General features: G+C 72.5%; 51 protein-coding genes and 2 pseudogenes (2 of these 53 only partly in view). 24 read left to right on the plus strand and 29 right to left on the minus strand.

Translation table 11 applies throughout. The features are described 5' to 3' along the window. The 3 genes from IE265_RS24610 to IE265_RS24620 all read left to right on the plus strand — a co-directional run. Nucleotides 1–1,133 carry the 3' portion of a hypothetical protein gene (locus IE265_RS24610; RefSeq protein ID WP_190037849.1) on the plus strand. The gene continues 49 nt to the left of window position 1, outside the view, so the window shows 1,133 of its 1,182 coding nt (coding positions 50–1,182); its start codon lies off the left edge, out of view; it ends in the stop codon at nucleotides 1,131–1,133. A 125-nt stretch (nucleotides 1,134–1,258) separates the two neighbouring features. After that, a complete protein-coding gene (locus tag IE265_RS24615) occupies nucleotides 1,259–1,717 on the plus strand; it encodes a hypothetical protein (RefSeq protein WP_190037850.1) in 459 nt (152 codons plus the stop codon). A 13-nt stretch (nucleotides 1,718–1,730) separates the two neighbouring features. Further along, nucleotides 1,731–2,795, plus strand: coding sequence for a hypothetical protein (locus IE265_RS24620; RefSeq protein ID WP_190037851.1), 1,065 nt, complete (start codon nucleotides 1,731–1,733; stop codon nucleotides 2,793–2,795). Here IE265_RS24620 and IE265_RS24625 read toward each other — a convergent pair. After that, a complete protein-coding gene (locus IE265_RS24625) occupies nucleotides 2,787–3,542 on the minus strand; it encodes a hypothetical protein (protein ID WP_190037852.1) in 756 nt (251 codons plus the stop codon). The two genes, IE265_RS24620 and IE265_RS24625, sit on opposite strands and share 9 nt — an antisense overlap. 314 nt (nucleotides 3,543–3,856) lie before the next feature. On the opposite strand from IE265_RS24625, the gene IE265_RS24630 reads away from it, so the two are divergent. Beyond that, nucleotides 3,857–4,480 (plus strand): maltokinase N-terminal cap-like domain-containing protein, encoded by a 624-nt coding sequence (locus IE265_RS24630; protein ID WP_190037853.1) that lies wholly within the window; start codon nucleotides 3,857–3,859, stop codon nucleotides 4,478–4,480. 81 nt (nucleotides 4,481–4,561) lie between these two features. Further along, nucleotides 4,562–5,071 carry a hypothetical protein gene (locus IE265_RS24635; RefSeq protein ID WP_190037854.1) on the plus strand — a complete coding sequence of 170 codons (510 nt, stop codon included), beginning with the start codon at nucleotides 4,562–4,564 and terminating at the stop codon, nucleotides 5,069–5,071. A gap of 83 nt (nucleotides 5,072–5,154) precedes the next feature. Here the strand turns inward: IE265_RS24635 and IE265_RS39130 are convergent, their stop codons facing one another. Then, nucleotides 5,155–5,295 carry a hypothetical protein gene (locus IE265_RS39130; RefSeq protein WP_308434810.1) on the minus strand — a complete coding sequence of 47 codons (141 nt, stop codon included), beginning with the start codon at nucleotides 5,293–5,295 and terminating at the stop codon, nucleotides 5,155–5,157. A gap of 581 nt (nucleotides 5,296–5,876) precedes the next feature. Then, nucleotides 5,877–6,194, minus strand: a pseudogene (locus IE265_RS39135) (NAD(P)H-binding protein); the annotation flags it as partial. Between the two features lie 70 nt (nucleotides 6,195–6,264). Between IE265_RS39135 and IE265_RS24645 the strand changes: the two are divergent. Then, on the plus strand, nucleotides 6,265–7,212 hold the full coding sequence (locus IE265_RS24645; RefSeq protein WP_229916465.1) for a helix-turn-helix domain-containing protein: 948 nt from the start codon (nucleotides 6,265–6,267) through the stop codon (nucleotides 7,210–7,212). Nucleotides 7,213–7,263: 51 nt separating this feature from the next. Here the strand turns inward: IE265_RS24645 and IE265_RS24650 are convergent, their stop codons facing one another. Further along, on the minus strand, nucleotides 7,264–7,821 hold the full coding sequence (locus IE265_RS24650; protein ID WP_190037856.1) for a septum formation initiator: 558 nt from the start codon (nucleotides 7,819–7,821) through the stop codon (nucleotides 7,264–7,266). 103 nt (nucleotides 7,822–7,924) lie between these two features. Between IE265_RS24650 and IE265_RS24655 the strand changes: the two genes are divergently transcribed. From IE265_RS24655 to IE265_RS24680, 6 genes are all read left to right on the plus strand, one after another. Then, complete coding sequence (locus IE265_RS24655) at nucleotides 7,925–8,617, plus strand: response regulator transcription factor (RefSeq protein WP_190037857.1); 693 nt, start codon at nucleotides 7,925–7,927, stop codon at nucleotides 8,615–8,617. Continuing rightward, on the plus strand, nucleotides 8,614–9,909 hold the full coding sequence (locus IE265_RS24660; RefSeq protein WP_190037858.1) for a sensor histidine kinase: 1,296 nt from the start codon (nucleotides 8,614–8,616) through the stop codon (nucleotides 9,907–9,909). The genes IE265_RS24655 and IE265_RS24660 overlap by 4 nt, the downstream gene beginning before the upstream one ends. A 119-nt stretch (nucleotides 9,910–10,028) precedes the next feature. Then, nucleotides 10,029–11,147, plus strand: coding sequence for an RNA polymerase subunit sigma-70 (locus IE265_RS24665; RefSeq protein WP_229916467.1), 1,119 nt, complete (start codon nucleotides 10,029–10,031; stop codon nucleotides 11,145–11,147). Nucleotides 11,148–11,152: 5 nt separating this feature from the next. Then, nucleotides 11,153–11,941, plus strand: coding sequence for a DUF6069 family protein (locus IE265_RS38540; protein WP_229916468.1), 789 nt, complete (start codon nucleotides 11,153–11,155; stop codon nucleotides 11,939–11,941). Between the two features lie 84 nt (nucleotides 11,942–12,025). After that, complete coding sequence (locus IE265_RS24675; RefSeq protein ID WP_190037859.1) at nucleotides 12,026–12,664, plus strand: PepSY domain-containing protein; 639 nt, start codon at nucleotides 12,026–12,028, stop codon at nucleotides 12,662–12,664. A gap of 405 nt (nucleotides 12,665–13,069) precedes the next feature. Then, the gene (locus tag IE265_RS24680; protein WP_190037860.1) at nucleotides 13,070–13,537 is read left to right on the plus strand and encodes a hypothetical protein; all 468 of its coding nucleotides are present in this window, start codon (nucleotides 13,070–13,072) and stop codon (nucleotides 13,535–13,537) included. Nucleotides 13,538–13,879: 342 nt separating this feature from the next. Here the strand turns inward: IE265_RS24680 and IE265_RS24685 are convergent, their stop codons facing one another. From IE265_RS24685 to IE265_RS24700, 4 genes are all read right to left on the minus strand, one after another. After that, nucleotides 13,880–14,293, minus strand: coding sequence for a hypothetical protein (locus IE265_RS24685; protein WP_190037861.1), 414 nt, complete (start codon nucleotides 14,291–14,293; stop codon nucleotides 13,880–13,882). 228 nt (nucleotides 14,294–14,521) lie between these two features. Next, on the minus strand, nucleotides 14,522–15,244 hold the full coding sequence (locus tag IE265_RS24690; protein ID WP_190037862.1) for a hypothetical protein: 723 nt from the start codon (nucleotides 15,242–15,244) through the stop codon (nucleotides 14,522–14,524). 329 nt (nucleotides 15,245–15,573) lie between these two features. Next, complete coding sequence (locus tag IE265_RS24695; RefSeq protein ID WP_190037863.1) at nucleotides 15,574–16,245, minus strand: hemerythrin domain-containing protein; 672 nt, start codon at nucleotides 16,243–16,245, stop codon at nucleotides 15,574–15,576. Nucleotides 16,246–16,400: 155 nt separating this feature from the next. Further along, nucleotides 16,401–17,123: a hypothetical protein gene (locus IE265_RS24700; RefSeq protein WP_190037864.1), complete on the minus strand. Its 723-nt coding sequence runs from the start codon at nucleotides 17,121–17,123 to the stop codon at nucleotides 16,401–16,403. A 69-nt stretch (nucleotides 17,124–17,192) separates the two neighbouring features. Here IE265_RS24700 and IE265_RS24705 point away from each other — a divergent pair, with 69 nt between their 5' ends. After that, on the plus strand, nucleotides 17,193–17,840 hold the full coding sequence (locus IE265_RS24705; protein WP_190037865.1) for a winged helix-turn-helix transcriptional regulator: 648 nt from the start codon (nucleotides 17,193–17,195) through the stop codon (nucleotides 17,838–17,840). A gap of 164 nt (nucleotides 17,841–18,004) precedes the next feature. Here IE265_RS24705 and IE265_RS24710 read toward each other — a convergent pair whose 3' ends face one another. Then, nucleotides 18,005–19,792 carry an FAD-binding dehydrogenase gene (locus tag IE265_RS24710; protein WP_190037866.1) on the minus strand — a complete coding sequence of 596 codons (1,788 nt, stop codon included), beginning with the start codon at nucleotides 19,790–19,792 and terminating at the stop codon, nucleotides 18,005–18,007. Nucleotides 19,793–20,215: 423 nt separating this feature from the next. Here IE265_RS24710 and IE265_RS24715 point away from each other — a divergent pair, with 423 nt between their 5' ends. Next, nucleotides 20,216–20,839, plus strand: coding sequence for a dihydrofolate reductase family protein (locus IE265_RS24715; RefSeq protein WP_190037867.1), 624 nt, complete (start codon nucleotides 20,216–20,218; stop codon nucleotides 20,837–20,839). A gap of 93 nt (nucleotides 20,840–20,932) precedes the next feature. Here IE265_RS24715 and IE265_RS24720 read toward each other — a convergent pair whose 3' ends face one another. Continuing rightward, nucleotides 20,933–21,571: a hypothetical protein gene (locus tag IE265_RS24720; RefSeq protein WP_229916470.1), complete on the minus strand. Its 639-nt coding sequence runs from the start codon at nucleotides 21,569–21,571 to the stop codon at nucleotides 20,933–20,935. Between the two features lie 371 nt (nucleotides 21,572–21,942). On the opposite strand from IE265_RS24720, the gene IE265_RS24725 reads away from it, so the two are divergent. Then, nucleotides 21,943–22,773 carry an aldo/keto reductase gene (locus tag IE265_RS24725; protein WP_190037868.1) on the plus strand — a complete coding sequence of 277 codons (831 nt, stop codon included), beginning with the start codon at nucleotides 21,943–21,945 and terminating at the stop codon, nucleotides 22,771–22,773. Nucleotides 22,774–22,805: 32 nt separating this feature from the next. Here the strand turns inward: IE265_RS24725 and IE265_RS24730 are convergent, their stop codons facing one another. Both IE265_RS24730 and IE265_RS24735 read right to left on the minus strand, forming a co-directional pair. Beyond that, a complete protein-coding gene (locus IE265_RS24730) occupies nucleotides 22,806–23,348 on the minus strand; it encodes a DoxX family membrane protein (RefSeq protein WP_229916472.1) in 543 nt (180 codons plus the stop codon). A gap of 20 nt (nucleotides 23,349–23,368) precedes the next feature. Next, a complete protein-coding gene (locus IE265_RS24735) occupies nucleotides 23,369–24,817 on the minus strand; it encodes an amidohydrolase family protein (protein ID WP_190037869.1) in 1,449 nt (482 codons plus the stop codon). Nucleotides 24,818–25,121: 304 nt separating this feature from the next. Between IE265_RS24735 and IE265_RS24740 the strand changes: the two genes are divergently transcribed. The 4 genes from IE265_RS24740 (at nucleotide 25,122) to IE265_RS24755 (ending at nucleotide 28,963) form a co-directional block, all read left to right on the plus strand. Continuing rightward, entirely contained in the window at nucleotides 25,122–25,943 is an 822-nt protein-coding gene (locus IE265_RS24740) for an IclR family transcriptional regulator domain-containing protein (RefSeq protein WP_190037870.1), read from the plus strand. A gap of 71 nt (nucleotides 25,944–26,014) precedes the next feature. Continuing rightward, entirely contained in the window at nucleotides 26,015–27,202 is a 1,188-nt protein-coding gene (locus IE265_RS24745) for a CaiB/BaiF CoA transferase family protein (protein ID WP_190037871.1), read from the plus strand. After that, nucleotides 27,195–28,031 (plus strand): citryl-CoA lyase, encoded by an 837-nt coding sequence (locus IE265_RS24750; RefSeq protein ID WP_190037872.1) that lies wholly within the window; start codon nucleotides 27,195–27,197, stop codon nucleotides 28,029–28,031. Before IE265_RS24745 ends, IE265_RS24750 begins: the two co-directional genes overlap by 8 nt. 74 nt (nucleotides 28,032–28,105) lie before the next feature. Continuing rightward, the gene (locus tag IE265_RS24755) at nucleotides 28,106–28,963 is read left to right on the plus strand and encodes a dioxygenase family protein (RefSeq protein ID WP_190037873.1); all 858 of its coding nucleotides are present in this window, start codon (nucleotides 28,106–28,108) and stop codon (nucleotides 28,961–28,963) included. A gap of 85 nt (nucleotides 28,964–29,048) precedes the next feature. Here the strand turns inward: IE265_RS24755 and IE265_RS24760 are convergent, their stop codons facing one another. From IE265_RS24760 to IE265_RS24820, 13 genes and pseudogenes are all read right to left on the minus strand, one after another. After that, nucleotides 29,049–29,492: a hypothetical protein gene (locus tag IE265_RS24760; RefSeq protein WP_190037920.1), complete on the minus strand. Its 444-nt coding sequence runs from the start codon at nucleotides 29,490–29,492 to the stop codon at nucleotides 29,049–29,051. Nucleotides 29,493–29,716: 224 nt separating this feature from the next. Next, nucleotides 29,717–30,715, minus strand: a complete 999-nt coding sequence (locus IE265_RS24765) for a sugar kinase (protein WP_190037874.1) — start codon at nucleotides 30,713–30,715, stop codon at nucleotides 29,717–29,719. Next, nucleotides 30,712–31,650 (minus strand): SMP-30/gluconolactonase/LRE family protein, encoded by a 939-nt coding sequence (locus IE265_RS24770; RefSeq protein WP_373303005.1) that lies wholly within the window; start codon nucleotides 31,648–31,650, stop codon nucleotides 30,712–30,714. The genes IE265_RS24765 and IE265_RS24770 overlap by 4 nt, the downstream gene beginning before the upstream one ends. Further along, the gene (locus IE265_RS24775; protein WP_190037875.1) at nucleotides 31,647–32,279 is read right to left on the minus strand and encodes a bifunctional 4-hydroxy-2-oxoglutarate aldolase/2-dehydro-3-deoxy-phosphogluconate aldolase; all 633 of its coding nucleotides are present in this window, start codon (nucleotides 32,277–32,279) and stop codon (nucleotides 31,647–31,649) included. The genes IE265_RS24770 and IE265_RS24775 overlap by 4 nt, the downstream gene beginning before the upstream one ends. A gap of 28 nt (nucleotides 32,280–32,307) precedes the next feature. Then, nucleotides 32,308–33,127, minus strand: a pseudogene (locus IE265_RS24780) (hypothetical protein). Beyond that, complete coding sequence (gene dgoD / locus IE265_RS24785; protein WP_190037876.1) at nucleotides 33,124–34,269, minus strand: galactonate dehydratase; 1,146 nt, start codon at nucleotides 34,267–34,269, stop codon at nucleotides 33,124–33,126. The pseudogene IE265_RS24780 and the gene dgoD overlap by 4 nt, the downstream one beginning before the upstream one ends. After that, on the minus strand, nucleotides 34,266–35,003 hold the full coding sequence (locus tag IE265_RS24790) for a FadR/GntR family transcriptional regulator (RefSeq protein WP_190037877.1): 738 nt from the start codon (nucleotides 35,001–35,003) through the stop codon (nucleotides 34,266–34,268). Before IE265_RS24790 ends, dgoD begins: the two co-directional genes overlap by 4 nt. A gap of 34 nt (nucleotides 35,004–35,037) precedes the next feature. Then, nucleotides 35,038–35,811, minus strand: coding sequence for an SDR family NAD(P)-dependent oxidoreductase (locus tag IE265_RS24795; protein ID WP_190037878.1), 774 nt, complete (start codon nucleotides 35,809–35,811; stop codon nucleotides 35,038–35,040). Nucleotides 35,812–35,882: 71 nt separating this feature from the next. After that, nucleotides 35,883–37,967 (minus strand): alpha-galactosidase, encoded by a 2,085-nt coding sequence (locus IE265_RS24800; RefSeq protein WP_190037879.1) that lies wholly within the window; start codon nucleotides 37,965–37,967, stop codon nucleotides 35,883–35,885. Further along, nucleotides 37,964–38,812: a carbohydrate ABC transporter permease gene (locus IE265_RS24805; RefSeq protein WP_190037880.1), complete on the minus strand. Its 849-nt coding sequence runs from the start codon at nucleotides 38,810–38,812 to the stop codon at nucleotides 37,964–37,966. The genes IE265_RS24800 and IE265_RS24805 overlap by 4 nt, the downstream gene beginning before the upstream one ends. Then, nucleotides 38,812–39,762 carry a carbohydrate ABC transporter permease gene (locus tag IE265_RS24810; protein ID WP_190037881.1) on the minus strand — a complete coding sequence of 317 codons (951 nt, stop codon included), beginning with the start codon at nucleotides 39,760–39,762 and terminating at the stop codon, nucleotides 38,812–38,814. The genes IE265_RS24805 and IE265_RS24810 overlap by 1 nt, the downstream gene beginning before the upstream one ends. 1 nt (nucleotide 39,763) lies before the next feature. Then, nucleotides 39,764–41,050 carry an ABC transporter substrate-binding protein gene (locus tag IE265_RS24815; protein ID WP_190037882.1) on the minus strand — a complete coding sequence of 429 codons (1,287 nt, stop codon included), beginning with the start codon at nucleotides 41,048–41,050 and terminating at the stop codon, nucleotides 39,764–39,766. Between the two features lie 113 nt (nucleotides 41,051–41,163). Continuing rightward, on the minus strand, nucleotides 41,164–43,194 hold the full coding sequence (locus IE265_RS24820; RefSeq protein WP_229916473.1) for a DUF8189 domain-containing protein: 2,031 nt from the start codon (nucleotides 43,192–43,194) through the stop codon (nucleotides 41,164–41,166). 897 nt (nucleotides 43,195–44,091) lie between these two features. Here IE265_RS24820 and IE265_RS24825 point away from each other — a divergent pair. Next, nucleotides 44,092–48,177, plus strand: coding sequence for a discoidin domain-containing protein (locus IE265_RS24825; RefSeq protein ID WP_190037884.1), 4,086 nt, complete (start codon nucleotides 44,092–44,094; stop codon nucleotides 48,175–48,177). Between the two features lie 58 nt (nucleotides 48,178–48,235). On the opposite strand, the gene IE265_RS24830 is transcribed toward IE265_RS24825, so the two are convergent. Next, entirely contained in the window at nucleotides 48,236–49,090 is an 855-nt protein-coding gene (locus IE265_RS24830; protein ID WP_190037885.1) for an oxygenase MpaB family protein, read from the minus strand. 1 nt (nucleotide 49,091) lies between these two features. Next, nucleotides 49,092–49,925, minus strand: coding sequence for an oxygenase MpaB family protein (locus tag IE265_RS24835; RefSeq protein ID WP_229916475.1), 834 nt, complete (start codon nucleotides 49,923–49,925; stop codon nucleotides 49,092–49,094). A 230-nt stretch (nucleotides 49,926–50,155) separates the two neighbouring features. Here IE265_RS24835 and IE265_RS24840 point away from each other — a divergent pair, with 230 nt between their 5' ends. The 4 genes from IE265_RS24840 to IE265_RS24855 are packed head-to-tail and all read left to right on the plus strand — an operon-like array spanning nucleotide 50,156 to nucleotide 55,091. After that, complete coding sequence (locus IE265_RS24840; protein ID WP_229916477.1) at nucleotides 50,156–50,788, plus strand: DUF6230 family protein; 633 nt, start codon at nucleotides 50,156–50,158, stop codon at nucleotides 50,786–50,788. A 24-nt stretch (nucleotides 50,789–50,812) separates the two neighbouring features. Continuing rightward, nucleotides 50,813–52,489, plus strand: coding sequence for a DUF6114 domain-containing protein (locus IE265_RS24845; protein ID WP_190037887.1), 1,677 nt, complete (start codon nucleotides 50,813–50,815; stop codon nucleotides 52,487–52,489). An 11-nt stretch (nucleotides 52,490–52,500) separates the two neighbouring features. Next, entirely contained in the window at nucleotides 52,501–53,535 is a 1,035-nt protein-coding gene (locus IE265_RS24850; RefSeq protein ID WP_229916479.1) for an oxygenase MpaB family protein, read from the plus strand. A gap of 50 nt (nucleotides 53,536–53,585) precedes the next feature. Then, nucleotides 53,586–55,091 carry an aldehyde dehydrogenase family protein gene (locus IE265_RS24855; protein ID WP_190037888.1) on the plus strand — a complete coding sequence of 502 codons (1,506 nt, stop codon included), beginning with the start codon at nucleotides 53,586–53,588 and terminating at the stop codon, nucleotides 55,089–55,091. 20 nt (nucleotides 55,092–55,111) lie between these two features. On the opposite strand, the gene IE265_RS24860 is transcribed toward IE265_RS24855, so the two are convergent. Together IE265_RS24860 and IE265_RS24865 are read right to left on the minus strand one after the other, a co-directional pair. Beyond that, complete coding sequence (locus IE265_RS24860) at nucleotides 55,112–55,738, minus strand: TetR/AcrR family transcriptional regulator (protein WP_190037889.1); 627 nt, start codon at nucleotides 55,736–55,738, stop codon at nucleotides 55,112–55,114. Nucleotides 55,739–55,916: 178 nt separating this feature from the next. After that, nucleotides 55,917–57,147 carry the 3' portion of an AMP-dependent synthetase/ligase gene (locus tag IE265_RS24865; protein WP_190037890.1) on the minus strand. 614 nt of this gene lie beyond the right edge of the window, so only the last 1,231 of its 1,845 coding nucleotides appear in the window; its start codon lies beyond the right edge, outside the window; its stop codon occupies nucleotides 55,917–55,919.

Raw genomic sequence — 57,147 nt, forward strand, 5'->3', positions numbered from 1 at the left:
GGGCACGGAAGTGGGTCACCAGGCAGCTGCCCTTCTACGCCGCGCGCGGCGAGGTGGGGCCGTGGGAGCAGAAGGAGGGGCTGCGCGCGCGGATCTCCGAGCTGGAGGCGATCCTGCAGGCCGCGACCGAACGCGCCCTGTCCGACGAGACGCGCCGCGACGTTGCGCGGAACTACTCGGACAAGGCTTCCGCGGAGCTCGACCGGGCCAAGGACGTGCTGGGGCACAATGACCATCCCCGTCGGCGGCGGGTCGCCCACCTGGGCGTGGCCCAGTCCCACGTCGACGCCGCGCTCAACCTCATGGTGTGGATGGCCTCGCGCGACGACGTCAAGGCGCTGCTCCCCCAGATGCTGGCACTCATCGAGGAGCACTTCGACCCGGGTGACCCCCGGCGCGTGCGGGCCACGGAGCTGGCTCGCAGACTCGAACACGACGAGGAGGTCGACCACGACGGGGCCGGGACCTCCGCGGCCGTACTGACCCTCAGCGAGCGCGTGTTCCTCGCAGAGACGGTCAGCCTGGCCAGGCGGCTCCTCCGCAAGGAGACCCTGCGGGTCCGCAGCTTCGTGTGGATCGTGGCCTCCGTGACGGTCGGTCTGACGGTCGCGGCCGTCGGAGTCGCGGTCATGTCCTGCATCTGGGAGACCGCGATCCCGCTGTGCTTCACCCCGGAGGCCAACGGGAAGTACAAGGTCGTGTGCCCGTCCTCGTTCAGCGTGGCCTACGACAGACCGCCCACGGCGAAGCAGATCGAAAGGACCACTCGGGCGCAGGACTACCTCATCGTCGAGATCGTCGGCCTGCTGTCCGCCTCCATCGCCGCGGCGGCGACCCTCAAGCGGATCAGGGGCACCGCGCTCCCGTACAACGTGCCGGTGGTCCTCACGCTCCTCAAGCTGCCCATGGGAGCACTGACCGCCGGACTCGGCCTGCTCCTGATGCGCGGCGGATTCGTCCCGGGCCTCAGCGCGCTCGACTCCACGGCCCAGATCATCGGCTGGGCCATCATCTTCGGGTACTCGCAACAGCTGTTCACCAAGTTCGTGGACAGCCAGGGGCAGGCGGTCCTGGACTCCGTGCACGGCCCGAACAACCTGCCCGCGCCGGCGGGCCCGGATGCCAGGCACTGACCCCGGGGCTCCCGCGTACGCGCCGTCCCGCAGGGGTCGTTCGTACCCGCCGCCTCGCGCGGTCCTCCGCGGTGGAGGCCGGGCGACCGACGGGGCATACTCGGATCCTCATCACGGGGGGCGCGATGCTGTGGAGGGGCAGGAGACGCAGACGGCCGCTGCTCGGTCTGCGACTGGTGGCGCTGACGCGGGTGCTCGTCACCGACCGGGGTCCGTATCGGGCGTCCTTGGGCGAAGTGGTGCCCGGAGACGGCCTGCCCGAGCAGTGGGTCTATGTGTGCCCCGTGCCGGACTGCCGCCTCGACGTCACCCGCACCGGGGAGAGGAAGTCCCCCGACCGGGCGGCCACACGGTGCGGGCATCCCCGGGAGGCCCGGGCGGTGTTCCTCTTCCGCAGCGGTTCCGTGGAGATCGCCGCCGAGTCCCGCGTCAGCGGCACGGGCCTGTACCTCTATGTCTGTCCCGGCAGGACCTGCGGAGGTCCGGCCCTCAAGTCCCCCACGGCCGAGAGCCGTCCACGGTGCGCGAGCCGCGAGCACGGCAGAAGCACACACCGGACCATGGCCCTCGCGTTGTCGGCTTAGGAGGTGAGCCCTGATGCTGGGTGACCTGGTCAAGGCAGGCACGAAGACGTTCGGTGGCAGTTTCGGCCTGCTGAACGTTCTGCCGGGGGTCGTGGTCGTCACGGTGATCACAGTCATGGTCCGCGCCGGCCTGTACGACCCGCAGGCACCCGCCGACTTCCGGGCGGTCGCCCCCGGCGGGGACGACGCGTCGACGGCCGTCCTGCTGGCCTTCGGCGCCCTGCTCGGAGGGGTGCTGCTGCGCCCGTTCGAGGTCCGTCTCGTACAGCTCCTGGAGGGCTACTGGACGGCCGCGGCACCCGTGGGAGGCGTCCGCGCGCTCTCGGCGGAACGCCACCGCCGTCGCCGGAACAACGCCTGGCTGGAGCGCTCTTCCGTCGAGCGTCGCCCCACGCCGCCCGACGCGGGCCCGCTGAGTCTGCGCGAGGAGGCGGACAGGCAGCGGGCCCAGGCGCGCGTCGAACGGATCAGGGAGCAGGCGGGGTTCAGGGTCCGGGACTATCCCGAACGCGACGTCGACATCATGCCGACCCTGCTCGGCAACATCCTGCGCAACGCGGAGTACCTCGCCGGGCACCGGTACGGGCTGGACGTACGGGTCGCCTATCCTCGCATGTTCCCCACGGTCTCGGCGCCGATGCAGCTCGCGGTCAGACGCCAGCTCGACCTCATCACCGCGAGCGCCTCGCTGACCGTGTGCTTCGGCCTCATCACGCTGGCCTCGCTCCCGCTGGTCCTGCGCCTGGACGTGTGGTCGCTGACCGCACCGGCGGCCGCGCTCATGGCGGCCGTCGCCCACCGCGGCGCCGCAGCTGCCTCGCGGGAGCACAAGCACCTCCTCATGGCCGTGTTCGACGTGCACCGCTTCGATCTCGCGGCGGCGTTCCGCTACAAGCCTCCGCTCACGGCCGCCGACGAGTTGGCGCTGCACCGGCAGCTCAACAGCTTCATGCTCGACTCCGAGCCGGAGTCCGCGCCACGCCCCACGCGGGCGCTCGGGAGCCCGGGCGGTGACCTGGCGGACCAGGAGTTCGAGCATCCCCAGGAGTGCCGCTGCTGCTCACCCCGCTTACAGTGAGACGGCGGGGCGCACGGAGACCGCGCCGCCCACCCCCAGGATGTTGAGGCGCACGTCGCGTGCGGTGCCGTCCTTCTTGTCCTCGCCGATGCGTTCGTCGGACTCCAGCACCCTCACGCCCTCGTCCTCCAGGGCGACCCCGTACGCCTGGCCCAGCTCACCGGGCAGCACCACGCAGTCCTCGCCGACGAGCAGCTCGATCCTGCCGAACAGTACGGACACGTCGATGTCGACCTGCCAGTTCGCGGGCACGTCCCGGTCGCCCAGGTGATTCACCAGGACGCGGGACATGTCGATCCTCGCGTAGCCGAAGACGGACCGGACCACGACCTTCTGCAGGGTCGTCGACTCCGGCACGCGCTCGCGGATCGGTACGAGGAGGCTCTGGTAACGCCGAATAGGCATCATGACGAGCCCCGGCGCGCGAGGGGGCCGGCTCAGCGCGAATCCCGTACCCGCGAGGACGACCAGCAGTGGGACGACGTGGCCGCCGATCCGGCCCGGCAGGTAACCCGTGGCGGCGGCGAGCCAGGCGACACCGCCCAGGATGAACAGGAACGGACCTGCCAGGTAGCCCGGGGGGACCACGGCCCGCAGCAGGGCGAAGCAGCCGAGTGCGATGGCCGCGTAGGGCACGGTGCCCGCCAGCGCGCGGAAGCCCGACTCCAGTGCGGAGGCCCCGCCGAACATCCACGCGGTGCCCACGGCCACCGCGACCAGCCCGACGGCAACGCGCGCACGGCTCACCCGGACTCCCATCCCACGACGGACAACCGCCGGGCCACAGTAGCCCCGCCTCCGGCGACGGCCGTGTGGGGGGCGGTCGTGGGACCCTGGGCCGGCTGTCCGGGCACGGGCCCGAGGCCTTCGTCGGGCAACCGCTGTCGTCCGCCCGGGGGTTGGGGTCCGATGCCTCGGCCCTCTCCTCCGGGTCGAGGGCGACGCGAAGGGCGGCGCGGCGGGTTCACCGGGTTGTGGCCCGGGAGGGACGGCGGGGCTCCGATAGGTTCGATCACATCCCGTCGGAGAACGGGCCCGGACCCACGTGTGAGGAAGCTCGGATGGCCTCTGTCCACCGCACCACCATGACTCCCACCAAGCTGGAGCTCCTGTCCGACTGGCTGCCGAAGCGGAGTTGGTACGCGGGCGACACGTACGCCTCGGACCTGGTCGTGGCCGGCGGGTTCCGCCTGGACGATCCCGAGGGCCAGGTCGGGATCGAGTTCATGGTCGTCGTGGACGCCGGCCCGCGCGAGCCGGTGGCCCATCTGGTGCCGATGAGCTACCGGGGCGCGGAGTTGGAGGGCGTTCCGGGCGTGGCGCTGATCGGTACCTCGCAGCACGGCGTGCTGGGCACCCGGTGGATCTACGACGGCATGTACGACCCGGTGGTGACAGCCCAGTTGGGCGCCCTCATGCGTGGCGGCGCGACGCCGCAGCACCGGAGCGTCAGTGACACGACCGATCCGACCGTGGTCGTGCACGGAGGCGTTCCCGGTGGCGGGTTCGACGTCCGCGTCAACCGTGTCCTGCGGCCGGCGGACAGCACCCGGACACCGTCGGGAAGCCTTGTCGCCGGCTGGACCTGGCCGGACGGTACGGCCGCACGGGGAGTGTTCGCGACCGTCGCGCCGCGGGAGGAAGCCGTGGGGAATCCCTCGTACGGCAGCGGCCCGCATGCGTGAGCGTCCCGGTGCCCGGTCGTCGACGGGTCGTCGAAGAGTGCCAGTCGCCCGGCCGCGGGACCGCGAGAGTCGAGGCACCGTGTGGACGCGGTAGCAGCCGTCGGACTGATCCGTATCGCCGCAGCGGAAGTGGTCCTGGAGCCGTGGCAGCGGCCCTCGGACGCGTGGCTGGTCGAGTTGGGGCTGGACGCCCTCATGGCCGATGTCGAGGCTCCCTCGCTTCCCCTGCTGGCCGGGCTCGCGCGGGGTGAGTACACCCGGGCCCGTGAGCTGTTCGGCCACGTGGTGGACGAGTTGGGTCTGCTGCCGCAGGGGCCGGAGGAGCTCGCCGAGGCACGGTGGACGGCGGCCCGCTGGTGGGCCGCCGAGATCGTGGCGCACCAAATCGATCCCGTACGCGGAGCGGTGCTCATCCGTGATCAGGCGGCCGAACTCGGGTATCCCGACGTGCTGCGGGCCCTGGTGGACCTGGCGTGGGCGGTGGACCCGGCGGACGATCGGCGCTCGGTCCGGGAGGGCGTCCCAGAAGGAGTCCTCGCGGCGGCACGGGAGTTCCTGGCCGCGGAGGAGCGCCGGAACCACAGGCCCTGAGCCACCCCGGCCGCCCACCGTTGCGTGGGAGCGGGCGGGCCCGGGCCTCACCGGCGTTCGACCGGGTCGCCCGTCGCCGGACGTCACGAGGGGACGCGCGGCACTCCCGTCCCGAAGGACAGATGCCCCGGGTCGAGTGCCCGCAGGAAGTCGGTGGCGTCGAAGAGTTCGGCGGCGGCCGATACGCCTCCCCCGCGCCGCACGCGGCCGTCGAGGATCCGCACGGCCGCCTCGACGACGAGGGGCGCGGTGATCGCGTAGATGTCGCGCCCCGACGCGCTCGCCCGGCGGCGCGCGCCTCCGCGTCGGGCGACCGCCTCGACGTGGAACGTCTGCGCGGAGCGGCCGTCGGCGTCGACCGGCGCCGGCGGCGGTGTCGTGGGGTCCCCGAGCTCGTCCAGGGGCGTCCGGTTGATGAGGACGCGGATCTCCGGTACCCGCAGGTGGCGGGAGATGGTGACCTGGTCGGCCGTGCAGAGTTCGATGACGTCCTGGGTTCCGAGTGGGCCGGGAAGGTCCAGGTGCGCGTCCGGGGCGGGCCCGTGGGTGCCGTGAGGCGGTTCCCGGTGAAGGCCAGGTGGCGGCCGGCGTTGCGGGTGACGGTCCTGCGGGTTCCGTGCGTGGGGTGCCAGCTGTCCAGGTGTATCGCGACGGTGATGTCGTCCGCGTCCGGCCAGTCGGCCATGGCGGCGTCGGCCAGCAGGTCGCCGAGTCCTCCGTAGAAGGCCATGGAAGGGACGACGGGCACACCCGCGTCGCGTGCCGGGCCGGCGTACCGCTGGAACGTTTCGAGGGTGACGGCCTGTTCGGCGGCCACGTCCAGGTAGGGGATGCGGGCACGCAGGGCCGCCTCGACGACGCCGGGCACGGTGTCGGCGAAGGGTCCGGCGCAGTTGACGACCGCTGCCGCCCCGGTGAACGCGCGGTCCAGGGAGGGTCCGTCGTCCACGGAGGCGACGGCGGTCCGCGCCGCGGGGTGGTCCCGGGCGGCGGCGCGCAGCTTGGCCGGGTCACGTCCGACGAGTACGGGTGTCAGGCCGCGTGCGCGCAGTTCGCGGAGGACGAAGGCGGCGGTGTGTCCGTGGGCGCCGTAGACGGCGACGGGCCGCCGGTGCGTGTTCATGCGCTCATGGTCGCGGCCGTCGGTGGCTGCCACGAGTGGCTGGAACGACGGGATGCGTACACTTTCGGACGTGACGGTGGTGGTGCTCGCGCTCTACGACGGGGCCATGTTGTTCGAGGCCGCGGCTGCCTGTGAGGTCTTCGGCGTGGATCGCCGACTGACCGACTCCTGGTACGACTTCCGGGTGTGCGGACCGTCCGGCGCCCGGCTCGGCGACTGGCTCAGGCTCGACGTCCCGTACGGCCTCGACGTCCTCGCGGAGGCCGACACCGTCGTCGTGCCCGCCTGCGCCGACGTGACGGTCGATCCCCCGGCGGACCTGGTCGACGCCGTGCGCGCGGCCCACGAGCGCGGGGCCAGGCTGGTGTCGCTGTGCACCGGCGCGTTCGTTCTGGCCGCCGCCGGTGTGCTGGACGGCCGCCGGGCCACCACGCACTGGGAGCACACCGCGGCGCTGGCGGCCCGGTATCCCCGGGTGGAGGTGGACCCGGACGTGCTGTACATCGACGGGACGGATGTGCTGACGTCGGCGGGCAAGGCCGCGGGCATGGACCTGTGCCTGCACATCGTGTCGGCGGACCACGGCGCGGCCGTCGCCAACGCGCTGGCCCGCCGCCTGGTGGTCCCGGCCCAACGTGCGGGCGGGCAGGCGCAGTTCGTCGTTCTTCCGGCGGCGGCCGAGACCGGTCACGCGCTGGCGGGCCTGCTGCACTGGGCGGGTGAGCGGCTGCACGAGCCGCTGACGGTGGCCGACTTGGCGGACCGGGCGAACATGAGCACCCGCAATCTGACCCGGCGCTTCCGGTCCACGACGGGTGTCACGCCGCTGCGCTGGCTGCACACCCAGCGCGTCCACCGTGCCCGGGAGTTGCTGGAGACCACCGACGAGAGTGTCGAGCGCATCGCGGCCCGCACCGGCATGGGTACGGCGGCCACGCTGCGCCGGCACTTCCACCGGGCATTGGGCGTGCCTCCGGACACCTACCGGCGTACCTTCCGCACGCCGCCCCGGACTTGACGGGACTGGGTGTCGTCCAGGTGCGGGGGGCCACTCGCCCCGCGTCCGGGATCAGTCGTCCTGCTTCCACGTCCCGACGGGGGTGCCGTTCACGCAGCGTACGCGGAGTTCGACTTTGCCCGCGGAGCCCTCGAACTTCACGTCGACGTGCTCGTCGTCGGGTCCCGGGTCGGCGCTGTCGACTCCGTAGCCCTGGGCGGGCGTCCACAGCAGGAGCCGTACGGCGGTGCCGTCGCACTGGGCGCCGGCGGTGCCGCCCGGGGTGGAGAACGTCTTCCTGGCCGCCGCGGCGGGCGTGGAGGTGGGGGCGGGGCTGGGGGTGGACGAGGGTGTCCGCGTGGCCTGTGCGCTGCCCGAACCCGTGCCCGGTGTCGGGCTCGCGCTGCCCTCGGGTGCCGTGCTGCCGGTTCCGCCCCGGCCCGGGTCGGGCGAGGGCGAGGCGTTCGCCTCGTCGAGTTGCTGCCGGACCTGCTCGGGGGTGAGTGCCCGTCCGCCGGTGGAGCTGGTGATGCCGTCGCCGATGACCTCGACGGCGGCCAGGCCGGTGAGTGTGGCGGCCACGGCGGCGGCGGTCCAGCCGGCCAGGGCGAGGAGTGTGCGGGAGGGCATGCGTAGGACTATGCACGAGCCGTCGTTAAGGAGGGCACCGGGGAAGCCTAAGGGACGGTTAACGGGGGCGGACCTGGCGTGCGGCTCGGATAGCGTGCCTGCTGTGGTGCATCTGCTGATCGTCGAGGACGACCCAACGATACGTACGCCGCTGATCCGTGCCCTGCGCGAGCGCGGGCACGCGGTCGCGGCGGCGCACACCGCCATGGCGGGTCTGCAGACCGCGCTGGACGAGCGTCCGGACCTGGTGGTCCTCGACCTCGGCCTGCCGGACCTGGACGGCATCGAACTGCTGCGCATGCTGCGGGCGGTCAGTCCGGTGCCGGTGATCATCGCGACGGCGAGGGACGACGAGAGGGAGATCGTACGGGGGCTGGACGCGGGCGCCGACGACTATGTCGTGAAGCCGTTCACCGCCGCGCAGTTGGAGGCGCGCGTCCGGGCCGTGCTGCGGCGCGGCACGGGCGCCCGGGAGGCGGCGGCCGCCACCGTCGTCGGTGACCTGCGGATCGACCCCGGTTCGCGCGAGGCGACCCTCGCCGGAGTCGCCCTCGACCTCACCCCGCGCGAGTTCGACCTGCTCCACCATCTCGCGGGAAGGGCCGGGCAGGTCGTCACCAAGCGCGAACTGCTCACCGAGGTGTGGCGGGTGCCGTACGGAAGCGCCGACAAGACCGTGGACGTGCATCTGTCCTGGCTGCGACGCAAGCTCGGCGAGAGCGCGCAGGAACCCCGATACCTGCATACCGTCCGGGGGGTCGGGGTCCGGCTGAGCGCGCCCGTGGACCGTCCGTGAGACGCCGTCTGACCCTGCTGGTCGCGGCCACCATGTGCCTGGCGCTCCTCGCCTTCGTGGTGCCGCTCGCCCTGTTGCTGCGTACGGTCGCCCAGGACCGTGCCGTCGCCACGGCGGGCGCCGACGCGCAGAGCCTCGTCCCGCTGGTGGGGACCGCCGATCCCGACACGCTGCGGACCAGTGTCGAGCACGTGGCCGCCGGCGCCCGGGCCCCGCTCACCGTCTTCCTGCCCGACGGGACCGTCCTCGGCACACCCGCGCCGCGCACCGACGCCGTGCGGCTCGCGGCGCGGGCGGGGGTGAGCCGGACCGTCGAGCGGTCCGACGGGCGCGAGATCGTGGTGGCCGTACTGGGCCGCCCGGACGGCACAGCCGTCGTCCGGGCGTTCGTGCCGGCCACCGAGCTGACCCACGGGGTCACGCGGTCCTGGCTGGTGCTCGCCGGCCTGGGGATCGCGCTCCTGCTGCTCGGGCTGCTCGTCGCCGACCGGCTCAGCCGGGCCCTGGTGGTGCCGATCTCGGAGCTGTCCGCCGTCTCGCACCGGCTCGCCCGGGCCGATCTGACGGCCCGGGCCCGTCCGGACGGGCCGCCGGAACTGCGTGAGGTCGCCGGGGCGCTCAACCACCTCGCCGGGCGTATCCAGGAGCTGCTGCGCGAGGAGCGCGAACAGGTGGCGGACCTGTCCCACCGGCTCCGGGCGCCGCTGACCTCGCTGCGGTTGGAGACCGAGTCCCTGCCCGCGGGCGACGCGGCCCGGATCGCCGCCCGGGTGGACGCCATGGAGCGGGCGGTCACGGGCCTCATCAGCGAGGCCCGCCACCGGCGGGAGACGGACGTGTACGTGTCCTGCGAGGCGACCTCGGCGGTGCGCGAGCGGGTGGCCTTCTGGACCGTTCTGGCCGAGGACACCGGCCGGGCCGTCACCCTGGACGTGACGGCGGACGGCCCTCTGCCCGTCGGTGTCGCCGCCGACGAGCTGGCGGCCGCGGTGGACGCGCTGCTGGGCAATGTGTTCGCGCACACCCCCGACGGCACCGCGTTCTCCGTCGGCCTGGCCCCGGCGGCCGGCGGCGGAGCCGTGCTCACGGTGGCGGACGAGGGGCCCGGTCTCTCGTCCGACCTGGTCGGTCGCGGGGCCAGCCTCGGCGGCTCCACGGGCCTCGGGCTCGACATCGCCCGCCGGGCCGCCCAGTCGAGCGGCGGTCGCCTGGCTCTGGGAACCGGGCCTTCCGGCGGCGCGCGGGTGACGCTGGAACTGGGACCGCCCCAGGCCCCGCCGGTCCCGGACTGACCTGCCTGCACCCACCGGTCTGACCCCTGCCCGCCTTCCCGGCCCACCCCGGTGATGAGTTTCCGCGCCCGCACGCGTCACACATACGACGGGGACACGACGAGGCGGAGGATGGCGTGATGAGTGCGGACACGCGGCTGGAGGAGCTGGGCGTGAGCGGTCTTGGCGCGAGCGGTGCGGGCATGGACGGCGCGGGCACGAGCGGTCCGGACGAGGACGGCCCGGGCGAGAACGGTCCGGGCGAGAACGGTCCGGGAACCAGTGGTCCGGGCGGGAACGCGCTGGGCGAGGTCGACCAGCAGGCCTTCTCCGGGCTGGCGGAACGGCACCGGCGGGAGCTGCACGTCCACTGCTACCGGATGCTCGGATCGTTCGAGGACGCCGAGGACGCCGTGCAGGAGACGTTCCTCCGTGCCTGGCGGCGGCGGGAGACCTTCGAGGGGCGGTCGACGTTCCGGGCGTGGCTGTACCGGATCGCCACCAACGCCTGTCTGGACCTGCTCGCCAAGGCCCGCCCGGAGCCCGCGACCGGCGGCGAGGTGCTGTGGTTGCAGCCCTACCCGGACCGGCTGCTCGACGAGCTGCCGGCGGGCGACGCGGACGAGCCGGCGGCCGTCGCCGTCGCCCGGGAGACGATCGAGCTGGCGTACCTGGTCGCGGTCCAGCACCTCGCGCCGCGTCCACGGGCCGTGCTGATCCTGCGGGACGTGCTCGGCCGGTCGGCGAAGGACGTCGCGGAGATCCTCGGGGACTCCGTCAACTCCGTGAACAGCGCGCTGCAGCGGGCCCGCGCCGGCATGCGGGAGCACCTGCCCGCCGAACGCCAGGACTGGACGGGCGGCGAGCAGGACGCAGGGACGCGCGAGCTGGTGCGCCGCTACACCGACGCCAGCGTGGCCACGGACATCGACCGGCTCGCCGCGCTGCTGCGGGACGACGTCCGCTGCTCGATGCCGCCCACGCCGGGTCTGTACGTCGGCCGCGACGCGGTGGTCAAGGACTGGGTCGAGAGCGGCTTCGAGGGCATGAAGGGCCTGCGCACCGTCCTCACCTCCGTGAACCGGCAGCCCGCCGTCGCCTTCTACCTCTGGCAGCAGCGGGAGGGCGCGTACCTGCCGCTGACGATCGACGTACTGCGCGTCAGCGGCGGGGCGATCAGCGAGATCACCACCTTCCACGACGACCGGTTCCCGGGTCTCGGGCTGCCGGAGCGCCTGCCGGCCGTCGGCACGGAGTAGTCCCGGTGCGGACGCTCACGCTGCGCGGCGGGGCACGTGTCGCGGTGGTCGCGGCGGAATGGCACGACGCGTTCGGCGTCGTGGTCCGCGGGCGGGTGCAGTTGGAACTGCGCGACGGCGCGCCCGGGCCGGTCCTCGGGCGCGACGCCGGGTTCTGGCTGCGCGGCACCGGCGTACGCGCCCTGCGCAACCCGGGCCTTCGCACGGCGAAGGTACGCGTCGTCGCCGCGGGGTCAGGACCGTCGCACGGCGGCCGGAGCCCGGTACACCTGTTCCGAAGGATGGAGGAAGTCATGGACAGCAGCGATGACGGCGGGATCGTGGCCGGCGCGGCATCGGGACGGACCGTCCGGTCCCAGCGGCTCCGCGGGCTCGTCGCCACCGGCTCCGTCGCCGCGCTCGCGGCGACGGTGGCCACCACCCTCGGCGCGGCGCTCGCCCGGGCCGCCGGCGTCGACTTCGAGGTCCCCGACGGCGGTGAGGCGATCCCGTTGCCGGGGTTCGCGGTCGTGACCTGCTTCTTCTCGTTCGTGGGCATCGCCATCGCCGCCGCTCTCCTGCGCTGGAGCGCCCGCCCCGCCGAGCGGTTCGTGCGGGTGGCGGCTTCCCTGACGGCGGTCTCGATGGTCCCGCCCCTCCTCGCCGGGGCGAACACCGCGACCACCGTCGCCCTCCTCGCGCTGCATGTCGTCCCCGCGACGGTCATGGTCCCCTCGCTGGCGCGGAGCCTCCGCACCCGGGCCGGGCGGCCCCGTCGCCTGCCCGGCGGTTCGCGCTTCGCCGGGACCTCTTAGCCGGCTCTTAGCAATGCCGCAGCGCGGCCCTATCCCGGGGCGCGGGAGCCTCCTTCCACACAAGGCATCCACAGGAGGTTCGCCATGAAGCGCACATCCGTCGTCCTGCTCGCCTCGGGAGCACTGGTCGCCGCGATCACCGGTACGGCCCTCGCGGGCGGCATCGACGACGCGTCGCCCGCCCGGACCACGTCCTCGGCCACGTCCTCGGCCACGGCCTCGTCCGCGCCGACGCCCGGCGCGGCGACCGCGTCCCCGGAGGACTCACCGTCCGAGGACCGGTCGGGCACCCCGACGCACGATCCGAGCGGTGACGACACGGCCGGTCCGGCCACGACCGCACCGGTGGGCGCGTCGGTGAGCAGCCGACGCGCGGGCGGGATCGCGCTCGCCCACGTCGGCGGCGGGACGATCAGCAGGATCGAGGCCGAAGTCGAGCACGGGCGCACGGCGTGGAGCGTGAGGATCCGCAAGAACGGCGTCCGGTACGACGTGTACGTGGACCGCGGCACGGGCGAGGTCGTACGGTCGCGTGCCAAGTCGGACGACGGCGGCCGCGGTGACGACGGGGGCAGCGGTCGTGACGACCGCTCCGACGACTCCGGCCACTCCGGCTCCTCCGGGAGGGACGACCGCGGCGGGCATGACGACGGCTCGGACGACGGCGGCCGCCACGGCGGTGACGACGGCGAGGACGGCCGCCATGGCGGGCACCACGGCTGAGGCCGGCTGCTCCCGGTCGGGACCGCCCGAGCGGCGGGGGCCACCACGGCATGCGTGGTGGCCCCCGCCGCTCGGCGTCGCGTGCTCCGAGGCGACGGACCCGACCCGCGGTTCGTGACGGTCCTGGTGCCCTGTCGGGGCAATGCTCGCCCCGTTCGGCCGTGAAGCGGTGACGCCTGGTAACGTCGCGCTCTTCGGTTGGGGTGACCCGCTGGAGTTCTGACGGGGTGCCACATGACTTCTCCGGATGCCGATGTCCTCGCCGCGGTGGCCAGGGTCGCGAAAGTCTTCGGCGGGATGACGGCCCGAGTGGACGATTCCGGCTGCGGCCGGTGCTTCGATGCGGGCGAGCTCGGGCTACTGCGGACTCCCGATGCACCAGTCCCGGCGGATCTTGCCCGCCGCGTGGCTCAGAAGCACCCTTCGCACTGGGACGACCAGCCTGCAATCATCAGACGGGTTCTGCCGGAGCTCGTCGTGATCCTGGCCGAGGGGGAGCGCGAGTCCGACCTCACGGCTCGGGGACTGGCTGCGGCAGGCTGGCCGCAGTGGCCCCGCCGGCAGGCCCAGGCCGTCGCCGGCTTTCTGGACGCGTGGTGGACCAGGACTCTGCGGACGAAAGCTCCGCCGCCTTCGGCACCTCAAATATTCGAGAGCTGCGTGACTGCGGCGTCCTCGGTCACGCCATGGCTGGCCCGCTGGGAGACGGAGAAGGGCCCCATCGCCCGTCAGCACCTGGACGAGAGCGTCCATCGGTGGCGGGAGGAGCTGGATTCGGGCGACTCGCCCTTCTCCTGGTGGTGGGGCGAGGAGGCAGAGGGGCGGGCCGCCTGGCTTGAGGTGAGGCTCTGGCTGGCTGGTCAGGGCCGATAGCCGAGTCGGGCAGGAGTTGCGGCCCGGCACGCGGACATGACCACCCGATCCCGCACCGGGCAACATCGCCCGGTCATTGTGTGGCGCGCCCCTCGGGCCCGGTTCCGGGCGGCGCGTGGCCGTCAGGCTGTGCGGGTGGCGGAACGCGTACCTGTCCGTGAGTTCGACGGCGACGAATGCGGACGACTTCCGCGGACCAGGCGGAGGGGAACCCGGTGACCCGACCACGTCGCCCACATGGGGCAGGGCAGCATGATCCGCAGCTGCGTCATCCGGCGAAGCCACGCGTACGACCAGCACCCCCGCGCCGTCGTCGGCGGGCGAACGCTGCCTGATGCGGCGCTAGAAGGGCGGCCAGTGCGAACCGGGCGGAGGCGGGGCCCACTCACGGTTCCCGTCCCGCATCTCCACCGGCCACCTCCCGTCGATCTCGGCCGCGGCCGACCTGCAGCCGGGGCAGGCGCTGTCCCATTCCGGCACCCAGGGGTACGGGGACGCGGACAGGCCCTCGTCCCGCAGGCCGCACAACGTCGTGCCGAAGTGCCCGTAGGCGTGGAGGACACCGGTGGGCAGGCCCGTCGAGTCCGCGCGTTCCCAGCGCAGGTTCACCGGGGCGTACTGCGGCCGTGAGACCTCGTGCGGGAGGTGGCCCAGCACGGTCCACGCGTGGCACCAGGCGCAGATCCAGAGCGTCTTCACGTCCGGCTCGGCCGTCGGCACCAGCCGCATCCCATGTCCGCACACGTCACAGATCACCGCGCGATCCTGTCATGCGACTCCGCCGGATCCCCTGGGGCCCTGGGGCCCGGTCCAGCGCCCGGGGCCTCCCCGGGCCGGCTCACCGGTCCATGACCTTGGCCAGGCGAAGGCACACGGCGACTGCGACGGTCCGGCGCTCAGCTTCGACGTCGAGTCGGATCGCGTGGTTCTCCTCGCTAACCAGCAGGAAGAGCAAGCGGGCCGGCCCCGCGTCAGGTCTCAGGGTCAGTGGAACTCGACCCCGCCGACGTCCACCGTGATGGGGATGGCCGACAGATCGGGGGTGCCGTCCTCGTTGCGACCGTGGACGTGCCTCTCGGTGGGCACCACGATCCCGTGGAAGGAGTCCTGCTGACGAACGTAATGGGCCACCGGGGGCCGGCCGTTGACCTCAGGGGCGTAGTCCATCCTTCGCAGCAGGCCGGCGTCGTCGAAGTAGTACGACTCGGTCGTGTTGTGCGTGTCGACGGACTCGGGAAACGTGACGCTCAGACCGCGCCACACCGTGTCGCCCTCCGTCCACGGTTCGACTTCGTGCGCCTCGACGCCCGGCCAGGCGAAGAGGTACGGCTCAAGGAGGTAGTGCCACACGGCATAGCTGCTGAAGTACGCCTCCTGTGCCAAGCTCCATTGCGTGTCGGGCGCGTACCCGTCGAAGGTCGCCCGGGGACCATCCAGCTCGTCCACGACCGTACCGTCCGCCTCGGAGACACTGACTCGGTCGTCGAGCTTGCTGAAGACGACGGTGCGGCCTGTTGCCTCCTGCACCTGGCGGAAGTGCTGCTTCTGGAGATCCGCCTCCACCGCGTACGAGCCGGCGAAGTCCGGGTTCCCCTTGAACTCCCAGAACGGGCCGCCGTAGGTGACCCTCGCCGTGAGTGTCGAATGGTTCTTCCACTGGTCGAGCCCTCCGTGGGCCGCGATCACGTGATCGAGCAACGCATCCATCGTTTTCACCTGGCTCAAGCTTCGGCCTCGGAAATCGCGGACGGTTACGGCCCGCCACGTACCCACGTCCGACAAGCCTACGTACGCCAAGCATCAAAATGCAGTGCACTTCGCCCATTTCGCCGACCGAACAGTCGGAATTCTGGAGCAGCGCTCCCCAACTCCACTTCCACGGACGCGATCCGAACGAGGAGAAACCATGTGAAGAATCTCCGGAACATTGTCCCGCCACCCGAGACCGGGACGCTCCGGCCGAGAAAGCAACGCTTCGCGGCGACAGATATGCTGTGTCGGCCGACTCGAGGAACCAATCGGCAGCTACTGCGGATTCAGGCCCGGCGACTTCCGTACACCCGTCGCGCATGCCTGGCATACGCACGCGGCCCGAGCATGGGCATGATGACGCGTGGTACGACGGGCGCACTTTCGAGCATCAGCTTGACCACGGAAGGATCCGCGATTTCCGCCAGCATCCCGAAGATGATCGGCAGTTTCGCCCTGGGGAGACCGTTGATCGCATGGTCTCCGAGCTGGTGCCATTCCTTGGCGCTGACGTACAGATGCACGGAGGAGAGAACTTCCTTCTCCTCCAGCTCCAGATGCCGGGCCAGCTCCCGGCCGAGCCGGGTCAGCGCCTCGGCCAGCTTCTCCCCCGTCGAGGCCCTCGCGGTGGTTCGCCAGCGGTCGGCGAGCTCGGAGGCGCGGGCCGTCAGCGAATCGATCTCCACATGCTGGGCTTCCAGGATTCGCAGAACCGGATCCAGCGATGCCGGGGCACGCATCTCGATCTTCGGCCAGAGGAGATCGTCCTCACCCTTGTGGTGGAGGTGCAGGAAATCACCGACCAGACGCAGGTGGTCAGCCACGACCTCCGCCCTGTCGGAATCTCCGTCGCGCACCCCGAGAACCAGACCCGGGGCCTTTTCGTACGCTGCGAGGAATGCTTGGTGGACAACCAACATGTCACGGATGTCGGCACATCCGCCGGTCTTCCTGCTCACTACGACTCCAGTATTCGCTTGGTGCTCGACTCACGGGATGCACCGGAGTCACGGCTCCGATTCCCGACCTCCGGCAGGCCGCCCCGACCGCATGAAACCGTGCCGAGGGGGCGCGCCCCGGCACTGCAGGGCCGCGGGGTCACGGAAAGGGACGGTCAGCGGAAGCTGACGTCGCCGACTTCGAGCGTGATCGGGATCCAGGACAGGTCAGGGGTCATGTCCTCGTTCCGGCTGAGGACGTGCCGGACGGTGGGGACGACGATCCCGTCGAACGTCTCGTACTTCCGGATGTAGTGAGCGACCGGGGGACGGCCGTTGACCTCGGGCTGGTAGTCCATGCGGCGCAGGAGAAGAGCGCTGTCGTAGTAGTAGCGCTGCGTCGCGTTGTGGGCGTCCACGGAGTCGGGGAAGGTCACGCTGAGCACCCGCCACGTCTCACCGTTCTCGATCCGCGGTTCGACCTCCTCCACTTCGGCGCCCGCCCACGTGAACAGGTAGGGCTCCAGCAGGTAGTGCCAGGTGGCATAGCTGCGGAAGTAGGCGATCTGAGCGAGGTCCCACGGCGTCTCCGGGGTGAATCCGTCGAAGGTGCTCCGCGGGTTGTCCAGCTCGGCGACCGTCCCGCCGTCGGCCGCGGCAACGGTGACCCGCTCCGCCTTCTTGTCGTACACGACGGTCCGGCCGGTCACCTCGTCGACCTGACGGACGTACTCCTCTTGGACACTCGCCTCCACGGTCACGGTGTTGGCGAAGTCCGCGTGGCCCTTGAACTCCCAGAACGGGCCTCCGAAGGTGACCCGCGCACTCACGCTCGAAAGGCCCTTCCAGCGCTCGAGCCCGCCGTGCTTCTCGACGACCAGGTCCAGCAGTGCGTTCATTTTTACTCCTATTTTGAGACTGTGTACTCCTAAAGTAGCACCACATGGTCCTGCGCGTACTATTGCGCCATGTCGCAGAGAAGTTACGAGGACTCCTGCGGGGCAGCCCGGGCCATGGACGTCGTCGGCGAGCGCTGGGCCCTGCTGATCGTTCGCGAGTTGCTGTTCGGCCCCAAACGGTTCCGGGATCTGCGCGACGGACTGCCCAGAGCGAGCCAGAACGTGCTGAGTCAGCGCCTCAAGGAACTGGAGGCGGACGGCATCGTCCGGCGGGTTCAACTCGGGCCGCCCGTCAGCGCCCAGGCCTACGAACTCATGGAACGGGGCCGGGAACTCGAGCCCGTACTGATGGAGTTGGCCCGGTGGGGTGCGCGCGCACCCGCGAAGTCGGACGCCCACCTGAGCACCGACGCGTTCATGCTCCTGCTGAAGGCGAGCCACCGCCGCCCGGGAACCAACACACCGGCCACCGCCGTCCGCGTTCTGGTCGGCACCGACGCCTTCGACGTGGAGGCGGAGGGGTCGTCGATCAGGGTCGGCCGCGCGACGGCGTCGAAGGTGGACGCCACGGTGCGCTCCGACGTCGTCACCATGCGAGACCTGATGTTCACCGGGAGAACGGTCTCCTCGGCCATCGCGGATGGGACCTTGGAGGTGGGCGGCGACCGGTCGGCAGCCGAGCGGTTCTTCACTCTCTTCGCGACGCCTCAGGCTTGAGGCCTCGGCTCTTCCGCCGGACCCCCGACCACCGGCATCCGCGTTCCCCGGTGCCGGCCCTCCGGTTCGGCGGGAACACACCTCGGGCCGGTCCCGGGCCGATCGTCGGGCCCCTGCCCGGACACGTCAGGGGGCGGCCCCGGCCCGGGGCCGCCCCCGTCGCTTCAGGTGGCGGTCGCCGCCGCGGCGGCGCGGCCCGCCTGCCGGCCGGAGAAGAGGCAGCCGCCGAGGAACGTGCCTTCCAGCGAGCGGTAGCCGTGCACTCCTCCGCCGCCGAAGCCCGCGACCTCCCCGGCCGCGTACAGGCCGGGCACCGGATCGCCGGAGGCGCCCAGAACGCGGCCGGAGAGGTCCGTCTGGAGGCCGCCGAGGGTCTTGCGGGTGAGGACGTTGAGGCGCACGGCGATCAGGGGTCCGGCGGAGGAGTCCAATATCTTGTGCGCGGAGGCGGTCCGACTGAGGGAGTCGCCGACGTAGGCGAGCGCGTTGCGGATGCCCATGACCTGTACGTCCTTGGTGTACGGGTTGTCGATCTCACGGTCGCGGGCCTCGATCTGCCGCTTGAGGTCGTTCAGTTCGATCAGGTTGTCGCCGGTGAGCTTGTTCATGCCCCTGACGAGTTCGGACAGGGTGGTCGCGACGACGAAGTCCGCCCCGTTCTTCTTGAACTTCTCGATCGGCTCCGGGGTCTGCCAGATGCGCGACAGCAGCATCCAGACGTTCTTCTCGGTGAGGTCGGGGTTCTGTTCCGAGCCGGAGAGCGCGAACTCCTTCGCGATGATCTTCTGCGTGGTCACGAACCAGGAGTAGTCGTGGCCGGACCCGGTGATCGACTTGAGGGTGTGCAGGGTGTCGTAGCCGGGGAGGTCGGGGGTGCCGAAGCGCTTCCCGGTGGCGTCGAACCACATGGAGGACGGGCCCGGGAGGATGCGGATGCCGTGGCCGGGCCAGATGGGGTCGTAGTTCCGGAGGCCCTCGGTGTAGTGCCACATGCGGTCGGGATTGACGATGCGTCCGCCGGCCCTCTCGGTGATGGCCAGCATGCGGCCGTCGACGTGGGCCGGCACTCCGGTGATCATCGACTTCGGCGGAGTGCCCATGCGGGCCGGCCAGTTCTGCCGTACGAGGTCGTGGTTCGCTCCGATGCCGCCCGAGGTGACGACGACGACAGGGGCCCGGAGTTCGAACGCCCCGACCTCGGTACGCGAACTGGGCTTGCCCCGGCTCGCGTTGCTCGGCTCCAGGATCGCGCCGCGTACACCGGTCACGGCGCCGCCCGTCGTCACGAGGCCGTCGACGCGGTGCCGGAACTTGAAGACGACCTTGCCGTCCGCCTTCGCGGCCCGCACCTTCTTCTCGAAGGGCTCGACGACGGCCGGGCCCGTCCCCCAGGTGACATGGAAGCGGGGTACCGAGTTGCCGTGCCCGTCCGCCAGACCGCCCCCGCGCTCGGCCCAGCCGACGACCGGGAACCACTGGACGCCGAGCCCGGCGAGCCAGGAGCGCTTCTCGCCGGACGCGAAGTCGACGTAGGACTCTGCCCACTTGTAGGCCCAGTGGTCCTGTCCGGAGGGGTCGCCGACGCCCCGGTCGAAGCCGGCCGTGCCGAGCCAGTCCTGCCAGGCGAGGTCGCGGGAGTCCTTGATGCCCATGAGTCGCTGTTCGGCGGAGTCGACGAGGAACAGGCCTCCGAAGGACCAGAAGGCCTGACCGCCGAGACTCGCCTCCGGTTCCTGGTCCAGGAGGAGCACCTTGCGTCCTGCCGCGGCGAGTTCGGCCGTGGCCACCAGCCCGGCGAGCCCGTGGCCGACGACGATCGCGTCCGCGTCCTGCGACTCCGCCGCGAAGGCGGGGAACGCGGTCTGGGCGAGGGCGGCACCGGCCAGCACTCCGCCGGTCACGGTCAGGGCGTGCCGGCGGGTGACCGCCGCGGGTACTGACGACTTCTCCATGGGCTGCCTTCCGGAGAGATGCGCGGGAGGAGAGGGCGAGAGCATGCGCGAGTGGCAGACGAGATGTGGGGGGCTGCTGCGACAGCGCAGGTGTTACCGACGGTAGCCCAGGAGATCTCACGGCCGCCAGAGTGCTGCACCATGAACATGACACCCTCGTGCACGCACGGGTCCCGACAGCACCGAGCCGACATGGGCCGAGCCCTCAATACGGGGCGAGAGAGGGCGCCGGGGATAGCGTGTGCCGCGGCGGACGGGGGCGCGGACCGGGACCGGGCACCGGCGCGGGCCGCTCCCGAAGCCGGGCCCCGGCCGATCCGGTCGCGAGGAGACCCGGCCCCGCCCGACGGGCCCCGGCGCGTCGGGCGGTCTCCACCTGGCCGGGACGGCGGGCGCCCCGGGAACGAGGAAGGACGGTGTGCTGTGAAGTTGGTACTGCAGGAGTTCCTGTCCCTGGACGGCGTGGCGCAGGGGCCCGGGTCCCCCGAGGAGGACACCAGCGACGGGTTCACGCGCGGAGGTTGGCTCGTGCCCCATCTGGACGACGCGTTCCTGCGGATCGCCACGGGCTGGCTCGGCGAGGTGGACGCGTTCCTGTTCGGGCGGCGCACCTACGACAACTTCGCGCGCGACTGGCCCGCGATGGACGATCCGGACGACCCCGTCGCCACCAAGCTCAACGGCCTGCCCAAGTACGTGGCCTCCCACAGCCTGACCGAGGCCGGCTGGGCTCCGACCACGATCCTCGCCGGTGATGTACCGGCCCAGGTGGCCGAGTTGAAGCGGCGGCCCGGCCGGGAGGTCCAGATCCACGGCAGCGCCCGCCTCGGCGCGTCACTGCTGGCCGCCGGGCTGGTGGACGAGGTACGGCTGATGATCGCGCCCGTGGTCGTGGGCAGCGGACGCCGGCTGTTCCCGCACGACGGCCCTCCGACCGGACTCCGCCTGCTGAGCAGCGAGACGACGCCGAACGGGGTCACTGCCCAGGTGTACGAGACGACGGGACAGCCGCTTTACGGGACCTACGAGGGCGGCGCGCGCTCCTGAAGCGGTGGGCCCCGCGCGGATTTTCGCCACCCGGGGCCGGAGGGTGACGGGGGCCGCCGGTCCTGGTCGCGGCGGCTCCCGTCGGGCGTGCGCTCAGGGCAGGTGGCTCCGCGCCTCCGACCAGGCCGCGAGGCGGTCGCGGGCCGGACCCGGGCGCAGATGTGCGACGAGCGCGGCCGTATGGGCCGTCAGGTTCTTGTGCCGGCGCAGCTCTCCGATCCGTTCCACCGGCAGCTCGCGCCATCGGGCTGCCAGGGTGCGGGCCTCCTCGGGGTCGAGCGTGAGCGCGGCGAGCGTGTCCTCCGCGAGGAGTTCGGGGTTCCACAACTCGTGGGCGCCTTCGGTGCCGTCCGTGCCTTCGGTGCCGTCCGTGCCGGGGCCGACGCCCTCTGCAGTGGTGGCCGCCGTGGCGGTGGCACCGGGATCGTCGATGATCCACGTCCTGAGCGTGAGGTCGTGGTGGGCCTTCCGCGCCCTGTCCCACACGGTGTCACCGGGGAGCCGGTCGTTGGCGCGCAGGGCCAGCGCCGCCCAGCGCAGGCGGTCGCGGCGGGGCTGGTCCCGGCGTCGGGCACGGGCCTGCGCGACGAGGCGGACGCCTTCCAGTTCCCGGCCGTGCCGCGCCTCGGTGAAGGCCCGCAGGCGCTCGAAGTCCCAGGTGCTGAGATCGGTCGGTGCTCCGTCGGGCTCTGCTGCGCCGTTCAACTCTTCCGCCTCGGGGTCGATGGACATCAGACGTCCGACGGCGGCCGGAGTGGCCGTCGCGGGACGACAGCTATGGGAGCACACCGGATCGGGCACCCCGGCAGCGGTGGGCGCCTCCTCGACACCACCGACTCCGGCATCCCGGGCGCCTGACCGTCCGACTCCCCCGGACTCCCCGGCTCCCGGCGGCCCGACATCCCCGCCTCCCGGCGGTCCCGGACTCCGGGTGGTCCGACATCCCGCGCCGCGACCACCCGGTCCGACGCCCCGCGGCCGACGGAGCCCAGGAACCCGCGACGATCCGGCGCGGGCACGGAGTCCGCGTGGCCCGGGCGGACGCCGCGCGGGGCCGGCTCGCATACTGGCTGTACGGCACAGTCACATGGGAAGGCGCGACCTTGACCAGCATTCCGGCATACACGGTCAACAGCGGCACGAAGATCCCCGCCATCGGCCTGGGCACCTGGCCGATGGACGACACGCAGGCGGAGCAGGGGGTCCGTTCCGCGCTGGAGCTCGGATACCGGCTCATCGACACGGCGACGAACTACCGCAACGAGGCCGGTGTCGGCCTCGGGGTGGCCCGCAGCGACGTCCCGCGCGAGGAGATCGTGGTGACGACGAAGCTCCCCGGCAGGCACCACGGCTACGCCGAGACCCTCGCCTCGTTCGAGGAGTCGCGCGGCCGTCTCGGCCTGGAGTACGTCGACCTGTACCTCATCCACTGGCCGCTCCCCCGCGTCGACAAGTACGTCGACTCCTGGAAGGCCATGATCAAGCTGCGCGAGGACGGCCTCGTACGGGCGATCGGGGTCTCCAACTTCACGGCCGGGCACATCGAGCGCCTGGAGAAGGAGACCGGCGTCCTGCCCGACGTCAACCAGATCGAGCTGCACCCCCTCCTCCCGCAGGAGGAACTGCGTGCCTTCCACGCGGACAAGGGCATCGTCACGGAGAGCTGGAGCCCGCTGGGAAGGGGAAGCCGGCTGCTGGACGACCCCGCGATCGCCGCCGTCGCCGCGGCCCACGGGGTGACGCCCGGTCAGGTCGTGCTGCGCTGGCACTCCCAGCTCGGCGCGGTCCCGATCCCGAAGTCGGCGGACCCCGGTCGGCAGCGCGAGAACCTGGACATCTTCGGATTCGAGCTGGACCCGGACCAGTTGCGGGCCATCGCGGACCGGGCGCCCCGGCGCCTGGGCGGGGACCCCGAGGTGCACGAGGAGTTCTGACGCCGGGGCCGAGGACTCCGGCGGCGCGGTGGTCAGACCTCCGTGCCGCCGTCCTCGACGAGGGTGAGCGTCCGCCGCCCGCGCAGCACACGTGCGCGGGCGGCGAGCGGGACGGCCGCCGCCAGGAGGCCGACCACCAGCGCGGCCGGACCCCACGCGGCGCCGGACGCCCACGGGAGGTCGAGGGCGGTGTCCAGCGACCAGCTGCCGGGACCGGTGAACGCGAGCACCGCGGCCACGGCCCCGTACCAGAACGGCACTTCGCAGCCGCCGCGCTGGGCCCAGAAGCCGTTGGGCGCGGTGGCCGCGGTCGCGACCGCCATCGTGCCGACCACCACCGCGCACGCGCCGGGCATCAGGAGTCCCAGGGCGAGGAGAAGGGCGCCCACCGACTCGGCGACCCCGGCCGTCAGCGCCATCCGCGCGCCCGGCACGAAGCCCCACGACTCGAACACGACACCGGTGCCGGTGAGCCCGGCCCCGCCGAACCAGCCGCGCAGCTTCTGCGCGGCGTGTCCGCAGAGCAGTGCGGCGAGCAGCAGCCGCAGCACGAGCAGTCCCAGGTCCATCGTCATGCCTCGCAGCCCCCGGCCCGTCAGTGCCCGTGCGTCGCGGAGCTGCGGAAGTCGGTGTAGGTGTACGGGTTGTCGAGGACCTTCGCGGCGGGGACGTCCGGGTTCATGCCCCGGCGCCACTCCTCCTCGCCCATGGCCGACCGCAGGTGCTCGACGGTCTGCTCGACCGTGCGCCGTACGGCGGCGAGGTCCACGGCGATCAGGCGGTGCTCGTGCTTGACCACGCGTCCGTCGACGACGACGGTGTGCACGTCGCCGCGCTGGGCCTGGAAGGCGACGTGGCCGTAGGGGTTGAGTACCGGGAACGAGACCGGCGAGTGGTCGTTCTTGATCAGGACGAGGTCCGCCTTCCGGCCGGCCTCGATGCTGCCGAGGTCGCTCCCCCGCCCAAGTGCCTTGGCTCCGCCGAGCGTTGCCCATTCCACGACCTGGTCGGCGCGGAGTGCGCTGTGCGTGACGGTCTCGCCCTTGGTGTGGGCCTCCAGGTGCTCGCGCGCACGGTCCGCGCCGAGGGTGGTGCGCATCGCGGAGAACAGGTCGCCGCTCCACCACACGCTCGTGTCCATCGACAGGGAGACGGGGATGCCGTGTGAGCGGAGCGCCCAGGTCGTCGGGTATCCCTGTCCGGCGCTCTGCTCGCTCTCCGTGGAGACCGAGACCGAGCCGCCCGTCGCCGCGATGCGGTGGTAGGAGTCGGCGGAGAGGGTGGAGGCGTGGACGTAGACCGTCTCGGGGGTCATGAAGCCGTTTTCGTGCATCAGGCGGATGCCTGCGTCGTCGGTGGCTCCCCAGACGCCGGCGTGGGTGGTGACGGCGACGCCGAGTTCGCGTGCCGCCTCGAAGGCCGGCTTCTCGGGGAACGCGGGGTCGCCCGTGACGTCGAAGGCGAGTTGGAGGCCGAGCATGTCGTCGCCGGTGACCCGGCGGCTCACGAAGTCCCGGAACTCCGGGGAGCCGGTCCATTCCGCCGGAGACTGCTGGATGTTTCCGTAGGCGAGGACGAACCGTCCCGGCACGGCCTGCAGGGCGTCGACGGCGGCGTCCGCGTGGTCGACGGTCTGGAGGCCGTGCGACCAGTCGACGACCGTGGTCACGCCGGCGTCGAGGGCCTCCACCGCGGCCAGCAGGTTGCCCGCGTACACGTCCTCGGGCCGGAACCGCTTGCCGTGTTCGAGGTAGTACCAGACGAAGTACTGGGTGAGGGTCCAGTCGGCCCCGTAGCCGCGCATCGCCGTCTGCCACATGTGCCGGTGCGTGTCGATCATGCCCGGCATCACGATGCCGCCGGAGGCGTCGATCTCCGCGGTCCCCTCGGGGACGTCGAGCCGCGGGCCGACCGCGGCGATCCGGTCGTCGACGACGAGGACGTCCGTGTCGGTGAGCACGCTGCGCGCGCTGTCGACCGGCAGCACCGTGCCGCCGCGGAACACGAGGGGGCGTCCCGGCTGGAATGCGGTGGACTGGCTCATCTCTGAATCTCCCGCTCGTGATCGGACGCTTGTCCGTATGGCGGCATCCGTTGACGCCTGATGGTGTTCAAGCCACCGTGGTGATGTCAATATGCGCGGCGGGCAAAGGAATCCCTCTCCAGTCCCGCGTCTTGTCCGGTGTGCGGTCACGGAGACCGACACCCGGGACAGCCCTTCGCCCACTCCGCCGATTTCCTGCGTAAAGTGCCCTGCCGGGCCGTCCGCAGACCGGACAGCGGAGCGGTCGGATCGAGCGAGCAGCCGAGGACGGACACCGGAGCCGGCCGTCAGGACAGGAGTCACCATGCCCCGCGAAGGAACCGGACCCGATTTCATCGAGGCCCTGGCCCGAGGCCTCGAGGTCATCACGGCCTTCCGGCCCGGGCAGCCGGTGATGTCGCTGTCCGACGTGGCGGCGGCCACGGGACTGGCCAGACCGACCGCCCGGCGGATCCTGCTCACGCTGGTCGAGTTGGGGTACGTACGGCAGCAGGGGGGCGGCTTCTCGCTCACGCCGCGCGTGCTCGACCTCGGTGTCGCCTACGTGGGCTCGATGGGGCTGTGGGACGTGGCGCGACCGCACCTCGAACGGCTCGTCGAGCAGACCGGCGAGTCCTGCTCCATCGCCCAACTGGACGGCTCGGACATCGTGTACGTCGCCCGTGTCTCCATGCCGAAGATCGTCACTCTCGCCGTCCGGATCGGCACGCGCTTCCCCGCGCTGTCCACCTCGCTGGGCAAGGTCCTGCTGGCCGCGTTGCCCGCGGACGAGGTGGCCGGTGTGCTCGCCGAGCCGAGCCGGTCGGGGCTGCGGGCCGTGTGGCAGCCCGAACGCCCCGAGTGGGAAGCCGAGTTGCGGGCGGTGCGCGCCCGGGGCTGGGCGATGACCGACGAGCAACTGGCTCGGGGCATCCGGTCGGTGGCGGCGCCGCTGCGCGACGGCTCGGGCCGGGTCGTGGCGAGCGTCAACGTCAACGCCCACGCCGCCGAGACGTCCGTGGACGTCCTCCTCGACCACCACCTGCCGCTTCTCCTCCAGGCGGCCGGCGAGATCAGCCTGGACTTCGCCCGCCTCGAGTCCGTGCCGCTCACCACCCGGGCGGGCGGTGCGATCACCAAGTCTTGACGCCCACGCCGTGCGCGCCACAGAATCGCCTGGCGGACACTCGTCCGTTGGTCGGACAGGAGGCATGGTTGATGTCGGAGGGAACCCAGCCGACCGCTACCGGCGTCGGCCCCCTGTCCGGCGTACTGGTCGCGGACTTCTCCCGCGTCCTCGCCGGTCCGTACGCGACGATGCTCCTCGCCGATCTCGGCGCCGACGTGGTCAAGGTGGAGGGGCCCGGCGGGGACGACACCAGGAGCTGGTCGCCGCCGGTGCGGGACGAGGTGTCGACGTACTACCTCGGGATCAACCGCGGGAAGCGCTCGATCTCCCTCGACCTGCGGGACGGGAAGGACGCGGCCGTCGCACGGGAACTCGCCCGGCGCGCGGACGTCCTGATCGAGAACCTCAAGCCCGGCGGGATGGCCAAGTATGGACTGGACTTCGAGTCGGTCCGGCGGGACAACCCGGGACTGGTCTACGCGTCGATCACCGGCTTCGGCTCCGGAGCGGGCCGCCACGTCCCCGGCTACGACCTCATGGTGCAGGCCGTCTCCGGCCTGATGAGCCTGACGGGCGACCCGGAGGGCCCGCCCTTCCGGGCCGGGATCTCCGTCTTCGACGTGATGGCCGGCAACCACGCGGCGATCGGCGTCCTCGCCGCGCTGCGGCACCGCGAAGCCACGGGCGAGGGGCAGCTCGTCGAGGTCAACCTGCTGTCCTCCGCACTCACCGGACTGGTCAACCACAGCTCCGCGTACGTCGCGGGAGACACCGTGCCCTATCGGATGGGCAACGCCCACCCCAGCGTCTTCCCCTACGAACCCCTGCCCACCGCGGACAACGACCTGATCGTGGCCGCCGCCAACGACGGGCAGTTCCGCCGGCTGTGCGAGGTGCTGGGGATTCCGGAGGTCGCCGACGACCCGAGGTTCGCCCGCAACGCCGACCGCACCGCCCACCGCGAGGAACTCCGGCCGCTGCTGGTCGAACGGCTGGTGACGCGGGGCGCCGACGACTGGTTCGAGGCGCTCCTGGAGGTCGGTGTGCCGAGTGGGCCGATCAACACCATCGACGGAGGGTTCGCCATGGCCGAGCGCTTCGGACTCGACCCGGTCGTCACCGTGGGCGCCGGGGACCGCGCGGTGCCCACCACACGCCACCCGATCCGCCTCTCCGCCACCCCCGCCGCCTACCGGCTGCCACCGCCCGAACTCGACGAGCACGGTGCGGAACTGCGCACCTGGCTGTCCGAGCCCGAGGAGACGGACCATGGCTGAGTCCGAACGCCCCGCCTACCCCACGGCCCTCGGCGCGTCCGACCCGACGACCATCACCCTCCTGGGCCACGATCTCGCCGAGGACGTCATGGGCACGGTCGGCTTCGGGGAACTCGCGTTCTGGCTGGCCACCCAGCGGCGGCCCGCCCCCGGCGAGACCCGCGTGTTCGAGGCGGTGCTCGCCGCGCTGGCCGACCACGGCTTCACCCCCACCGCGATCGTCACACGGCTCACGTACCTGTCCGCGCCGGACTCCGTCCAGGGCGCTCTCGCGGCCGGGCTGCTCGGCGGCGGCTCACGCTTCCTCGGCGTCACCGAGGACACCGGACGGTTCCTCCACGACGTACTGGAGTCCCTGGACGGCAGCCTGCCCTCCGACGACGACGGATGGGACACGGTGGCCCTGCGTACGGTGCGGGAGCGCTCCTCGGCACGGGAGTTCGTCCCCGGTCTGGGCCACCACGTGCACAAGGAGGCCGATCCCCGCACCGCGCGGCTCATGGCGATCGCCCGCGAGGAGGGCCTGTTCGGGCCGCATCTCTCCCTGTTCGCCGCCATCGGCCGGGTCCACCCGCAGGTGCTCGGCAGGACGCTCCCCCTCAACGGCGCGGGAGTGTGCGGCGCCGCCCTCGCCGACCTGGGCCTGCCCCTGCCCCTGCTGCGCGGCTTCGCCCTGCTGGCGCGCACCGCCGGGCTCATCGGCCAGCTCGCCGAGGAGATCCGGCGCCCGGTCGCCCGGGACATCTTCCTCTCGGTCGACCTCAACAACGCCTCCGTCCCCCCGGACCCGTACGTGCCGCAGCCGCTCGCGGAGCCGCGCGACGGCTGAACCCGCCCGGCGGCACACGGCCCACGGCCACCCGCCCCACCCCACTCACCAGGCAGACCAAGGGAGCAGCAACCGTGTTCGTCGACGAGGACAACATCACCGACCTTGCCGTCCAGCGGTGGGCCTCGGCCCATTCCCCCCGGTCGGGCGAGCTGATGACCGCGCTGGTCCGCCACCTCCACGCCTTCGCACGGGAGGTGGGCCTCAGCGAGGACGAGTGGATGACCGCGATCAACTGGCTCACCCGGGCCGGACAGCTCAGTGACGAGAAGCGCCAGGAGCTGATCCTCGCCTCGGACGTCCTCGGACTCAGCATGCTCGTCGTCCAGTTGAACAACCGGTTCGAGGCGCAGGCGACGCCCGCCACCGTGCTCGGCCCGTTCCACATCGACGGCTCGCCGACCGTGCCGCACGGCTTCGACATGTCGGACGGCATCCCGGGGACACCCCTGTTCATCACGGGTACGGTCACCGACACGGAGGGCAGGCCCGTCCCCCACGCCGTGCTCGACGTGTGGCAGGCCGACGCCGACGGCGCCTACGAGGCGCAGCTCCCCGAGATCGACGAGGCACGCCTGCGCGCCAAGTACCGGGCCCGGGAGGACGGCAGCTACTGCGTCCGCACGCTGGTGCCGCGCGGCTACGCCATCCCGATGGACGGCCCGGTCGGCGATCTGATCCGCGGGACGGACATCAGCCACTACCGGCCCGCGCACGTCCACTTCCTGATCGAGGAGCCCGGACACCGCAGGCTGATCACGCACTTGTTCCAGGAGGGCGGCGAATTCCTGGACAGCGACGTCGTGTTCGGCACGAAGGACGCGCTGATCGTGCCGTTCACCGAGCGGCAGGCCGGCATCGCTCCCGACGGACGCCGCCTCGACAAGCCGTATCTGCACGCCCAGTTCGACTTCGTCCTTCAGCGGAGCTGACGGGCCGCCTGCCGGCAGACCCCGTCGGACGCCGTACGCCGACCGGGCGCGGTCCGGCGCCGGGGTCGAATGGCCGGAATGCGGCTCAGTCACCCCATGGGTCACCCGCGCGGCGCCCGCCCTGGTCCGGTGTCCACGGGGTGACACGGCGGTAGGCTGCGCGCGCGTTGACCACACGGGCCAGCGCGGTGCCCGCGACGGCCGCGGCGAGCAGGCAGGCGAGCCAGGCCGTGTCCCGGTGGCCGGCCCAGTTGATCTCGCCCGCGGGCGGGATGGTGAAGCCGTTGAGGAACAGCCAGCACAGGGCGGCCGTGCCGGGAGCGGCGACCAGCCGTGCCCACAGCCCCAGCAGCGCGGAGAGCAGGGACAGCAGGAGCAGGGCGAGGGTGGGCCGGTGGCCGCCACCGAGCAGGTTGAGCACCACGATCAGCAGCAGCGCGCCCACGAAAGCGGCCGACCAGACCAGCGGAGTCGCGGCGGGCTGCGGCACGGCTCTGGCCCGAGTGTTGAGCTGCGTCCACTCGATCACCTTCATGGCCCCTTTCCCCGACCCCGTCAGGACATATTTAACGGCCCGGGGCTCCTCCTCGGCCACAGCTCCTTCCAGCCGACCTCACGAGAATCGGCGCCGGCCGCCGCACGTCGTCGGACTCCGTCCCGTCACAGGGGCGCCCACAGGGAAATCCGGCACGGCGGCACGGGCACGCCAAACGCCGTCGACCGGCCGGCGGCTCCCGGCCGCCGCCGCTGCGGTCAGGCCGCGGATGCGCCCGTACCGTCCGGTGCCGCCCACGACTCCTCCGGCAGGCCGAGGAGGCGCTCGATCGCGGGGCCGTCGGGCAGGGGGCCGCGGTCGTCCGTCACCCGCAGGGCCGACGCGGCCGTGATGTGCCCGAGGCGCAGGGCGCGCGGTACGTCCCCGCCGCGCAGCAGGCCGGCCAGGAACCCGGCGGCGAAGGCGTCGCCCGCACCGACAGGCTCCACGACGTCCGTGGGCAGCGCCGGCACGGTCCATGTCCCGTCGTCCCCGAACACGGTGGCGCGCAGGCCGCCGTCCTTGACGACGAGCAGCCGCGGGTGCGGCAGCAGCTTCCGCACGCCGGCCGCGTCGAGCCCGGACCCCCACAGGTCCTGCGCCTCGTCGAGGCCGACGAAGGCGATGTCCGCCCGGTCGGCGAGGTCGCGGAGCACGCCGGCGGCCGTTCCCTCCGGCCAGAGCGCCGGGCGGTGGTTGACGTCGAAGCTGAGGGCGTACCTCCGCTCGCCGCGCGGGGTGCCGAGCGCGCGCTCGGCAAGGTTCCGGCAGGAGGGCGAGAGTGCCGGGGTCACACCGGTGAGGTGTACGACGGCCGCCGGGCCGACGCGGTCGTCGTCGAGCAGGTCGGGACCCAGCGCCGAGGCGGCCGAACCGCCCCGGTAGTAATGGACGCGGGTGCGGGCGCCGGTGGGTTCCTTGACCAGCAGGCCCGTGGGCCGGGTGGCGTCGGTGCGTACGCCGCCGACGTCGACGCCCGCCTCGGCGACCGCCGCGCGCACGCGCCGGCCGAGCGCGTCGTCGCCCACTGCCGAGAGCCAGCTCGCGGGCACGCCGTGGTCGGCCAGGTACATCGCGACGTTCGACTCCGCGCCCGCGACGGACAGCCGCAGGGCTCCGGCGGTCTCCAGCGAGTCCGACGGGCCGGGCGCCAGCGCGGCCATGGTCTCCCCGACGCACACGACCGCTCCCCCGGCGGGCCGCCAGGCGCGGTTCACGGCGCCTCCCCGAGCAGCGGGGACGCGGTGCGCCCGCGGTGCACGTACTGCGCCGCGGGCCGGCCCGGCACGTCCACCCGGGCGGTGAAGACCGCGCCGTCGTACGGGCCGGGTGCGGCGAGTCCCACGCGGGCGGTCGTGATGTGCAGGAGGTCGTCCTGGAGGCACACTCCGGCGGGCTGCCTCGCGGGCAGCCGCAGGGTGCGCTCGAGGCGGCCGTCGGGCAGGTGGCGGCGTACCGTGCCGGTGCCCCAGACCGCGATCCACACGGCGCCCTCGTCGTCCACCACCATCCCGTCGGGGCTGCCCTCTTCGACGGTCACGTACACCTCCGGTGTGCCGAGGGCGGCCGTGACCGGGTCGACGGGGTAGCGCCGGACGATCCCCCGGGCGCTGTCGGCCAGGTACATGACGTCGCCCGCGGCGGTGAACGCCGGCCCGTTCGGGACGGTGATCCCGTCGAGCACGCGGACCGCCGTGCCGTCGTGGTCGACGCGGTAGAGGGAGCCGGCCCCGTCGTCGGCGTCGTAGGACATGCTGCCCGCCCAGAAGCGTCCCCCGGGGTCCGCGGTCGCGTCGTTCATGCGCATGGGCCGCACGGCGCCGGCCTCGGGCTGGGCCAGTCGGCGCGTCGACCCGTCGGGGGCGAGGAGCAGGAAGCCGGTGCCCGCGGCGGCGATCCAGGAGCCCGGGGCGTCCGCCACCGGGGCCACCGCGCCGAGCGGTACGGGGAGGCGGGCCAGCCGCCGCAGCGGTTCCGAGGGATCACCGGCCGCGCCGAACAAGGTGCCCGCGAGGATGTCCACGAGGACGATTCCCCGGTCCGTCCAGCGGATGCCCTCGCCGAGTTCCAGGCGGTCGGGTCGCAGGGCCACGGGTCCGGCCGGATCGGCCGCCCGGCGGGAGCCGTCGCGCGCCTGCGGGGTCCCGGTCACCGTGCGGCCCTCCTCGCGAGGGTTCGGAAGGCGCGGGCGCGTTCGCGCAGGGCCGCCCGGCTGCCGCCGTCGGCGGCGTCCCCGACGAGGGGCGAGCCGACGCCGACCGCGGTCGCGCCGGCGGCGAGGTACTCCCCCGCGGCCGCCTCGTCGACACCTCCCACCGGCACGAGCAGTTCGTCGGGGAACGGGCCACGCAGGGCCTTGAGGTAGGCGGGTCCTCCGGCCTGGGCGGCCGGGAAGACCTTGAGCGCGTCGGCTCCCAGCGTGCGCGCGGCCAGGATCTCGGTCGGGGTCATCACTCCGGCGAGCACGGGCAGCCCGAGTGCGCGGGCGGCTCCGACGCCGTCGCCCAACGCGGGCGTGACGGCGAAGTCGGCGCCGGCCCGGTGCGCGGCGCGGGCGTCGTCGGCGGACAGGACCGTGCCGGCGCCGAGCGGGCGGTCGGGGCCGAGGGCTTCGCGTGCTCGGGCGAGGACGGACAGGGCGTCCTTGCCGCTGAGGGACACCTCGATGAGTTCGATGCCCTCGTCGGCCAGGGTCAGCACGGTGCTCAGCGCTGCCTCGGGGTCGCTTCCGCGCACTATCGCCACCAGCCGGTGGGCGGCCAGGGCCGCTCGTAGATCCATGGTCGAACTCCTTGTCGGGCCGGCCGGTTCAGGCACAGCGGCAGTCCGTGGTGAGGGTGAGCCTCCACCGCACCTCGCCGGCGGCGGGGACCCGGGCGGCATCGCCAGGGCCCGCTTCGGCGAGGTCGAAGACCCGGCCGAGCATCGGTTCGACGCCCGTGCTGCGGTAGGGGCGCGCGGCGGGGAAACCGCCGAGGTTGCGCCACAGGGCGACGGAGACCGGTTGCCCGTCGGCCTCGACGCCGAGCGAGAGGCGGTCCGTGCCGTCGTGCACGCAGCAGCGGGGGGGCGTCCACCACGGCGCCGACCGCGGTGCCGTCGTCCGGGCCGAGCCGGTCCAGGCGCAGCCCGCGGGGTGCCGGCCAGCCGCCCTCCACCCAGGGGGCGCCCGGCGGCCACCCCCCGTCCAGCAGCGGGGCCGCCTCGGGGTACAGGCGGGTGCCCGCTCCGTCGGGGAGGTGTATCGCGGCCCCTTCGGAGAGGTCGAGCAGGGCGTGGGCGGCCCATACGAAGCCGAAGCCCGGGTCGGCCGCGAGGACGTAGTCGGCCTCGGCTCCGTCGGCGGTGCGGCGGATCGTACGGGTCAGGGTGAAGCGGTCGCAGTCGACGGACTCCCGGTCCGCCTCCCGTGTCCAGGCGCGGGACCAGGCGTCGCCGTGGTCGGGGGTGCCGCGGACCGTGGGGACGCACTCCTCCAGCCCGCCCGCGTCCACGAAGGGGTCTGCGGGTGACACGCTCTCCCGTTCCGGCGCCCCGCGCCGCCACAGCCACTCGCGTTCCTCTGCCCGCAGGGAGGTCCAACGGCCGCCGTGGGCGGGGTCGGTGGTGATGTCGAGTGGCACGGTCACCACTCCGCGAAGGAGCCGTCGGGGTGCCGCCACACCGGGTTGCGCCATGCGTGGCCGCCTCGGTCGGCGGCGCGTACGGCCGCCTCGTCGACGCTGATGCCGAGGCCCGGCGCGAGCGGGCGGGCGGCGTGGCCGTCGACGAACCGGAACGGCTCGGGGTCGACCAGGTACGACAGCAGGTCGGCGTCCTTGTTGTAGTGGATGCCGCGGCTCTGCTCCTGGATGAGGAAGTTCGGTGTGGCGAAGGCGATCTGGAGGCTGGCCGCCAGCGCGATCGGGCCCAGCGGGCAGTGCGGTGCGAGCTGCGCGCCGTAGGTCTCCGCGAGGGAGGCGATGCGGTGCACCTCCGATATGCCTCCGGCGTGGGAGAGGTCGGGCTGGGCGACGGCGATGCCCGCTGCCAGTACGGGCAGGAACTCGGCGCGCCCGTAGAGGCGTTCACCGGTGGCCAGCGGGATGGGGCTCGACTCGACGAGGCCGGCCAGCAGCCGGCCGTGCTCGGGCAGGACGGGCTCCTCCACGAACAGCGGGTGCAGGGGGGCGAGTTCGGTGAGGACGCGGCGGGCGCCCGCCGCGCTGAAGCGGCCGTGGAAGTCGACGGCGACGTCCCTGTCGGCGCCGAGGACCTCGCGGGCGGCGGCGACCCGGGCGACGACGGCGGTGGTCTCGGCGAGGGTGGTCACCGGTGAGGTGGCTCCGGCCGCGTTCATCTTCACGGCCGTGAAGCCCGCCTCGACCTGGGCGGCTATCTGTTCGCTCAGTTCGGCGGGTTCGTCGCCGCCGACCCACGCGTAGACCCGGACGCGGTCGCGGACCGGGCCGCCCAGCAGGGCGTGCACGGGAGCGCCGTAGGTCTTGCCCGCGATGTCCCACAGGGCCTGGTCGAGGCCGGCGACGGCGCTGGAGAGGACCGGACCGCCGCGGTAGAAGCCGCCCTTGGTGAGGACCTGCCAGTGGTCCTGGATGCGCAGTGGATCCTGGCCCACGAGGTATTCGGCCAGGACGTCGACGGCGGCACGGACGACCTCGGCTCGTCCCTCGACGACCGGTTCGCCCCAGCCGACCACTCCGTCGTCGGTCTCGACACGGCAGAACAGCCATCGAGGCGGCACCAGGAAGGTCTCGATGCGGGTGATCTTCACTGGGGGCGGGGGCCTTCCGTCTCGTCTGTGTCGCCGACGCGGTCCAGATCGCGGCCGGCCTGGTCGAGCAGGGCCCGCATCGCGGACTCGGCCGCCTGCGGGTCGCCGTCGCGCACGGCGTCCAGGACGGCGCGGTGGGCCGGGACCGGGTTCTCGCTGTGCGGGGAGCTGTGGACGATTCGGTCGCGGTGGGCGAGGCCGGACTCGATCACCATCTCCATGCGTTCGAGGAGTTCGTTGTGGGTGGCGGCGAGCAGGGCACGGTGGAAGGCGAGGTCGGACTCGACGGCGTGCGCGGCCCCTGCCTCCTCCTCTCCCATGGCGTCCAGGGCGGCGTCCAGGGCGGCCAGGTCCTCGTCGGTGCGGCGCAGGGCGGCCAGGCGCACGGCGGCCGGTTCGACGATGGCGCGCACCTCGGCGAGGTTGCGCAGCAGCGCCTGGTCGGCCTCGGTGGTGCGGCTGCCCTCGAACTGCCAGCGGAGCACGTCGGCGTCGAGCAGGTTCCAGTCGGCGCGGGAGCGCACGAAGGTGCCGCGCTTCTGGCGGGCGTCGACCATCCCCTTGGCGGCGAGCACCTTCAGCGATTCGCGCAGGGCCGTGAGGCTCACGTCCAGTTCGCTCTGGAGCGCCACCAGGTCGAGTGTGGCGCCCTCGGGGATGTCGCCGCCGAGGATCCTGCGTGCGAGGACCTTGACGGTCTGGCCGTGCACGCCGCGGCGGGCATAGGGCGTCATGTCGTTGAGCCTTTCTGCTGAGTGGGGAGCGTGGTCACGCGGAGGCCTTGACGACGCTCCAGCCGCCGTCCACGACGAGGCTCGTCCCTGTGATGTAGGAGGCGTCGTCGGAGCTGAGGAAGGCGATGGCGCCGGCCACCTCCTCGGGGGTGCCGAAGCGGCGTGCCGCCGTCTCGGCGACGCTGCGCTCGCGGTCCTGCGGCGCGACGCGGTCCCAGGCGGCGGTCAGGATCGGTCCGGGGACGACGGCGTTGACGCGGACGGCGGGCCCGTACTCGACGGCGAGTTGGCCGCACAGGGACAGCAGGGCGCCCTTGGAGGCCGCGTACGCCGGATGGCCGGGGATGCCCCGGTGGGCGTGCACGGACGAGGTGAGCACGACCGCCCCGGAGCGGTCGCGCAGGTCGGGCAGCACGGCCCGGAACCCGAGGAAGCCGCCGGTGAGGTTGACGTCGAGCTGCCGCCGCCAGGAGGGGAGCGACATCGTGTGGGCCGGTGCCACCTCGACGGTGTAGGCGTTGCTGACGAGGACGTCCACGGGCCCGAAGTCGTGTGCGGCGGCGACGATCCGGGTCCAGTCGTCCTCGTCGGCGACGTCTGCGGCGACGAACCGGGCGAGTCCGCCCGCCCCGGTGATCCGCGCGGCGGTCTCCTCGCCCGCCTTCTCGCCGATGTCGGCGATCACGACGGCGGCTCCCTCCTCGGCCAGTCGTACGGCCGTGGCGGCACCGATGCCGGAGGCCGCTCCGGTCACCACGGCCGTGCGGCCGGTGAAGCGGTCGCCGTGCCGTCGTGCGGTCTGCTCCATCGTGGGGTCCTTCTCCTCTGCGGGCGCGGATCGGCTGCTCGGCCGTCCTGGAAAGATATGCCGGGCCGGGTTCACCGCCGTGTCAGCACCACCAGGTCGGCGTCGTGGCCGGCGCTCCAGGTGAAGGGCAGCCCGTAGTGGAGCAGATGGGCTCCGCCGTACGTGGTGCCCGACGCGGCGTCGTGGTAGCGGGCCCCGGGGTCGAGTGCGCGCAGGCGCAGGCGGGAGGGGCGGCCGGGCACGAGCGGGGCTCCGTCGAGGCGTCCCGTGCCGAGCGCCGCGACGACGGTGCGCCCGCTCGCCGGATGGTCGTACTGCACGCCGAAGGTGGGATCGTCCGGTGTGCCCAGGAGGTGGACCTCTCCGTGGTGGATGACGTCCCGCACCTCCTTGTACCGGGAGATCCACCGGGCGGCCTCGGCGCGCTGTCCGGGTGTCCAGGCGCGCAGGTCGGCGCCGACGCCGAGGACTCCGCACATGGCGTTGACGAAGCGGAAGGCGAGGCTGCGCGGGCGCGGGTCGAAGATTCCGGGGGCGTCCGTGACCCAGGAGCTCATGACGTGCGGGGCGTGCGCGTGGAGGAAGCCGTACTGGATGGACAGCCGGTCCAGGGGGGCGGTGTTGTCGCTGGGCCAGACGACGTCGGTGCGTGCGACGGTCGCGTGCTCGACGCGGGCGCCGCCGCCCGCGCAGCCCTCGATCGTGACGTCGGGGTGGGCGGTGCGCAGGTGGTCCAGGACCCGCAGGTATCCCGTGACGTGCTGGGCGTCCAGGTCGAGACGGTCGGCGGGACCGGCGCCGGGGCGGCCGCGTTCGGTCGGCGGCCGGTTCATGTCCCACTTGAGGTAGTCGACGTCGTACTCGGTGAGCAGCCGGTCGAGGGTGCCGGTCACGAAGTCCTGGACGTCCGGGCGGCCCAGGTCCAGGAGGAGCTGGTTGCGGACCAGGCGTCCGGGGCGGTTGTCGATCCGGTAGACCCAGTCGGGGTGTTCGGCGTGCAGGCGGCTTCCCGGGCTGACGGCCTCGGGTTCGACCCAGAGTCCGAAGTCGAGGCCCAGGGAGCGGACTTCGTCGACGAAGCGGCCGAATCCGGCGGGGAAGGCGGCCGGGTCCGGGTACCAGTCGCCCAGACCGCCGGTGTCGTCGGCGCGGCCGGTGAACCATCCGTCGTCCACGACGAACAGTTCGGCGCCGATCCCGGCGGCGGCCCGGGCCAGTTCCAGTTGGCCCTCGGCGTCGACGTCGAAGCCGGTGGCCTCCCAGGAGTTGTAGAGCACCTTGCGGGGCCTGTGCAGCCGCTCGCCGGCGAGGTGGCGTTCGTGGCGGTGCCACACCCGGGACAGCCCGTCGAGTCCGTCGGGGCTGAACGCGCAGGCCAGGCGCGGCGTGATGAGGGTCTGCCCGGGGGACAGGACGACGGCGCCCTCGTGGGGGACCCGTCCCGCGCGGACCCGGACGGTGCCGCCCGGTACGGCCTCCGCGGTGATGTGCCAGTTGCCCGACCACTCCAGGGCGACGCCGTAGGCCGCGTCGGCCTGGCCGTCCTGCACGGCGAGCCAGGGCGCGTACGCGTGCCCGGGTACGCCCTGGAGGCTGCCCATGGTGAAGGTGCCGCGGGGCAGGTCGAGCTGGGTGAGCTGGAACTCCTGCGACCACTGGCCGGTGAGGCAGGTCAGCCGTGCCGGTCCGGTGAGGGGGACGGTGACCGCCGCCGAGTCCAGCCGTTCCAGGCGCAGTTCCTCGTCCCCCGTGCAGGTCAGCTCGGTCCAGCGCAGGATGACGTCCGTTCCGGGGACGGTGGCGTAGCACAGGACGGCCCGCAGTCCGAGGACGGCGTCGTGGAAGGCCAGCCGCAGGGTTCCCTCCTCCGTCCGGGCGTCCTCGAAGTCCCACCACACGCCGCGTTCGGCGCCCGGTCGTGAGGCCACCAGGTCGGCGCCGCCGAACGGCCGCAGGCCGTGGGGCAGGTACTCGGCGGGGGCGGCGTCGGCGGGTGTGACGAAGTGGGTGCGACGCGACCAGTCGAGTGCGGACGGGCCGTCCTCGGCGCCGTGCGGGCCCCACGCGTCCAGCTCGGCCCACGGGCCGTCCGGGGAGAGGCGGACGGTGTAGACGGTGTTCTCGGTGCGCAGGGTCCAGCGCCGGTACGAGGTCACTTGACGGCTCCCAGGTTGAGGCCGGCCACGAAGTGCCGCTGGAACCGCAGGAACACGGCGACGGTGGGAGCGGCGGCGATGACCGATCCGGCTGCGATCACGTTCCACATCGACACGTACTGCCCCTGGAGTCCGATGAGTGCGGCGGTGATGGGCATCTTGGTGTCGCTGCGCAGCACGGTGATCGCCCAGAGCAGGTCGTTGAAGATCCAGGTGAAGGACAGCGCGCTCAGGGCCGCGAGGGCCGGGCGGGTGAGGGGCAGGATGATCCGCCAGAAGATCTGCCACGGGCCGGCCCCGTCGACGACCGCCGCCTGCTGGATCTCCGGCGGGATCGAGCGCATGAAGCCGTACAGGACGAAGACGTAGAAGCCGACGCCGAAGCCGATCTGCACGCCGACGAGGGCGGGCAGGGTGTCATACACGCCCATCAGCTCGCTGAGCTTGGACACGGGGACGAGCAGGATCTGCGGCGGGAGCAGGTTGCCCCCGAGCATGAGGAGCAGCAGTGACCGCCGGAAGGGCAGTTCGTAGCGGCTCAACCCGAAGGCGGCCATGGCGGCGAGTGCGAGCGTCACAAGGACGCTGGGAACGGTGACGAGCAGGCTGTTGATCAGGGCGCGCTGCTGTCCGCCGTCGGTCCACGCCTGTCCGAAGTTGTCCAGGGTGAAGGAGTGGGGCCAACTGCCCAGTCCGTGCGCGGCGATGTCGTCGAAGGTGCGCAGGCTGGTGACCAGGACCAGTGCGATCGGCAGCAGCCAGAGCAGGGCCAGGGTGCCGGCGCCGAGGTGGAATCCCGCGGTCGCGGCCCGCCTGCGGCGCACGGCCGTCGATGTGGCGGACATCAGTCGGCCTCCCGGAACGCTCGGACGAGGTAGGAGCAGATGACGCCGAAGGCCAGCACGAAGATGACGACGGCCAGGGCGGAGCCGTAGCCCAGCCGCAGGGACTGGAAGGCGGTGGAGTACATGTAGGTGCTCAGCAGTTCGGACGAGTGGTAGGGGCCGCCGCGGGTCAGTGACCACACCACGTCGAAGGAGCGCAGTGAGTCGATGACGATGACGGACAGCACGACGGCGTTGACGCCGCGCAGTTGGGGCAGGGTGACATGGCGCAGGCGCTGCCAGGCCCCGGCGCCGTCGACCTTGGCGGCCTCGTACAACGCCGGGTCGATGCCCTTGAGTCCGGCGAGGTACAGGACCATGACGTAGCCGATCTGGCGCCAGAGCGCGGGGACGATCACCGCGTACAGGGCGGTGTCCTGGTCGGCGAGCCAGGCGTGCCTCAGGCTGCCCAGGCCGACCGATTCGAGGAGTTGGTTGAGGACTCCGTCGGGCTGGTAGACCGCCTGCCAGACCAGCGCGGTGGCGACCAGCGAGAAGACGACGGGCAGGAAGAGGGCGGCCCGGTAGAAGCCGACGCCGCGCCGCTCCTGCTGGAGCAGCAGCGCGGCGGCCAGGCCGAGCAGGGCGGACAGGCCGCCGAACAGCACCAGCCACAGCACCGTGTGCCAGGCCGCGCTGCGGAAGGTGGCGTCGCCGGCCATCTCGTGGAAGTTGTCGAGGCCGATGAACCGGGGTGCGGACACTCCGTCCCAGCTGGTGAAGGCCAGGTAGAAGCCCTGGAGGGCCGGCCAGAACACCCACACCGCCTCGACGAGCAGCGGCACGAGGACGAATGCGAGGACGAGGGGCGGGGTGCGGCGCGCGCCCCGGCCGCGCCCGGTGCCGCGCCGGGCGCCCCGGGCCGGCGGCGGGGTCGGCGACTTCCGCTCCGGGGCGGTCAGGACGCTCACCTCAGGCCTTCCAGATCTTCTGGGCGTCACGCTGCCAGTCGGTCAGGATGGCGCCGATCTCCTTCGGTTTGGCGAGGAACTTGGTCAGCGCGGTGTCCGCGGTGGGCTGGAGGGCGTCGCTGGAGTCCCGGTTGAAGAACTGGGTGATCTCCGCCGCGGCCTCGATGTGCGCGCGGCCCTTCTTCACGAGGGCGGTGCCGGAGTCCTTCGCGTCGGGGTTGCACGGCAGCGCGGTGCCCGAGGAGCCCTTGATGTAGATCTCCTGCGCCTCGGCGGTGGCGAGGTAGCGCAGCAGGTCGACGACCTGGTCGCGGCGGCCGGTGCGGGCGCTGGCGAAGTAGCCGTCGGTGGGGGCCTCTTCGGCGAGCGGGACCTTGGGGTCGATGACGGGGAAGCGGAAGAAGTCGATGTCGTCCAGGGCGTCCTTGGGCGCCGCGTCGGCGAAGAAGGTGCCGATGAGCATCATGCCGCTGCGTCCGTTCAGCAGCGACGTCGTGGCGTCCTGGAAGGCGACGGCGGTGCCGTTCGGGTCGAAGTAGGGCAGTACTTCCTGCCAGCGGTCGAAGACCCTGCGCACCTCGGGGTCGTCGAACCGGTGCTTCCCGGCGAGGAGTTCGCGGTGGTAGGCGGCGCCGTTGATGCGGATGTCCAGGTAGTCGAACCAGGCCGAGGCGACCCAGGCCGTGTTGCCGCCCGCTCCCAGGCCGATGGGGGTGATGCCCTTGCCCTTGAGCTTGTCGCACAGGTCGAGGAAGTCGTCCCAGCTCTTCGGCTCGCTGACGCCCCACTTCGCGAAGTTGGACTTCCGGTAGAACATGCCCCACCAGTAGTACGTGGTGGGTACGAAGACCTTCTTGCCGGAACTCGCGGTGCACAGCGTGTTCAGGGCCTTGGAGTACTGCCCGAGGTCGGGCGAGGCCCAGACGTCGTCGAGGTCGAGCAGGAGGTCCTTGCTGCTGTAGGCCTCCGCGACCGAGCCGGGGTACCAGGTGTAGACGTCCGGCGGGTTGGCGGAGGTGAGGTACGTCGGCAGCTGGGTGCGGAAGGTCTCGGCGGCCACGGTGTTGAGGCTGGCGCGGCCCGATCCCTGCTTCGCGTAGGCGGCGACGAGGTCCGTCATCGCCGCCTTGGCCTGCGGGGCGGAGAGGTTGGACTGAAGGGTGACCGCGCCCTTGGAGGAGGTCGTGCCGGAGGGGGTCGAGGTGACACAGCCGCTGAGCAGTGCCGTCGTCCCGGCTGCTCCGAGTCCGGCGAGGAACCGGCGTCGGCCGGGCTGGTGAATCGTCATGGAGGGCTCCCTGTGGATCCGCACGGACGGGGCCCCTCCCCTGGAGGAGGGGTCCCGCTCGCGTTGATCCAGATTCGCGTGGCCCTCGGGCCACGTCAAGAATAATTACTAATTTATTTGAACTGGGTCCGGTGGACCCGGTTGTCGACGCCGCGGAACACCACGTCGATCGCCCCGCCGGCCCCGGCCACCGCTCCAGGAGCGCCCCCGAACGCGGCGCTCGGGAACTCCTGCCGCTTCGTCCAGCCCTTCCAGGCGCCGTCCTCGAACCGCTGCTGCCACAGGGTGTAGTCGCCGGCCCGTGTGTACAGCACGACCGCGTCGGCGCTCGCGACCAGCGTCGGGCTGCCGCTGACCGTCCCGCCGAGCGACGTCCACGGCGACCAGTCCCCCGACTCCTCGCGGGACCGCGTCCACACGTCGTCGGCGGCGGTGCGCACGGCCACATGGACCCGTCCCTGCCCGTCGACGACGGCGGACGGACGCCCGTACGTCGTGCGGCCCTCGGGTGCGCCGAACGAGGTCCATCCGGACGTCGGACCGCGCCCCACGACCCGGCCGTCCTCCCCCCGGGCGAAGAGCGCCCACTGCTCGGGACCGGTGAACGCCACGGACGGCGCGTCCGTCACCCGGCCGCCCAGACCGCGCCAGGGGCCCCAGCGGCCGTCGACGAGGGCACGCCGGTAGACGCGGGAGTCGGCGCCGCGCACGAACACGTCGACGCGGCCGCCCCGCGACGCGTACGCGGCGGGCTGACCCAGGATTCCGCCGCCCACCGGACCGCCGAGGTCCGTGGACCGCCCCTCCCCCGCACCGTCGGCCGGAGCCGTCCGCTGCACGAGCGAGCCGCGCGGCCCGCGCACGAAGGCCGTGAGCGTGTCGCCGTCCCGCACCACGGCCGGGTCGCCCGTGGCCCGCGGCCCGCCGATGCCGGCTCCGGGCAGGGCGTCCTCCCCGGTCAGTTTGAGGAACGCGGTGCCGTGCGCCGGGACTTCGACCGTGTACGAGTCGGTGTGGACACCCCGGTCCGCCCTGGCCCGCAGGTCGCGCACCCGTACCGGCCCGCCGAGCGCCGCGTCGGAGAACCGGACCGTGCGCTCGACCGGCCGGTCCGACCTGTTGAGCAGCACGACGGCACGACGGCCGGCCCCCGACAGGACCTTGCTGTAGACGTCGCCCACGGAGTCACTCGCCACCCGGACTCCCTGTACGGCCAGGGGGTCCTGGTCGACGGCGATGATCTCGGGGTTCCGCAGCGTGCGGAGCATCGACTCCGACAGGGTGCGCGGGTCGGAGCCCAGGACGAGCGGCGAGCCCATCTGCGCCCACATCACGAACTGCGTGGTGGACTCCTCCTCGGTCAGCTCCAGGGAGCCGTCGCCCATGCGCCGCATCGGGATGAGGTAGTCCGGGTCGTTGTAGTGGCCCGGCCCCTGGGCCTCGGGGTGCCAGGCGTTCGCGTCCATGTTGCGCAGCACGTTGGGCCACTGGCCGGGGCTGGGGGTGCCCCAGGCGATGTCCGTGCCGGTGCGCCAGGAGTCGGCGATGGTGGGGGCGTAGACGTACGTGTTGTGCGCGTCCTGCTCGGGCGTGTGCGGCACGCCCCAGTCGTCGGTGAGCGGATTGCAGAGGTTCAGCAGCATCCTCCGGCCCGACTTGGCCACGGCGTCGCTGAACTCCTTGAACGCCGGGCCCGGATCGAGCTTGGCGCCGATACCGCACAGGAAGTCGACCTTGATCGCGTCGAACTTCCAGTCCGCGAACTGCCGTGCGTCCTCCTCGTAGTGACCGCGGCTGCCGAGGCCGCAGGTCTTGCCTCCGTCGTAGGCGCCGGCGTCGGTGTAGATCCCCGCCTTGAGGCCGCGCTTGTGCAGATAGGAGACCAGGGCGGGCATCCCGGAGGGGAAGCGCTCCGGGTGGGCGACCAGCCGTCCCCGCGCGTCACGCGGAGCGTCGGCCTGCCAGCCTCCGTCGAGCCACACGATGTCGTAGCCGCTGTCCCGCAGACCGCTGTCGACCAGCTTGTCCGCGACGGAACGCACGTGCTCCTCGGTGGGGGCGCCCAGCCCGTAGTACGTGTTCCAGCCCATGTAGGGGGTCGGTGCGAGACCGCTGTCGTAGTACGCCGGCGCTCCCTGGTCCACGGCCTCCTGAGCCGTTGCGGCCGGGGCCGCGGTCGCCGCCAGCACCGTCGCGATCGCAACCGCGGTGGCACGACGGGTCCGTATCGAAACCGTGGACGGATGGCCTTGCGGGGGTGAAGTCACTTGCCTCTCCCGATGGTTGGGAAGCACGGGGCGTGACGCGGGCCGCGTTGCGACAGAGGGCCGTCGACGTCACGGCGAAGACTGTGGCGTGCGGCCGAAACCCTGTCAACATTAATTCCTAATTTAATAGAAACAGCGATCCGGGTGCGATCGACGCCTTGACAGGCCACCCCGTCCGCTGCCAGGTTCGGCGTCACTTCCACGACCGGCCCCACCTCCACGACCGGCGGAACGCGTCACCGGACCCGCCGTCCGGCGGTTCGGCCTGCGCTCGGGCGACCCGCTCCGACACGGGCCACGACGGGTTCGGCACGGCTCCCGGTCCGACCGGTCGCCCCGCCCCGACCACGCCGGCCATGCGCAGGCTCCGGCCTCCCGGGGCGACCGACCGGCAACCGCATTGACCGGACTCCGTCGCGCCCGCAGAACCCCGCGACCCGCCCGCGCGGTCCGCGCCCGGCCGCCACCGCACCCCGCGCGGTGGGCCGCCGCCGACCCCCTCCCGTGGTGCCGGAGCCCCGCCTGATCGCCGCGCCCGGCCACCGCGGGAGTCGCTCGGCCCAACAGGGCCCGCCGCCCCTCGCATTGGCCCCCACGTCGCATCCGCACCACGTCCTCCACCCGCCTCACCAGGCAGGACGACACAAACTCCTTATCGGGGGTTGACAGAAGTCCGCTCTCGTCACAGCCTTTGGCAACGTTGTCATTCCGTTGGCGTCGAGCGCCGAGCCGCATCCGGCCCGCGCCGCCGCCTTTTGATGGGACATCACGTTCATGAACGATCAGTCGAGCCTGCCAAGTCACCCCTCGCGACGGTCCGTCGTCGCGACGGGGTCCACCCTGCTGGCAGGGTTCGGAGTCGGTTCCCTGCTGCCCGGGTCGGCCGCCGCCGCCACCGGAACCGGTGCCTCCGCCGCGCCCGCCCCGCCCGGCGAGCTCGCGCTCCACCGCCCCGTCACGGTCTCGTCGACGGCCTACGCGCCGACTCCCGGCTCGTTCGTGGTGGACCGGCTCGCCACCCAGGGGGTACGGGGCAGCGGATGGCGGGCCGAGGCGGGCGACCCCCAGTGGATCTCCATCGACCTCCAGGCCCAGTGCCAGGTGACCTCGATCCGCCTCACCTTCGAAGGCGACGCGAGCGACCCGGTGTTCACACCTCCCACCAGCGGGAACCCGGCGAGCGGTACCACCGGCAAGGAGATCCAGTCGAGCTACGCGGTCGAGTACGTCGTCGAGACGTCGACCGACCGGACGTCCTGGACCAGCGCCTACCGCACGACGGCCGGCACCGGGGGCGTGGTGGACATCCAGCTCCCCCGCCCGGCCACGGCCCGCTGGGTGCGGATGACGTCACGCAGGCGCTCCGGCCCGCTCCCCCTCGGCCTCAACGGCTTCGAGGTCTTCGGCACCGCCAAGGGGCACCGGCAGCCGGCCACCGGCTGGACGGACTGGGGTACGCACCGCACGCCCGCGCCCGAGCTCTCCGTGGACCGCGACGGCACCGTGCCACTGGAGTCGGGGTGGCGGCTGACCCTGGACGACTGGGCCGACGCGGACGGGAGCAAGCTCTCCAAGGCCGGTGTGGACACGAGCGGCTGGCTGCCCGCCACCGTGCCCGGCACCGTCCTCGCCTCACTCGTCGACCAGGGCAAGCTGCCCGATCCGGTCGCCGGCCTCAACAATCTGCGGATCCCCGAAGCCCTGTCGCGGCACTCGTGGTGGTACAAGCGGGACTTCGACGTTCCCCGCGGTCTGCGCACCGGAGCTGGGCGCAGGATCTGGCTGGAGTTCGACGGCGTCAATCACGCGGCCGACATCTGGCTCAACGGCCGCCGGGTGGGCGGCGTCACCCATCCCTTCGCCCGCTCGGCCCACGACGTGACCGGGCTGCTCGCCCCCGGCGGCACGAACGCCCTCGCGGTGAGGATCACGCCGATGCCGGTGCCCGGCAGCCCGGGGGACAAGGGCCCCGCCGGAGAGGCCTGGGTGGACGCGGGCGCCAACCAGATGAACCTCAACTCGCCGACCTACCTCGCCTCCTCGGGCTGGGACTGGATGCCCGCGGTGCGGGACCGGGCGGCCGGCATCTGGAACCACGTCCGCCTCAGATCCACGGGCCACGTCGTGATCGGCGACCCCCGTGTCGACACCACGTTGCCCGACCTGCCCGACGTGTCGGTCGCCGAGGTGACCGTCGTCGTCCCCGTCCGCAACGCCGACACCGTAGAGCACCGTGCGGCGGTCTCCGCGGCGTTCGACGGCATACGGGTCAGCCGGACCGTGACCGTGCCGGCCGGCGAGAGCGTCGAAGTCACGTTCACGCCCGACGTGTTCGGCGTGCTGCGCGTGCGCGACCCGAAGCTCTGGTGGCCCAACGGACTCGGTGAACCCACCCTCCACGACCTCACCCTCGTCGCGTCGGTCGGCGGCACCGAGAGCGACCGCCGCTCCACGCGCTTCGGCATCCGCCAGTTCGGCTACGAGTACGACGTGCCACTGCCGTTCACCGCCTCCGGCGACGCCTCCACGCACTCGGTCACCTTCGACCGGCAGCGGGCCGCCCAGTATGTGCGCATCAAGTGCCTGACCCGGGCAACGAGTTGGGGCAGCTCGCTGTGGACGCTGTCCGTGCTCGACAGCGCCAGGCCCGGCATCGACCTCGCACTGCACGCCCCGGCCGACGCGTCCAGCAAGGACGGCGACGACCACGGCCCGGCCCGTGTCACCGACGGCGATCCCGCCACCCGCTGGTCGTCGGCGTACGAGGACGACCAGTGGATCCGCGTCGACCTCGGGGCCGAGCAGTCCTTCGACCGGGTCGACCTGGTCTGGGAGCAGGCGTACGCCAGGACCTACCTGGTCCAGGTCTCCGCCGACGACGACACCTGGACCGATGTGGCGTCGGTCGACCACACAGCCGTACCACTGCCGTTCAACAACGGCAACGCGAGCCTGCAGGTGGAGGACTTCGCACCGCGCACCGCCCGCCATGTGCGCCTCGCCTGCGGGGTGCGCAACACGAGCTGGGGCAACTCCCTCTGGTCGCTCGGGGTCATCGACAGCACCGAGCCCGGGACCGACCTGGCCCTGCGGCGTACGGCGACCGCTTCGAGCGAGGACTCCGGCCATCCGGCCGCCCACGCCACCGACGGCGACGCCGGCACCCGCTGGTCGTCCGAGTACAAGGACGACCAGTGGATCCAGGTCGACCTCGGCGCACCGCAGAAGTTCGACCGGGTGGCCGTCCTGTGGGAGCCGGCGTACCCGAAGACGTACGTGATCCAGGTGTCCGACGACGCCGAGCACTGGACCGACGTGAAGGAGGTGTCCAACACCCCGGACCCGCTGAAGATCAGCGTCAACGGCGTACGGGTACTGGCCCGCGGCGGCAACTGGGGCTGGGACGAACTGCTGCGCAGAATGCCGCCGGAGCGGATGGACGCGGCGGTACGGATGCACCGCGACATGAACTTCACGATGATTCGCAACTGGGTCGGGACCTGCGACCGGGAGGAGTTCTTCGCCGCCTGCGACGAGCACGGCATCCTGGTCTGGAACGACTTCCCCAACGCCTGGGGCATGGACCCGCCGGACCACGACGCCTTCATCTCCCTCGCCCGCGACACCGTGCTGCGCTACCGCATGCACCCCAGCGTGGTGGTCTGGTGCGGGGCCAACGAGGGCAACCCGCCGGCGGCCGTCGACAAGGGCATGCGCGAGGCCGTCGAACAGCAGGTCCCCGGCCTCTTCTACCAGAACAACTCCGCCGGCGGGATCGTCACGGGCGGCGGACCGTACGGCTGGGTCGAACCGCACAAGTACTTCGACGCGTCGACCTACGGCAGCCGGGACTTCGGCTTCCACACGGAGATCGGCATGCCCGTCGTCTCCACGGCGGCCAGCATGCGCAACATGACGGGCGACGAGCCCGAGTGGCCGATCCGCGGAGCCTGGTACCACCACGACTGGAGCGAGCGCGGGAACCAGTCGCCGCAGACGTACAAGGCTGCCATCGAGACCCGTCTGGGCAAGGCCGAGGACCTCGACGACTTCGCCCGCAAGGCCCAGTTCGTCAACTTCGAGAACACGCGGGCCATGTTCGAGGCGTGGAACGCGAACCTCTGGGACAACGCCAGCGGCCTCATGCTGTGGATGTCCCACCCCGCGTGGCACAGCACGGTGTGGCAGACCTACGACTACGACTTCGACGTCAACGGCACCTACTACGGAGCTCGTTCGGCCTGCGAGCCCCTCCATATCCAGGCGGACCCCGAAGGGCGGGTCATCGCCGTCAACCACACGCGCAAGGACCTGCGTGACGCCACCGTGTCCGCGCGGCTGCTGGACCTGAGGGGCCGGCAGGTCGGGCGGGCCAGGAGCGCCCGGGTGGACGTGTCCCGGGCGACGACCACGAAGGCGTTCACCGCAGGATGGAGCGACGACCTGCCCGACCTGCATCTCCTGCGCCTGACACTGGAGAGCGCCGACGGCCGGGTCCTGTCGCGCAACACCTACTGGCGCTACCGCACCCCGGAGGCCATGCGGGCCCTGGCCGAGGCACCCCGGACGACGCTCTCGGCGTCGGTGACGCGCCCGACCCGCTCGGGGAGCCGTCACGAACTGACCGCCACCGTGCGCAACCGCGGCGCGGCCGTCGCCGCCATGGTCCGGCTCTCCCTGCTGGACGGGACGACCGGGGATCGCGTGCTGCCGACCCTCTACGGCGACAACTACCTGTGGCTGCTCCCCGGCGAGTCGCGGTCCGTCACTGTGTCATGGCCCGCGCGGGCCCTGTCCGGGCACCGGCCCGTCCTCCGGGCGGAGGCGTACAACAGCCGCGCCACCACGGCCCGCGCCTAGGCGGGCGGGTCGTTCCGCCGCCCGGCGCACCGTGCCGCCGGGCGGCGGCGGGTTCTCGTCAGGACGGGGACGTGCCGGTGCGACGGCTTGCGGCGCGGGCGGCCCGGGCCGTCGGCAGGTAGCGCAGGCGCTCCGGAAGCAGGGGCACGACCCGGCGGACGACGGCTCCGAAGCGGCGGAGCCGTCGTTCGTCCCTGGACGTCCAGCCCAGGCCGAGGCGGTCACGCACGGACGGCGGGAGGAGGCCGACGGTGACGAAGGCCTGGAGGCGGGCCAGCGGGCGCCGGACGTACGGCCAGAACCGGCGCAGGACCGCGGGCGTGCCCGGCGGGGGCGGAATGGGGCGGCGCGGGTCGAGCAGTTCCTCGACGACGACCGTGCGCTCCAGCTCCTCCTCCACCATGGTGTCGAAGTACGGCCAGAACTCCTCGGGTGTGCCGGGCATGTCACGTGCCTTGATGCCGAGGATGGCGCCGAGCCGCAGCGGCTCGTCGTAGAGGCGGCGCTCCTGCTCGGGTGTCAGCGGGTCGGACAGGTACCGGGCCGCCCGCAGGAAGATCGGGTAGGCCGTGGCGTGCACCCAGGCGTAGTGGGCGGGTGTGAGCGCGTGGTAGGCCCTGCCGCGGGTGTCCGTTCCGCTGATGTCCTTGTGCAGCCGGCGCAGACGCCGTCCCTCCTCGGCCGCGCGTTCGCCGCCGTACACCCAGAGCTGGAGGGATTCCAGGGACCGTGCCGCGCGCCCCCAGGGGTCCGTGCGGAAGGTGGAGTGGTCGTCGACGCCCGCGCCGACGGCGGGGTGCGCGACCTGGAGGACGAGCGCGGCGGGCAGCGAGAACAGCAGCCGTGTGTCGCCCGCGATGTCCCAGAGGATCGTCCCCGGGGCGAGGGGCAGGGGCTCGGTCGTGGACGTCATGTCACCATGCTCCCAGAGGCCGCCGGGCGGCCGGATCGATGCCGGGCCGGTGGGTGGCCCAGTGGGCGATGCCGAGCGAGACGCCGATGCGCAGCGGCGGCGGGACGAGCGTCATCAGGACCCTGACGGCGAGGGCGAAGCGGCGCAGCGAGCGTTCCCGGCCCGGGTCCCAGCCGAGTCCGAGCCGTTCGCGCAGGCGGGGCGGCAGGGTGCCGACGGTGACCAGCAGCGCGTAGTGGGCGGCGACCGCGGCGAAGGGGCGCCAGAGGGGTCCCGGCAGCCGTCGGAAGGGCTTCGCGGGGTGGGTGAGTTCGTCCAGGACGTCCCGCACGGAGCGGTTGTCCTCGAGCCGGTTGTCGACCATGTCGTCGTAGTACGCGCTGAACGCCGCCCAGTCCGGGGGCAGATGACGGTCCTTGAGCCCCCAGACACGTCCGACGTCCCGCATCTCGCGGTAGTACTCCTCCACCTCCCCCTGCGTCATGCCCCTGCAGAAGAGCCGCTGGGCGTCCACCGGCCCCTTGACGAGGGTGGCGTGCACCCAGTGGTAGGCCTCCGGGTCGAGGGCGCGGTAGGGGCGGCCCGAGGAGTCGGTGCCCTTCATCGGGGCGTGCACACGGACCAGGCGGCGGGCCTCCTCGGTGGCGGCCCGCTGCCCTCCGTACACGACCGTGCTCAGGGAGAGCAGTGTGCGGACCAGCCTGGGCCAGGGCGCCGCGCGGAAGGCGCTGTGGTCGGCGACGCCCGCGCCGACGACGGGGTGGGCGACCTGGAGCAGGAGCAGTTGCGGGGCGACGAGGGTGGAGCGGGCATCGCCGAAGTAGCGCCAGGCCATACCGCCCCGGCGCGGCGCGCGCACTTCTGATGTCGGGTCAATTCGGGTCGATGTAGAGGAAGTTGCTCGGTTCGGCAGATTCGGTGGGCCGGTCATGAAGCCTCCGTTCCTCCATGGTGTCCGGAGTATTGACGCGCCCCGTGAAACAAGTCAATAGTTTTTGTATCTTCGACTCATCGGTGGCCCGTGCGCTCCCGGCCACCGCTCCAGCCCCGCGGAAGGGACGTCCCATGCGAGACGGATACGCAGGCGCCAGGACGACGGTGCCGGGGGAAGGCCGTACGCACTGGAGGCGGACCGCGGTGATGCTCGTCCCGTGCACGCTGGCGGTGGGAGCACTCGGCATCGCCATCGCGCAGGGCGCGCTCGCGGCGTCCTTCGCCGTGTCCGGGTCGGCCTTCAAGGTCTCGGCCTCCGAGATCACCGCGGAGGGCGTGTCGTCCTTCCCCTCCTCCGTGGGCGGCTCGGCGAACGACGCCAGACCCGTGCTGCTGGCCGGCGTGAAGAGCGGCACGGTCTCCGACGTGTGCGTCTCGCTCAAGCAGAGGCTGCCCCTGGTCGGGGACATCACGATGCTGGTGCGCTCCGGCGCGGACAAGCCGCTGGAGGGCACGAACCTCGTGGTGAACGCCGACGCCCTCACGGGCGGCGGGGGCAGGGTGACCGGCGTGGAGGCGGGCCGGGACGCCTCGACCCTGACGGCCGCGCCCGGGGTCACCGGCCCCAGGGGCACGTTCGGCGTCCAGGCGAGCACGGCCGTCGCCCGTGACGTCAGGAGCACCGCGTACGCAGCCAACGGGGGCACCCTGACGCTGGAGAAGCTGGAGATCGAGTTCAGCCGTACCGGCAAGCAGTGCTTCTGACCCCGGCGACGGACGGACCCGCTGATGTTCACCTTCGTCCTGGGCCTCCTGTCGGAACTCGCCCGTGAGACCGGCGACCGGCTCGACCGGGTGCTGCCGGCCCCGCGCCTGCGCCGCTCACTGCGCCACTGGCGCCGCACCCGCCCGTTCTGGGCTGCGGCGTGGGTCATCGCGGGCGGCGTCGAGATGGTCGCCCTGCCACTGGCCCCGCTACCCCTGATGATCAAGGTCGGCGTCGGCGCGATGTCGGCCGTCGGCATCAGCCTGGTGCTGATCGCGGGCGGCCTGTTCTTCCTCTTCAGGCCCGAGCAGCGCATGTTCGTCTCCGTGGTCACCGCGATCGCCTCCCTGACGTCCATGGCGACCACCAACCTGGGCGGCTTCGGCATCGGCATGGCGGCCGGCCTCATCGGCTCCTCGATGGCCTTCGGCTGGCTGCCCGACCCCGTCCCGGAGGGGGAGGACGCCCCTGGCGGCGACGGCGACCGGGCGCACGGGCCGAGGCGGGCCCCCGTACGCGAAGCCGGGGCGACCGGAGCGGAGAGGACCGCGCCCGGTACGGCCCGTACGGGTGCCGGGCACGACCCGGGCGGGGCCGACAGGGCCGCCGGTGCGGACGGCGCCGCGCGGGCCACGGGTGCGCCCGGCCCGGCGGGTGTCCCGGACGGGACGCCCTCCTCCGGCCGGGGGGCGGCCGCGCGGGACGGCGGCCGGTCGAAGGAGGGTGGGGACCGGGCCCGCTCCTCCTTCCGGCGGAGGTCGGCCCGGGGCGCGGTCCTCGCCGTGACGAGCGTGGTGCTGGTGGCGGCGGCGGTGCCTGCCGCGGTCCCCGCTCCCGCCGCGCGGGGCTCCGACGGGTTCCCCTCGCCCTGGCCCACGTTCGAGTGGCACTGGCCCTGGGAACCACCGGACGTCCCCACGGCTCCGGGCCCGTCGGAGGGCTCGTCGCCGACGCCCGGCGGAAGCGGTCCGACGTCGACCCCGTCGGCCGGGAGTCCCTCGGGGAGAAGTGCGGCGGCCGACGACGAGCCCTCCGGCGGGACACCCTCCGGCAGCGGAGAGGAGAGCGGGAAGGGCGGTGGGGCGAGGGGCGCCCAGGTCACGCTCCCGTGCCTCACCGGCATCGACACCGGAGGGCTCCCGGGCCCCGGGCCGGAACCGGAGGACGCGGTCCCCGGTGAGGTCGCCGAGGACCCCGGCGACCTCACCGCGCTGCGCCCGCCGATCGTCGTCGGCGACCGGCCGGGGCGCCCGCGCGCCACCTACCCGATCAGCCCCGGGCACCCCGAGGTCCGCGCGGACACGCTCACCGCGTACGGGGCGATCATCCACGGCGCCACCCATCTCCCGACGGTCGACGGCGGACGGCTCAAGGTGCTCTGGGTGCACGCCGACCGACTGGTCGCCGACGACTACTCCTTCCGTCTGAAGGCCGGCGGCCAGGTGCAGACGATCGACGTGGACCTCGACATCCCCCAGGTCGACATCTACGTCACGCGACTCACCGGCTCCATCACGATCCCCTTCCTGGACGTCCGCACCCCGCGCGTCTGCGTGGGGGCCGACATCGTCCCGGCCAACCTCCCCGTCGCGGTCCGGCTCCCCGAGCTGTCGGTGGCCGCCGTCGAGGCGGGCCAGGTACTGGTCGACGCCGAGACAGTCGACTTCTCCGACCTGACCGTGCGCAGCGGGAACCGATAGGAGACCCCACCATGGGCCGCTACAGCCGGCTCCACCGCATCCAGCAGATGGACCCGCACAAGGACTACGAGCAGATCTTCCGGTGGGTCACCGAGTACGAATTCCCCTGGGACTACCTCCAGGGCGTCTCGGTGGCCTTCCTGCGGGACTACGGCGTGCCGCGCATCTCCCGACTCCTCGACCGCACGCAGGAGTTCGAGCGCGCGGGACAGAAGCGGTACGACGACACCGTGCTGATCGCCCACGAGATGGTCCGGGAGGGGATGGAGTCCGAGCACGGCCGCGCCGCGGTGCGGCACCTCAACCGCATCCACGGCCGCTACCGCATACCCAACGAGGACTACCTCTACGTCCTGGCGACCACGGTGGTGGGCCCCAAGAGGTGGATCGACCGCTACGGCTGGCGGCAGTTGTCGACGCACGAGACGGAGAGCCTGGCCCTCGTGGGGCGGCGCATGGGCGAGATGATGGGCCTCACCGACCTGCCGTCCGACTACACGGGCTTCGCACGCCTCCACGACACCTACGAGCAGGCGATGTTCGCCTACGACCCGGCCAACCGGCGCGTCGCGGCGGCCACGTTGAGAGTCGTCACCGGGTGGTATCCGAACCTGCTGCGGCCCCTGGTGGCCCGGGCCTCCCTCGCCGTCCTCGACGAACCGCTCCTCACCGCGCTGGGGTTCGCGCCGCAACCGCGACCGGTCCGCGCTACGGTGCACCGCGCGTTGCGGGCCCGGGCCGCGGTGATCCGCCGCATGCCCGCACGGCCCGACTGGTGGCCGTACCGGATGAAGCCCCGCAGCTACCCGTTCGGCTGGCGGCTGGACGACCTGGGCCCGCACTGGGCCCACACCCGGGACCTGCGCCCGCTCCCGGACGAACGCCCGGCCGACTTCGCGTCCGACCCCCACCCGCAGGACCGGCGGCCCCCGTGGGACGGCGACCCGGCGCCCACCGGCGCGCACCACCCGACGGAGGACGACGGCCCGGCACACGGGCAGGGCCCGGACGCCCACTCCTCGGAAGCCACTGAAGGCAAGCAGTGACAAGCCGCATCCGGCCCTCCCGGGGCCGCCCGACAACCCACGGAGCAGCGATGACCGACACGGACCAGGACGCCTCGCCCCGGACGACGACCTTCACCGTCCACGATCCGGGGACGGGCGAACCGCTCGCGGAGCACCCGGTCGACGGGCCGGCCGAGGTCGCCCGCGCCATGGACCGGGCCCGTTCGGCGGCGACCGGCTGGGCGGCCCTGTCCGCGAAGCGGCGCAGGGATCACCTCCTGTCCTGGAAGCGCAAGTTGGCTTCCTCCCTGGACGAGGTCGCCGAGTCGGTCGCCGCCGAGACCGGGAAGCCGCGCGCCGACGCGGAGCTCGAAGTGGTGCTCACCCTGGAGCACTTGGCCTGGGCGGCCCGCAACGCGGGGCGGGTACTGGGCCGGCGGGGCGTGCGCGCCGGGCTCCTGGCCGCCAACCAGCGCGCCACGGTGGTCCACCGCCCCCTGGGGGTCGTCGGGGTGATCGGGCCGTGGAACTACCCCGTCTACACCCCGATGGGTTCCATCGGCTACGCCCTGGCGGCGGGCAACGGCGTCGTGTTCAAGCCGTCCGAGCGCACACCGGGTACGGGCGTCCTCCTGTCCCGGCTGTTCGACGCGGCCGTACCCGAGCACGCCGGCCTGTTCTGCACCGTCACCGGTCCCGCCTCGACGGGCGAGGCGCTGGTCCGGTCCGGTGTCGACAAGGTCGCGTTCACGGGTTCGCCCGGCACCGCCCGCAAGGTGATGGCACTGTGCGCGGGATCGCTCACGCCGTTCCTGGCCGAGTGCGGGGGCAAGGACGCGACTGTCGTCACCGCCGACGCCGATCTCGACGCCGCGGCCGACGCGATCGTCTGGGGAGCGATGAGCAACGCGGGGCAGACCTGTGCCGGTGTCGAACGCGTCTACGCGGTGCGGGAGGTGCACTCCGCGCTGTGCGACAGGATCGCGGAGCGGGCCGCCGCGCTGCACGTCGGTGCCGATCCCTCGACCGTGTACGGGCCGATGACGCTTCCCGAGCAGGCGGGCGTGGTGCGGCGCCATGTGGAGGGCGCCCTGGCGGCGGGTGCCCGGGCCCTCGTGGGAGGTTCGGCGTCGCTGTCCGGGCCGTACATCGCCCCGGTCGTGCTGGCCGACGTGGACGAGGACGCGCCCGCGATGACCGAGGAGACCTTCGGGCCGACCGTGGTCGTCAACTCCGTGGCCGACGTGGACGAGGCGGTGCGCCGCGCGAACGACTCGCCCTACGCGCTCGGCGCGGCGGTCTTCTGCGGCGACCGGCGGGCCGGGGCCGCGCTGGCCGCCCGGTTGCGCGCGGGCGCGGTCTCGGTGAACTCGGTGCTCGGCTTCGCCGCGGTGCCCGCACTGCCCTTCGGCGGCTCGGGGGACTCAGGGTTCGGGCGGATCCACGGGGCCGAGGGGTTGCGCGCGTTCACCGCGCCCCAGTCGGTCACCGTCCAGCGCTTCGCGCCGCCGGTGAACCTCACGTCGTTCACCACGACGGCGACGGCTCGCGCACGGGCCGTGGCCCTCGCGCGGTGGCTCCACCAGAGGCGCTGAGCAAGGGCTCCGCGGGCCGTTCAGGCGGCGAGGAGGGGGGCGAGGTAGCGGCGGGCGAAGGCCCGGGCCTGGTCCTCGTCCTCCATCTCGATGCAGCTCGACGGGTTCAGCAGGAAGGAGACGGCCACGCGGATCAGCAGTTCCGCCACCGGCCGCGGATCGGATTCGGGACGGCCCTCCGCCTGCTGGGCACGGCGCAGATGGGCGGTCAGGTAGTCGCAGGTCGCCACGAGGGCGGGTCCGCCCTGAACGGTCAGATAGGGCAGGACCACCTCGGGTTCGAGACGCAGCAGCCCGCCGAACAGGGGATGCGCCCTGGTGTGCCGCAGGGCCACCACGAAGCCCTCGACGACCCGCTCCTCCATCGTCGGCAGCGATGCCACCGCGGAGTCCAGCTCCTGGAAGAACCTGCTGCCCTCGCGCAGCAGGCACGCCTCGACCAGCCCGTCCTTGGTACGGAAGCGGCGGTAGACCGTGACGCGTGAGACCCCGGCCCGCTTGGCGACGTCGTCCACCGAGGACCGGCGCAGGCCGAAGGTCGTGAACTGCTCCAGCGCGGCGTCGAGGATGCGCCGCGCCACCTTCTCCTCGGTCTCGGGCCGGGCGATGGCCCGGGCGAGCAACGAGTCGTTCGCAGAAGTCTCCATGGTGCCGCCCAGGGTACCGCCACCCGCACCACGGAGTAACTATGAGACGTTCAGCATGTCTTTGTTGCACTCTCCTGCTGTGCGGCGCAGTTGCACTCTCCCTGCGTCCGGCCCGTCCGGGGCGGTTCGCCCGCCCGGGAGGAGCGGGCGACCGCCGTCACGGCGTCCGGGCGCGCACTCAGTCCTCGTACAGACCGGCCAGCGCAGAGGCGTACTTGTCGTGGATGACCCTGCGCCGCATCTTCAGGGACGGGGTCAGCTCCCCCGTCGCCGGACCCCACTCCTCGGCCAGCAGGACGTACCGCTTCACCTGCTCGGTGCGGTTCAGCCGGGCGTTGGCGGCGGCGACGGCACGGTCCGCCTCCTCCTGTACGGCCGGATGCGCGGCCAGGGCCGTGAGACCCGAACCGGAGTCGATGCCCCGGGCGGCGGCCCACGCCGGCGCGGTCTCCGCGTCGAGCACCAACAGGGCGACGAGGTAGGAGCGGTTGTCGCCGTGCACGAGGGCCTGGCCGATCAGGGGATGCTCCTTGAGCGCGTTCTCCACCAGGGCGGGCGACACGTTCTTGCCGGTCGAGGTGATGATCATCTCCTTCTTGCGGTCCGTGAGCCAGAGGTATCCGTCCTCGTCCAGGCGGCCGATGTCCCCGGTGCGCAGCCAGCCCTCCGCGTCCACCGCGGGGCGCACCCCGCCGTCCTCGCGCAGATAGCCGGCGAACACCGTGGCGCCCCGCACCTCGATCTCCCCGTCCGCCGCGACCCGCACCTCCGCCGAGGACACGGGCCGGCCGACGGACCCCAGCCGGAAACCCGTTCGCGGGCTGTTGGTGGTCGCCACGCCCGTGGTCTCGGTCAGCCCCCACGCGTCCATGATGACGATGCCGAACCCGGCCCAGAAGCGCACCACGTCGATCGGCATGGGCGCCGAGGCACTGGCCGCCCAGTCCACCCGGTCGAGTCCTCCCATCGCCAGCACCGGCAACAGCACCTGCTCGCGGTGCCGTTCGTACGCGGCCTCCAGCTCGGCCGGAGCGCTCTCCCCGCGCTCGCGGTACCCGACGTGCTCGCGGGCCACGTCGGCGGCCTCCTCGATGGCGGCCCGACGCTCGGCCGGCAGCAGCGACAGCCCCGCGCGGACGGCGGCCGCCAGCTTCTCCCATACCCGCGGCACCCCGAAGAACTGCGCCGGGCGCACCGCGCGCACGGCCTCCGCGACGCTCGCCGGATCGGCGCACAGGTAGACGTGGGAGGCGCGGTGGCACGGCAGGTAGATGCCGAGCATCCGCTCGGCGATGTGCGCGAACGGCAGGTAGCAGATGTGCTCGACGTGCGGCGGCAGTTCCACGACCGCGTCCAGCGCGAGGGCGTTGGCCAGCACGTGGCGGTGGCTCAGCACCACACCCTTGGGC

It is taken from the genome of Streptomyces fructofermentans (assembly GCF_014651055.1).
Taxonomy (GTDB): Bacteria; Actinomycetota; Actinomycetes; order Streptomycetales; family Streptomycetaceae; genus Streptomyces; species Streptomyces fructofermentans.

Bases quoted from the DNA above. Each gene is read 5' to 3' on its own strand.
- IE265_RS24615 (WP_190037850.1), top strand. From the start codon at position 1,259: ATGCTGTGGAGGGGCAGGAGACGCAGACGGCCGCTGCTCGGTCTGCGA.
- IE265_RS24620 (WP_190037851.1), top strand. From the start codon at position 1,731: ATGCTGGGTGACCTGGTCAAGGCAGGCACGAAGACGTTCGGTGGCAGT.
- IE265_RS24630 (WP_190037853.1), top strand. From the start codon at position 3,857: ATGGCCTCTGTCCACCGCACCACCATGACTCCCACCAAGCTGGAGCTC.
- IE265_RS24650 (WP_190037856.1), bottom strand. From the start codon at position 7,821: ATGCCCTCCCGCACACTCCTCGCCCTGGCCGGCTGGACCGCCGCCGCC.
- IE265_RS24665 (WP_229916467.1), top strand. From the start codon at position 10,029: ATGAGTGCGGACACGCGGCTGGAGGAGCTGGGCGTGAGCGGTCTTGGC.
- IE265_RS24675 (WP_190037859.1), top strand. From the start codon at position 12,026: ATGAAGCGCACATCCGTCGTCCTGCTCGCCTCGGGAGCACTGGTCGCC.
- IE265_RS24690 (WP_190037862.1), bottom strand. From the start codon at position 15,244: ATGGATGCGTTGCTCGATCACGTGATCGCGGCCCACGGAGGGCTCGAC.
- IE265_RS24700 (WP_190037864.1), bottom strand. From the start codon at position 17,123: ATGAACGCACTGCTGGACCTGGTCGTCGAGAAGCACGGCGGGCTCGAG.
- IE265_RS24705 (WP_190037865.1), top strand. From the start codon at position 17,193: ATGTCGCAGAGAAGTTACGAGGACTCCTGCGGGGCAGCCCGGGCCATG.
- IE265_RS24710 (WP_190037866.1), bottom strand. From the start codon at position 19,792: ATGGAGAAGTCGTCAGTACCCGCGGCGGTCACCCGCCGGCACGCCCTG.
- IE265_RS24720 (WP_229916470.1), bottom strand. From the start codon at position 21,571: ATGTCCATCGACCCCGAGGCGGAAGAGTTGAACGGCGCAGCAGAGCCC.
- IE265_RS24730 (WP_229916472.1), bottom strand. From the start codon at position 23,348: ATGACGATGGACCTGGGACTGCTCGTGCTGCGGCTGCTGCTCGCCGCA.
- IE265_RS24735 (WP_190037869.1), bottom strand. From the start codon at position 24,817: ATGAGCCAGTCCACCGCATTCCAGCCGGGACGCCCCCTCGTGTTCCGC.
- IE265_RS24740 (WP_190037870.1), top strand. From the start codon at position 25,122: ATGCCCCGCGAAGGAACCGGACCCGATTTCATCGAGGCCCTGGCCCGA.
- IE265_RS24745 (WP_190037871.1), top strand. From the start codon at position 26,015: ATGTCGGAGGGAACCCAGCCGACCGCTACCGGCGTCGGCCCCCTGTCC.
- IE265_RS24750 (WP_190037872.1), top strand. From the start codon at position 27,195: ATGGCTGAGTCCGAACGCCCCGCCTACCCCACGGCCCTCGGCGCGTCC.
- IE265_RS24775 (WP_190037875.1), bottom strand. From the start codon at position 32,279: ATGGATCTACGAGCGGCCCTGGCCGCCCACCGGCTGGTGGCGATAGTG.
- IE265_RS24790 (WP_190037877.1), bottom strand. From the start codon at position 35,003: ATGACGCCCTATGCCCGCCGCGGCGTGCACGGCCAGACCGTCAAGGTC.
- IE265_RS24795 (WP_190037878.1), bottom strand. From the start codon at position 35,811: ATGGAGCAGACCGCACGACGGCACGGCGACCGCTTCACCGGCCGCACG.
- IE265_RS24805 (WP_190037880.1), bottom strand. From the start codon at position 38,812: ATGTCCGCCACATCGACGGCCGTGCGCCGCAGGCGGGCCGCGACCGCG.
- IE265_RS24815 (WP_190037882.1), bottom strand. From the start codon at position 41,050: ATGACGATTCACCAGCCCGGCCGACGCCGGTTCCTCGCCGGACTCGGA.
- IE265_RS24825 (WP_190037884.1), top strand. From the start codon at position 44,092: ATGAACGATCAGTCGAGCCTGCCAAGTCACCCCTCGCGACGGTCCGTC.
- IE265_RS24830 (WP_190037885.1), bottom strand. From the start codon at position 49,090: ATGACGTCCACGACCGAGCCCCTGCCCCTCGCCCCGGGGACGATCCTC.
- IE265_RS24835 (WP_229916475.1), bottom strand. From the start codon at position 49,925: ATGGCCTGGCGCTACTTCGGCGATGCCCGCTCCACCCTCGTCGCCCCG.
- IE265_RS24840 (WP_229916477.1), top strand. From the start codon at position 50,156: ATGCGAGACGGATACGCAGGCGCCAGGACGACGGTGCCGGGGGAAGGC.
- IE265_RS24845 (WP_190037887.1), top strand. From the start codon at position 50,813: ATGTTCACCTTCGTCCTGGGCCTCCTGTCGGAACTCGCCCGTGAGACC.
- IE265_RS24850 (WP_229916479.1), top strand. From the start codon at position 52,501: ATGGGCCGCTACAGCCGGCTCCACCGCATCCAGCAGATGGACCCGCAC.
- IE265_RS24855 (WP_190037888.1), top strand. From the start codon at position 53,586: ATGACCGACACGGACCAGGACGCCTCGCCCCGGACGACGACCTTCACC.
- IE265_RS24860 (WP_190037889.1), bottom strand. From the start codon at position 55,738: ATGGAGACTTCTGCGAACGACTCGTTGCTCGCCCGGGCCATCGCCCGG.